Source organism: Mycobacterium alsense, from assembly GCF_002086635.1.
Classification (GTDB): domain Bacteria; phylum Actinomycetota; class Actinomycetes; order Mycobacteriales; family Mycobacteriaceae; genus Mycobacterium; species Mycobacterium alsense.
In genome coordinates this window covers 230,686-285,794 of sequence record NZ_MVHD01000001.1, presented here as the reverse complement: position 1 = coordinate 285,794, position 55,109 = coordinate 230,686, and the positions used below count along the sequence as shown (strand labels likewise).

Genomic DNA, 55,109 nt, shown 5'->3' with positions numbered 1-55,109 from the left:
CGCGGTGCCGACCCGGCGCCAGCCCCGGACCCCCAGCCTGCGCTTGGGGTCGAACAGCCCGAACCGGCTGCCGACGGTGAGCACCGCGGGGCCCAGGGTCAGCGCGACCGCGACGGCGACGAGCATGCCCACCGCGCAGGGGACACCGAGCGTCTGGAAGTAGGGCATCCGGGCGAAGCTGAGGCAAAAAGTCGCCCCGGCGATCGTCAGGCCGGAGCCCAGGATGACGTGGGCCGTCCCGCGGTACATGGTGTAGAAGGCCGTTTCCGGGTCCTCGCCGGCCTGCCGGGCCTCCTGGTAACGGCCGATGATGAAGATCCCGTAATCCGTGCCGGCCGCGATCGCCAGCGAGGTCAACAAGGACACCGCGAACGTGGAAAGCCCTATCAAACCGAGGTGCCCGATCAGCGCCACCGCTCCCCGCGCCGCGGTCAACTCGAAGCCGACCGTGACCAGCAGCAGGATCACGGTGACGATCGAGCGGTAGACGAACAGCAGCATGATCATGATCACCGCGACCGTCGTCAGCGTGATCTTGAGCATGGATCTGTCGCCGCTGTGGTGCAGGTCCGCGGCTAGCGCCGCCGCCCCGGTGACGTAGGTCTTGACCCCTGGCGGCGCGGGCACGCTGTTCACGATCTTGCGCACGGCTTCCACGGATTCGGTGGCCAGCGGCTCGCCCTGATTGCCGGCGAGGTTCACCTGGACGGTCGCGGCCTTGCCGTCGTTGCTTTGCGCGCCGGCCGCCGTCAGCGGGTCACCCCAGAAGTCCTGGACGCTCAGCACGTGCTTGTCCTGGCGCAGCTTGCGGATCATCGCGTCGTAGTACTTGTGGGCGTCGTCGCCGAGGGGTTGATCGCCCTCCAGCACGATCATCGCCGCGCTGTCGGTCTCCCCCTCGTTGAAGGCGTGTCCGATGCGCTTCATCGCCACGACCGACGGCGCGTCGTTCGGGCTCAGCGACACCGACCGCTCCTGCCCGACCACCTCCAGCGACGGGACGAAAAGGCTGAGGACGACGGCAATTCCGATCCAGCACAGGATGATCGGCACCGCGAAGGCGTGCAGCATCCGCGCGATAAACGGCCGTTCGGCGTGCGGGGTGGTCGCGTTGGCGAAGGGTGCGGTCACGCGGATTTCACCAGACAAAAGGTGTAGGCGTGGACCTCGTTGGAGATCCGCTCGGCCTTGACCACGTCGTCGACCGTGATGCGGCAGCCGACGCTGTCACCGCTGGCACGGGCCATCAGGTTTCCCATGACGGCGGCCTTGTCGGTGGTGACGCGCAGCGACCACGGCAGCGGGGCGTCGTCGACGCGCTTGGGGTCGCCGTTGACGTCGAAGTAGCTGATGTCGGCGGTCGTTCCGGGCGGGCCGAACACCTCGTAGACGATCCGCTTGGGGTTGAACGGCTTGGGGTTTTGCAGGTTGCTGTCGGCATAGGATTCGCGCTTCTGCGAACCGAAGTACCCGTGCACCCGGTACACGACGAAGCCGCCGACCACCACCACCGCCACGATGACCAGCGGGATCCACGTTCGGGACAGCACCTTGAGAATCGGATATCCCTTTCAGCGTTTTTGAGCGTTTTGCAGCGTTTTTCAGCGGTTCGCACGTGGAGCGCCGGCGCACGGCCCCGGGGGCAGTAAGGCTTGCCTAAGTAAAGCACGGCTCAAGTCGTGACCCGGACGGGACCGTTGACTTCTTCCCCTTGCGTCCTGGAGTGTAACGCATATCACGTGCGTAACGAGAAATCTTCTCCCCGTCGCGGGTGCCCGCAAACGCCCAGCGCGCGCCGAAACGGCGACGCGCCGGAATCGGCGGACACCGATCGGTTTCGGACGAGCGCGCCGCATCACTGACGGGCGGGCCGCAATTCGGGCGCGTGATTCAGGCGCTGATCGGGCGGTGATTCAAGCGTAGGTGCGCAGTTGCACCATCTTGCGCATGACGTCGCTCAACTTGTGCACCGGCGCCCCGCATGTCAGGCAGTAGCCGCCGGGGCAGCGGTTGATCCGGTCGACCTGCTGCAGCACCTGGGCCTTGAGCCGGCGCACGCAGCCGATGCACAGGATCTCGACGATGTTTCCGGACGGGTCGAGGTTCGGCCGGTTGCACTGGTCCACGGCGTGGCGGTACACGATGTGGGTGGCGCGGTTGGCGCAGCCGGCTTCGGATTGGCAGGCGATCTCCCGCCAGTCGAGCGCGGCCAGCGCATCCGACTGCGGGTCGACGACGCTCATCGCGTCCTCGCTGGGGCGACGCATCCCGGCATGAGCATGATGTAAGTCCTGGTTGCCACTGATCGAGCGGACTGGAATCCAGTAACGCGGAATACCAGTCAAGAACTATTGATTTGTCCCCTTAACGGGGATGAAAAGCGATTCCCGACAGTGGCAGAGTCTAAACTCGCGGGCCAATAAAGACCAGGGTGGACTTGGGACCGGTTCCCCGGCTGGTTCGGCGGTCCGGATCGCCAAGGTCTACGCCCAGTTCCACACCGACATGTCGCCGGGCGGGTACTGGTTGCACACGTCGGTGGCCTTGGCGACGACGCCCTTGTTGTTGAAGAAGATCTTCATGTGGTTCACCCAGGCGAACGTCAGCGGGTCGCCATTGTAGAAATTTTCAGAGTAATTCCGGCGGTCCGCGGGCGACAACGAGTAGAACCAGTGCGCCTTGTCGATCGTGGCCTGCTGAAGGTTGGGGTGGTTGTTGAAGTCGATCATGTACCGCTGGTAGTACACGGGGCTGGTATCCCGGACGGCCGCCAGGTACTGCTCGGCGTCGCAGGTGGTCGCGATCTGCCTGCGGGGGATCGGGAAGTCTTCCGTGGAATCGGCCGCGGCGGTCTTGGGGAAGGTCGCAGCGGCGAGCAATAGTGCAACAGAGGCGGCGCCTGCGCGCAGGCCAAAACTCAGCCGAGACATAGTCGTAACCGTAACACTTCCGGACCCGGCGCGGGGGGCCGCCCGCCTAATTCGTAGCCCGTCTCACTAACCGTCGCGATCAGGGGTGATGACGTGACGGGGGTCGGGCCGCAGCTCCGGCGGCGCCTGGCTGTAGTCGCCGAACGGGCCGTCGCGGCGCTCGACGGCCGCGCGCACCCCCTCGGTCTGTGCGGTCCTGATGAAATCGAGCGCGTCGGGGGTGTTGCGCATCAGGCCGTCGAGGATCCCGCCGAGCAGCTGGGTGGACGCCAGCCCCATGTTCTCGTAGGCCTGGTTGACGATCATCTTCTGCGCGCGCAGCTGCGACAGCGGGATGCGTGCCAGCTCGGCGGCGATCTCGGCGACGCGGGCTTCCAGCCGCTCGAACGGCACCGCCTCGTTGATCAGCTCGACCTCGGCTGCCTGGGCGCCCGTCAGCGGCCGGCCGGTCAGCGCGTGCCACTTGACCTTGGCCAGGCTCAGCCGGTACAGCCACATGCCGGTCAGATAGGCGCCCCACATCCGGCTGTACGGGGTGCCGATCACGGCGTCCTCGCTGGCGACGACGATGTCGGCGCACAGCGCGTAGTCGCTGCCCCCGCCCACGCACCACCCGTGCACCTGCGCGATCACCGGCTTGGTGGCACGCCAGATCGCCATGAACTTCTGGTGCGGGCCGGTTTCGCGGGCCGTGATGACGGCGAAGTCCTTGCCGGGGTCCCACCGCCCGTCGGTCATCATGGCCTCGCCCCAGTGCTCGAAGCCGCCGCCGAAGTCGTAGCCCGCGCAGAAGGCGCGGCCGGCCCCCCGCAGCACGATCACCTTGACGCCGGGGTCGCGCTCGGCCAGCCCGACGGCCGCCTCGATCTCGTCGGGCATCGGGGGCACGATGGTGTTGAGCTGCTCGGGGCGGTTCAGCGTGATCGTCGCGACGGGGCCGGCGGCTTGGTACAGCAGGGTCTCGAAGTCGGGGGGTGTCGGCCCGTGTTTCGGCATAGCCCAAACTTAGGGATCGGGCTCGCGATTTTCCGGCGATGACGCATAGATGCGGTCCCCGATTTTGAGGTAAGGAGTCGTGAGGTAGGCCGAGAAGACGACGACGGCGGAAAAGATGGCCGCCGCGAGGACGGCGTTGGGCCAGATTTTGCCCACCCCGGCTGCGAAGGAGACGATGCCGATGATCGAGGTGGCCCAGTAGAACCGGCGGCCCGGACGGCGGTCGGCGATGAAGCGGAACCGCGCCTGCGCCGCTCCGGCGAGGATGAAGATCAACCCCGTCGCCAGCAGGGTGAGCTCGATGCGTTCGGTCGCCGTCACGTCGACGATCTTATGGGCGGTCGACGGCCGCAAAAAGCTGTAGGCTCCGCCGGTGGGGGTGTGGGAAGGGTCGTCAGCGGTCAGGGCGGAATGGGCAGGATTATTGCGACGGCGGCGGCGGCCGCGATTGCGCTCGCCCCGTTGTCGGGGGTAGCGACCACTCCCGTTGTGGCACAAGCGGCTCCATGCGCGGGCGACGGGGCAAACCCCGTGTCGTGCCAGAACTGCATGGCCTACGTGGAGGCGTATCAGACGTCGAACGTGTGCTACAACCCCGCGCCGCCCCGCACCAGCCAGCCGCGCCCGAGCAGGGTGCCGGTGTGGACTCCGCCGGAGCCGGTTCCCGTGGAGCCCGTGCCGCCGGCGCACACGCCAGTGGTCGTTCCGCCGAGTTCCGAGCCGCCGACCACGGTTGCGGTGCAGACCCCCAAGCTCAATCCAGGGGCGCCGGGAAACGCGCCGGTGGTGGCACCGCCGAAGGGCCTGGAGGCGTCACCGCAGGCGATCGCGGACGCCAAGGCCGCACCGGCGACGCGAATCAATCCCGCCCGCCCGCTGGAGCCGCCGAGCCGGGTGTACGACTTCGGTCACCAGGTGCAGAATGCGGTCGCCGCCCACAGCGGCAACATCGACCTGGTCAACGCCGACAACCAGGAATTGGTGCGCCCCCGGCATTGGGACTACATCGACTACGACGACAACCGCCGGCCGGTCCTGTACAACCCACTGCGCGAGGCGGTGACTTTCCGCTACTTCTACGACGGCGCCTATCGGGAGGCGTTCGTGGCGGCCGGCGGCCGGATCGTGCTCGACGCCGCCGCCGTCGGCCTGTTTCCGTTCACCGCGGTGGGCTACAGCCATGTGGCGTCGGGCAGCTTCTACGGCGGCGCGTCGATACCTGCGCCGGGCTCAAACGGCCCGCCGCCGCCGACATACGCTCCGCCGGCGCGCCCGGAGGTGTACCAGAACATCGCCGTCCTGGTCGCCGCCGCCGACAAGACCGTGGCGGTCGGCCAGGTGCAGGTGGTCGGCCACGATGCCAGCCAACCCGCGGGCGGCCAGGACACCTTCCTGCTCGACGACTCCACGCTGGCCTGGGGGCAGGTAACCGATCCCGGCAGCCCGGCCCAGATCAGGGTCGTCAGGACCCAGTCGCTTCCGGGGGCCGGGCCGACGGACAACGGCGGTTTCCTGGTGGCCCTGGCCGCGATCAAGGAGCCCAAACCGCCGGTCGAGCGGTGGTGGCTCTTTGCGCTGAGCTACGGCGGGCTCGCGACGGCCGTGTGCCTCGCCGCCTGGCTGATCAACCGCCGCAGGACGGATTCGGCCGCCGGCCCCTAGCGGTCGGCCCTAGGGGTGGTTCACGCAGAAGGCCACGCACATCGCGTCCACGGGGATCGACTCCCATTGCAGTTGCCCATCCGCCTGCCGCCCGCAGTAGATCGGGCCCGGGTTCCCCCATACCTTCGCGCCCTCCGGCGAGCAGGGTCGACCGATATCGCTGTCGGCGTGCGCCGGGCCACTTCCGAGGAGGACCGCGATGGGGGCGGCCGCCGTCACCATCGCCACGCCGACGAACCTCAGTGCGCCCATGATCCATGCCTCCCTCGTCGACATCCGCGACATCACGTTCGAGCTTAACGGCTCGAACCACTCGCGAGCGTCCGCCACAGGAACGAGAAGCTGAGCGCGGACTTGAACGCCACCTGCTCGTTGTCGGCCGCGCCGGCATGGCCGCCCTCGATGTTCTCGTAATACCAGACCCGGTGACCGGCGGCCTCGAGGGCCGCCGTCATCTTGCGGGCATGGCCGGGGTGCACGCGGTCGTCGCGGGTGGAGGTGGTCATCAGCACCGGCGGGTAGTCGCGGGCGGCCGAAATGTTTTGGTAGGGGGAGTATTCGGAGATGAACTTCCAGTCGTCGGGGTTGTCGGGGTCGCCGTACTCGGCCATCCACGAGGCCCCGGCCAGCAGCAGGTGGTAGCGCCGCATGTCCAGCAGCGGCACGTCGCAGACGAGCGCGCCGAACCGCTCCGGATACCGGGTGAGCATGATGCCCATCAGCAGCCCGCCGTTGCTGCCGCCGCGCGCACCCAGCCGCTGCGGCGTCGTGATGCCGCGCTCCACCAGATCGGCTGCCACCGCGGCGAAGTCCTCGGCGACCTTGTGCCGGTTCTCGCGCATCGCCTGGGTGTGCCAGGTTGGTCCGTACTCGCCGCCGCCGCGGATGTTGGCCAGCACGTAGGTGCCCCCGCGCGCCAGCCACAGCCGGCCCAGCACACCGCTGTAGGCGGGCGTGTTGGCGGATTCGAATCCGCCGTATCCGCTCAGCAGGGTGGGGGAGGGCCCGTCCGCATCCGTGCGCCCGACGACGAAGTAGGGGATCGGCGTGCCGTCGTCCGACGCGACGAAATGCTGTGCCACAAAGAGGTTATCGGCGTCGAAGAACGCCGGCGCGGACTTGATCGGGTCGAGCGGCGCATCCCCGGTGCCGCGCAGCAGCCGCGACGGCGCGAGGAACCCACTGGAATCCAGGAAGAACTCGTCGCCGGTGTCGTCGGCGGCCACGACGACGGTGTTGGTCGCGGCCGGGATGCCCGCGACCGGCTCGCGCCGCCACTCGCCGGGGGTGGCGACCTCGACCCGGCTGGCCACGTCGGCCAGCGTGACGATGAGCAGCCGGTCCTTCGTCCACGCGTAATGGTTCAGTGCGGTGTGCTCGTCGGGCTCGAACACCACCGCCAATTGCGCTGTGCCGGCGAGGACCTCGTCGTAGCCGGCCGCCAGCAGCGAGCCCGCGACGTAGGTGGTGTCGCCGAGGTACCAATCGCTGCGCAGCTCGATCAGGATCCACTCGCGGTGGATCGACACGGTCGCGTCGGTGGGCGCGTCGATGCGGATCAGCTCCGGGCCCCGCAGTTCGTAGACCTCCTCGTTCCAGAAGTCCAGCGCCCGCCCCAAAAAGGTGCGTTCGAACCCCGGCGTCCGGTCGACCGACGCGGAGACGCTGACGTCGGTGCGGGCCCCCTCGAAGACGGTCTCCGCCGCGGCCAACGGCGTGCCCCGCCGCCACCGCTTGATCACCCGCGGGTAGCCGGACTCGGTGAGGGAGTCGGCGCCGAAGTCGGTGCCCACCAGCACGGTGTCCGGGTCGGCCCAGGCGATCTGCGACTTGGCCTCGGGCAGTTCGAAGCCGTCGGCGACGAATTCGCGTGTGGCCATGTCGAATTCGCGCACGACCGATGCGTCCGAGCCGCCGCGGGAGAGGCCGATCAGCGCACGGGTGTGTTCGGGCCGGATCACCCCGGCGCCCGCCCACACCCATTTCTCGTCGTCGATCCGGCCCAACTCATCCACATCGATGAGCACGTCCCAGTCCGGGGAGTCGGTGCGATACCCGTCCAGCGTGGTGCGCCGCCACAGCCCGCGCGGGTTGGCCGCGTCGCGCCAGAAATTGTACAGGTGGTCGCCGCGGCGCACCACGTACGGGATCCGCGCGTCGGTGTCGAGTACCTCGAGGGCCTCGCCGCGCATCCGCTCGAACTCGGCCCCGCCGAATTCGGCCAGGGTCGGTTCGTTGTGCGCCCGCACCCAGGCCAGCGCGTCGTCGCCGGTGACGTCCTCGAGCCACAGGTGGGGGTCGGTGGCGTCTTGGGAAGCCTCAGATGTCATGGCAGCCATTGTGGCCTGCGGCGGTAGTGTGAGGTGTATTACACGAGGTCACACGAGGAGCGGACAGATGACTGTTTTCGCACGTCCGGGCTCTGCCGGGGCATTGATGTCGTTCGAGTCCCGATACCAGAACTTCATCGGTGGGGAGTGGGTCGCGCCGGTGGGCGGGCGCTACTTCGAAAACCCGACGCCGGTGACCGGCCAGGTTTTCTGCGAGGTGGCCCGCTCCGAGGCGGCCGACATCGACAAGGCGCTCGACGCCGCGCACGCGGCCGCCCCGGCGTGGGGCAGGACCGCGCCCGCCGAACGGGCGGCGATCCTGAACAAGATCGCCGACCGGATCGAGGAGAACACCGCCGCGCTGGCGGTGGCCGAAGTCTGGGACAACGGCAAGCCGGTCCGCGAGGCGCTGGCCGCCGACATCCCGCTGGCGGCCGATCACTTCCGGTACTTCGCCGGCGCGATCCGGGCGCAGGAGGGAACGCTCTCGCAGATCGACAACGACACCGTCGCCTACCATTTCCACGAGCCGCTCGGGGTGGTGGGGCAGATCATCCCGTGGAACTTCCCGATCCTGATGGCCGCCTGGAAGATGGCGCCGGCGCTGGCGGCGGGCAACGCGGTGGTGCTCAAACCCGCCGAGCAGACACCGGTTTCGGTGCTCTTCCTGATGTCGCTGATCGGCGACCTGCTGCCGGCGGGGGTCGTCAACGTCGTCAATGGTTTCGGGGCCGAGGCGGGCAAGCCGCTGGCGTCGAGCAATCGGATCGCCAAGGTCGCGTTCACCGGGGAGACCACCACGGGGCGACTGATCATGCAATACGCCAGCCAGAACCTGATCCCGGTGACGCTGGAACTCGGCGGGAAGAGCCCCAACGTCTTCTTCTCCGACGTGCTGGCCCGGTCTTCTGGAGCCGACGATTTCCAGGACAAGGCGCTGGAGGGCTTCACCATGTTCGCCCTCAACCAGGGCGAGGTGTGCACCTGCCCGTCGCGCAGCCTGATCCAGGCCGACATCTACGACGAGTTCCTCGAGCTGGCCGCGATCCGCACCAAGGCGGTGCGCCAGGGTGACCCGCTGGACAGCGAGACGATGCTCGGTTCGCAGGCGTCCAACGACCAGCTGGAAAAGATCCTGTCCTACATCGAGATCGGCAAGAACGAGGGCGCCAAGATCATCACCGGCGGGGAGCGCGCCGAGCTGGGCGGCGACCTGTCCGGCGGCTACTACATGCAGCCGACCATCTTCGGCGGCAACAACACGATGCGGATCTTCCAGGAGGAGATCTTCGGCCCGGTGGTGGCGGTGACGTCGTTCGCCGACTACGACGACGCCATCGCGATCGCCAACGACACCCTCTACGGGCTGGGCGCGGGGGTGTGGAGCCGCGACGGCAACACCGCCTACCGCGCCGGGCGCGACATCCAGGCCGGCCGGGTGTGGGTCAACTGCTATCACGTGTATCCCGCGCACGCGGCCTTCGGCGGCTACAAGCAGTCCGGCATCGGCCGCGAGAACCACAAGATGATGCTCGACCACTACCAGCAGACCAAGAACCTGATGGTCTCCTACAGCGACAAGGCGCAGGGCTTCTTCTGATGGTCGCGGGCGCTCCGGCGGGGGTGGCGATCACCGCGGCCGCCGCCGAACTGCTGGCGCGACTGCAGGAGCGCCACGGCCCGGTGATGTTTCACCAGTCCGGCGGCTGCTGCGACGGGTCGTCGCCGATGTGCTATCCGCGCGGCGACTTCCTCGTCGGCGACCGCGACGTGCTGCTGGGCGTGCTGGACGTCGGTAACGGGGTGCCGGTGTGGATTTCGGGCCCGCAGTACCAGGCGCACTACGCCGACAAGCACACGCAGCTGGTGATCGACGTGGTGCCGGGCCGGGGTGGCGGGTTCAGCCTGGAGGCCCCCGAGGGCGTGCGTTTCCTCAGCCGCGGCCGCGTCTTCACCGACGACGAGCGGGCCGCGCTGAGCGGCGCGCCGGTCATCACCGGCGCCGGCTACGAGCGGGGCGAACGCCCGCCGGCGCGTGGCCGGGTGGTCGCCGTGGATGCCGCGGCCACGCCGGAAACGTGCAGTCCCCGCACCCGCTGACCGCAGTAAGGTCGTCTGCGTGATCCCGCTCCCGCGTCCGTGGCTGCTGGCCAGCGCCATGCTGGTCGGCTGCGCGGTCGGGCTGTTGGCCGGGGTCGCGTTCACCGTGCTGGTCCACGCGAGGATGCGCCCGGACGTCGTCATCGCGTTGGTCGTCGGGGTTCCCACCGGAACCGGGCTGTTGACCGTCCTGTTCTCCGGGCGCCGCTGGGTCACGATGGTGGGGGCATTCATCCTGTCGCTCGCGCCGGGTTGGTTCGGTGTGCTCGTCGCGTTGCAGGTGGCCTCCGGTGGCTGACAACGACGAGGACAGGGCCGATCGCGAGTCGGGCCCCGGGACCGAAGCGTTCGTCCCGGATTTCTCGGATATTCAAGACGACACCGGCTCGCAGCCGGTTCCGGTCACCGACGAGGGGGCCGGCCCGGAGGGGCCGGCGACACAAGCGCGGGAGCCGGCTGCGCAGGAGTCGGAGGAGCCCGCGGACGAGGCTGCGGCGGCAGAGGCCGACGGCGCCCCGGTGCAGCCGGTCACGGTTCCCGGCCGCTACCTCTACCTCAAGTGGTGGCAGCTCGTTCTGGTGCTCGTCGGGGTGTGGGCGGTGGCGGCCGTGGCCGGGCTCGGGCTGTTCTATTGGTGGTACCACGCGACCGACAAGACGCCCGCGGTGTTCGCGGTCCTGGTCTACGTCGCGGCCTGCGCCGTGTGTGGCGTCATGCTCGCGATGGTGCAGGGCAACCCGCTCGTCCCCGCCCTGTCGCTCGCGGTGATGTCGGGGCCGTTCGCGTCCGTGGCCGCGGCGGCGCCGCTGTACGGCTATTACTACTGCGCGCACACGGGCCACTGCCTGATCGGCGTCATCCCGTACTAGCGGGCTCGCCGTAGTCCGAGGCCACTAGGGTGGTGGCCGTGACTCATTACGACGTCGTCGTCCTCGGGGCGGGGCCCGGCGGGTATGTCGCCGCCATCCGCGCCGCGCAGCTGGGCCTCAACACCGCGGTCGTGGAGCCGAAGTACTGGGGCGGCGTGTGCCTCAACGTCGGCTGCATTCCGTCCAAGGCGCTGCTGCGCAACGCCGAGCTCGCCCACATCTTCACCAAAGAGGCCAAGACCTTTGGCATCAGTGGAGAGGCGACCTTCGACTACGGGATCGCCTTCGACCGCAGCCGCAAGGTCGCCGACGGCCGCGTCGCCGGCGTGCACTTCCTGATGAAAAAGAACAAGATCACCGAGATCCACGGCTACGGCCGGTTCACCGACGCCAGCACCTTGTCGGTTGAGCTCAACGAGGGTGGCACCGAAACCGTCACGTTCGACAACGCCATCATCGCCACCGGCAGCAGCACCCGGCTGGTACCCGGAACGTCGCTGTCGGCCAACGTGGTCACCTACGAGGAACTGATCCTGTCCCGGGAGCTGCCCGAATCGATCGTCATCGCGGGGTGCGGCGCCATCGGCATGGAGTTCGGCTACGTGCTGAAGAACTACGGCGTCGACGTGACCATCGTGGAGTTCCTGCCGCGCGCGCTGCCCAACGAGGACGCCGAGGTGTCCAAGGAGGTCGAGCGGCAGTTCAAGAAGCTGGGCGTCAAGATCCTGACGGGCACCAAGGTCGAGTCGATCTCCGACAACGGCGGCGAGGTCACCGTGACGGTCAGCAAGGATGGCAACAGCCAGGAGCTCAAGGCCGCGAAGGTGTTGCAGGCCATCGGGTTTGCGCCCAACGTGGAGGGCTACGGGCTGGAGAAGGCCGGGGTCGCCCTGACCGACCGCAAGGCGATCGGCATCACCGAATACATGCGCACCAGCGTCGACCACATCTACGCCATCGGCGACGTCACCGGCCTGCTGCAGCTGGCGCACGTCGCCGAGGCCCAGGGCGTGGTGGCTGCCGAAACCATCGCCGGCGCGGAGACTTTGGCCCTCGGCGACTACCGCATGCTGCCGCGCGCGACGTTCTGCCAGCCCCAGGTCGCCAGCTTCGGGCTCACCGAGCAGCAGGCGCGCGACGAGGGGTACGACGTCGTGGTGGCCAAGTTCCCGTTCACCGCCAACGGCAAGGCGCACGGCCTGGGCGACCCCAGCGGCTTCGTCAAGCTGGTCGCCGACGGCCGCTACCGCGAGCTGCTGGGCGGCCACCTGGTCGGCCACGACGTGTCCGAGCTGTTGCCCGAGCTGACGCTGGCGCAGAAGTGGGACCTGACCGCCCACGAGCTGGCCCGCAACGTGCACACCCATCCGACCATGTCGGAGGCGCTGCAGGAGTGCTTCCACGGCCTGGTCGGTCACATGATCAACTTCTGAAATCGATGATTCGCGCCGACACCGTCCTGGGCGTCCTCGCGGGCGCCGCGACGGGTTATGTCCTGTGGCTGGTGGCCTTTTCGATCGCCGACGACAATGCGGCGGTGGGCCGGTGGGCCCCGACGGTGCTGCTGCTGTCGCTGGCGCTGGCGGTCTGCGCCACCCTGTGGGCGTCGCTGCAGCGCCGGCGGGGCAAATACGCGTGGTCGGCCTTCGGCTTCGGCCTGCCCGTATTGCCGGTGGCGCTGACGCTCGCCGTGCTCGCCGACGTCTACCTCTGACCGAGCGGGGACCTAACGCGGGTTGTCCAGCGGGATGGCCAGCGCCGACATCGTCGCGGCCAGCCCGTCGTATTGGCTTGCCAGCAGGCAGAATTCGATGAGCTGCCGCCGATCCAGGTGACCGGCCAGCTGCTGCCAGGTGTGGTCGGACAGCGTGCGATCCTTGACGAACTCGTCGGTCGCCGCCAGCAGCGCCTGCTGACGGGCGCTCAGGATCCGGCGTGGCCCGTCGCCCTGCGGCGCGTCCGGCCAGGCGAAGATCACCGCCTGCGTGTCGGCGTCCAGCCCCGCCCTGCGCGCCATCCGGCGATGGTGTTGCAGCTCGTATTCGCACTCGCGCAGGTGCGCGACCCGCAGGATCACCAGCTCGGTGTCGGCCGCGGGCAGCCGTCCCCGCAACAGCCGGCCGCCGTAAATCGACCAGGTCCAGAACAGCAGCCGGCGCTGTCCCAAGGTGGTGAACAGGTGCATCTCCGGAACCCGCATGCGGCGGGCCGCCAGCTTCGCGAACGCCCAGTTGACCGGCCCCAGCTCGCGGAACCGGCCCGAGGGGATGCGGCCGTTCGCCGGCGCGGTCACGCCTGCTTCACCAGGTACGGGGACACGGTGCTGCGGTGCTCGTCGAGGTCGAGCGCGCGGCCCAGGGCCGGGAACGCCCGCTGCGGGCAGTTGTCCCGTTCGCAGACGCGGCAGCCCGCGCCGATCGGCGTCGCGATCTCACCCGACAAGTCGAGTCCTTCCGAATAGACGAGCCGGTGTGCGTGGCGAAGCTCGCAGCCCAACCCGATCGCGAAGGTTTTACCGGGCTGACCATACCGCGCCGCGCGGCGCTCGACGGTGCGGGCCACCCACATGTAGTTGCGGCCGTCGGGCATCTGGGCGATCTGCACCAGGATCTTGCCCGGGTTGGCGAACGTCTCGTAGACGTTCCACAGCGGGCACGTCCCGCCGCTCGAGGAGAAGTGAAAGCCGGTGGCCGACTGCCGTTTTGACATGTTGCCGGCCCGGTCGACCCGGACGAACGAGAACGGCACCCCCCGCATCGTCGGGCGCTGCAGCGTCGAAAGCCGGTGTGCGATGGTCTCGTAACTCACCGAGTAGAACGACGACAGCCGCTCGACGTCGTAGCGGAAATTCTCGGCGACGTCGTGAAACTGGCGGTAGGGCAGCACCGCCGCGGCGGCGAAGTAGTTGGCCAGCCCCAGCCTCGCCAGGGTGTGCGACTCCTCGCTGGTGAACTTGCCCTCGGCGACGAGGGTGTCGATCAGGTCGCCGAACTCGAGGTAGGCCAGTTCGGCGGCCATCTTGAAGACCTGCTGGCCGGTTGACAGGTGATTGCTGATCTCCAGCGTCTTGGTGGTGGGCTCATAGCGGTGCAGGACGGTGTCGCCGAGGTCGATGCGCCTGACGATGTGCACCCCGTGCACCTCGGTGAGCCGCCGGGTCAGCTCGCGGCCCAGGTCCCCGTGGTGCAACCGCATCTTGATGGTGAGGTCCTCGGCGGCCGTGTCGAGCTCGTGCAGGTAGTTCTGGCGTTGGTAGAAGTAGTCGCGCACCTCCTCGTGGGGCATCGTGATCGACCCGCTGCCGCTGCCGTCGGAGTAGCGCTCCTCGGTGGCGGCGGCCAGCTGCGCGGTGGTGATCCGGTAGCGCCGGTGCAGGTTGACCACCGCGCGGGCCAGGGCCGGATGCGCGCCGACCATCTCGGCCACCTCCGTCGGGTCGACATCGACGTCCAGGTCGCGATCCATGGTCACCTCGCGCAGCTCGGCGACCAGCCGGGTGTCGTCCTGGGAGGCGAAGAAGGTCGCGTCCACCCCGAACACCTCGGTGATCCGCAGCAGCACGGCCACGGTAAGGGGGCGGACGTCGTGCTCGATCTGGTTGAGGTAGCTCGGCGAGATCTCCAGCATCTGGGCCAGCGCGGCCTGGGAAAAACCGCGCTCGTTGCGCAGCTGGCGAACCCGGGAGCCGACGAATGTTTTGGCCACCCGACGAGCTTACCGCCGCTGCGAAGGTGCGGTTCGCAGAGTTGGCAGCCCGGGGCGATCGGGTCACGATTGGTGTTTTCGGAAGGCGATTTGGCATCATTCGCGTCGGGGTCCGGGGTTAACCTTGGGTACCGACGAGGAGGAAACGGGGAGCGCAGCCGTGAGCCTGGACAAAAAAATGATGCCGGTGCCCGACGGCCACCCCGATGTGTTCGATCGCGAGTGGCCGCTGCGCGTCGGTGACATCGACCGCACCGGGCGGCTGCGGCTGGACGCCGGCGCCCGGCACATCCAGGACATAGGGCAGGACCAGCTGCGCGAGATGGGCTTCGAGGAGACCCACCCGCTGTGGATCGTCCGGCGCACCATGGTCGACCTGATCCGCCCGATCGAGTTCCAGGACATGCTCCGCCTGCGCAGGTGGTGCTCGGGCACGTCGAACCGGTGGTGCGAGATGCGTGTCCGCATCGACGGCCGCAAGGGCGGCCTCATCGAGTCCGAGGCCTTCTGGATCAACATCAACCGGGAGACCCAGATGCCCGCGCGCATCGCCGACGACTTCCTGGCGGGTCTGCACAAGACCACCGACGTGCACCGCCTGCGCTGGAAGGGATACCTCAAGCCGGGCAGCCGCGACGACGCCACCGAGATCCACGAGTTCCCGGTGCGGGTGACCGACATCGACCTGTTCGACCACATGAACAACTCGGTGTACTGGAGCGTGATCGAGGACTACCTGGCGTCACACCCCGAGCTGATGCAGGGGCCGCTGCGCACCACGATCGAGCACGAGGCGCCCGTCGCGCTGGGGGACAAGCTGGAGATCATCTCGCACGTCCACCCGGCCGGATCGACCGAGCAATTCGGCCCCGACCTGGTCGACCGGCCTGTTACAACGCTCACATACGCCGTCGGCGACGAGGCGAAAGCCGTCGCCGCGCTCTTCGCTCTCTAGCGAAAACCGCACGTCGACAAATTTGCCCCTGACCAGCGAGAATGCGGTTACTGGCGGGTAGCTTCTGAAACGGTTCAGCCGGCGCCAAAATTTGCAAGATTCGCAAAATCGCGTGAAGTCGTGGCGGAAATTGGCAAATGAAACGGGTGGACCTGCGATAACGGCCTGTGCCATGGTCGAGTTAGCACGCCAGTGAAGTTGAGCCTCTAGCTACAGCCGTGCGGCGTAACCATTCACATGACCGTTAAGGAGCAAGCCGATGTCTGTCGTTGGCACCCCAAAGAGCGCCGAGCAGATCCAGCACGACTGGGACACGAACCCGCGGTGGAAGGACGTCACCCGCACCTACACCGCCGAGGACGTCGTCGCGCTGCAGGGCACCGTGGTCGAGGAGCACACCCTGGCCCGCCGCGGCGCGGAGGTGTTGTGGGAGCAGCTGCACGACCTGGAGTGGGTCAACGCGCTCGGCGCGCTGACCGGCAACCAGGCCGTCCAGCAGGTGCGCGCCGGCCTGAAGGCGATCTACCTGTCGGGCTGGCAGGTCGCCGGTGACGCCAACCTGTCCGGCCACACCTACCCCGACCAGAGCCTTTACCCGGCCAACTCCGTGCCGCAGGTGGTCCGCCGGATCAACAACGCGCTGCAGCGCGCCGACCAGATCGCCAAGGTGGAGGGCGACACGTCGGTGGAGAACTGGCTGGCGCCGATCGTCGCCGACGGCGAGGCCGGCTTCGGGGGCGCGCTCAACGTCTACGAGCTGCAGAAGGCCCTGATCGCCGCCGGCGTCGCGGGTTCGCACTGGGAGGACCAGCTGGCGTCGGAGAAGAAGTGCGGTCACCTCGGCGGCAAGGTGCTGATCCCCACCCAGCAGCACATTCGCACCCTGACCTCGGCCCGCCTGGCCGCGGACGTGTGCGGTGTGCCGACCGTCGTGATCGCCCGCACCGACGCCGAGGCGGCCACGCTGATCACCTCCGACGTCGACGAGCGCGACCAGCCGTTCATCACCGGCGAGCGCACCCGCGAGGGATTCTTCCGGACGAAGAACGGCATCGAGCCCTGCATCGCGCGGGCCAAGGCGTACGCCCCGTTCGCCGACCTGATCTGGATGGAGACCGGCACGCCCGACCTCGAGGTCGCGCGCAAGTTCTCCGAGGCGGTCAAGGACGCCTACCCCGACCAGATGCTGGCCTACAACTGCTCGCCGTCGTTCAACTGGCGCAAGCACCTCGACGACGGCACCATCGCGAAGTTCCAAAAGGAGCTCGCCGCAATGGGATTCAAGTTCCAGTTCATCACGCTGGCCGGCTTCCACGCGCTCAACTACTCGATGTTCGACCTGGCCTACGGCTACGCCCGCAACCAGATGAGCGCCTACGTCGAGCTGCAGGAGCGCGAGTTCGCCGCCGAGGAGCGGGGCTACACCGCGACCAAGCACCAGCGCGAGGTCGGTGCCGGCTACTTCGACCGCATCGCGACCACGGTCGACCCCAACTCGTCGACCACGGCGCTGACCGGCTCGACCGAAGAGGGTCAGTTCCACTGATCGGTGCGGCCCGCCGCGCCGAACGTGCACCTGTTGCGAATGTTCGACCGAATTATCGCGCTGAACACACGCTCGGCGTAACGGTGCAGAAGCTGAAGTAGCATAGGCCCCGCCCAGCCAACCTGGGCGGGGCCTATTGCGGTGCACGACAATGCGACTCGGGAGACGAAAAGAGTGAGTGACGTGTCGATCCAGCGAGTGGGGGTCGTCGGGTCCGGGCAGATGGGCTCCGGCATCGCCGAGGTGGCCGTCCGCGCCGGCGTCGACGTGACCGTGTTCGAGACCACCGAGGCGCTGATCACCGCGGGACGCAACCGCATCATGAAGTCGCTGGAGCGCGGCGTCAGCGCGGGCAAGGTGACCGAGCGGGAACGCGACCGGGCGCTGGAGCAACTCACCTTCACCACCGACCTCAAGGACCTGGCCGACCGGCAACTGGTGATCGAGGCCATCGTCGAGGACGAGGCCGTCAAGACGCGGGTGTTCGCCGATCTGGACCAAGTCGTCACCGACCCCGACGCCGTCCTGGCCTCCAACACGTCCAGCATCCCGATCATGAAGATCGCCGCGGCCACCAAGAACCCGCAACGCGTGCTGGGGCTGCACTTCTTCAACCCGGTCCCGGTCCTGCCGCTGGTCGAGTTGGTGAGCACGCTGGTCACCGACGAAGCCGCCGCCGCGCGCACCGAGGAGTTCGCCGGCGCCGTCCTGGGCAAGCAGGTGGTGCGCTGCTCCGACCGGTCCGGCTTTGTGGTGAATGCGCTGCTGGTGCCCTACCTGCTGTCGGCGATCCGGATGGTGGAGGCCGGCTTCGCCAGCGTCGAGGACGTCGACAAGGCCGTCGTTGCCGGGCTATCGCACCCCATGGGGCCGCTGCGGCTGTCCGACCTCGTCGGCCTGGACACCCTCAAACTCATCGCGGACAAAATGTTCGAGGAATTCAAGGAGCCCCAATACGGCCCGCCGCCGCTGTTATTGCGCATGGTCGAAGCGGGCCGGCTGGGCAAAAAGTCGGGTCAGGGTTTCTACTCGTACTGACCGGCCGGACGGGCGCGAGGATGATCGGGTACCATTCTCGCCAATTACCAGACGAGAGGGTATCGGAAACCCGATGACTGCGCTGCGGCCATATTACGAAGAGTCTCAATCCATCTACGACGTTTCGAATGAATTCTTCGCGCTGTTCCTGGACCCGACGATGGGTTACACGTGCGCCTACTTCGAGCGGGACGACATGACCCTCGAGGAGGCCCAGAACGCGAAGTTCGACCTGGCGCTGGGAAAGCTGGGCCTGCAACCCGGGATGACGCTGCTCGACATCGGCTGCGGCTGGGGCGGGGCGCTGCAACGGGCGGTCGAGAAGTTCGACGTCAACGTGATCGGAATTACCCTCAGCCGCAACCAGTTCGAGTACAGCAAAGCCAAGCTGGCCGGGCTGCCGACCCAACGCAGCGTCGAGGTGCGGTTACAGGGCTGGGAGGAGTTCGACGACAAGGTCGACCGGATCGTCAGCATCGGCGCCTTCGAGGCGTTCAAGGCCGAACGCTGGCCGGCGTTCTTCCGGCGCGCCCACGACATCCTGCCCGACGACGGCCGGATGCTGCTGCACACGATCCTGGCGCATCCCCAGAAACAATTGCACGAGCGCGGTATCACCCTCACGATGAGCGATATACGATTCACGCGATTCATCTACACGGAGATCTTCCCGGGCGGTCAGTTGCCGGCGCAGGAAGACATTTTCCACTGCGCGCAGGAGGCCGCCTTCACCGTCGAAAAGGTGCAGCTGCTGCGCGAGCACTACGCGCGGACGCTGAACATGTGGGCGGCCAATTTAGCGGCCAACAGAGACAAGGCGATCGCCATCCAGTCCGAAGAGGTCTACGACCGTTATATGCACTATCTGACCGGTTGCGAAAAGTTCTTCTTGAAGGGCATCAGCAACGTCGGCCAGTTCACCCTGACGAAGTAACGGGACGCGGCCGGCAGAATCGTTCCCCTACTTTTCGCAGGTGAACTGGTTGACGTCGGTGTAGCCCTGGCGGAACAGCTTGGCGCAGCCCGTCAGGTACTTCATGTAGCGGTCGTAGACCTCTTCGGACTGGATGGCGATCGCCTTCTCCCGGTTGGCCTCGAGCGCAGCGGACCACGTCTCCAGCGTCCGCGCGTAGTGCAGCTGCAGCGACTGGATCCGCGTCACCTTGAAGCCGGCGCCGGTCGCGTGCTCCTCGACCGACGGGATCGTGGGCAGCCAGCCACCCGGGAAGATCTCGGCCAGGATGAACTGGGTGAAGTGGACGATCTCGTGGGTCAGGTGCAGTCCCTTCGCACGGGCGTCTTTGAAGGTGGGGCGCGAGATGGTGTGCAGCAGCATCACGCCGTCGGCCGGCAGCACCCGGTAGGCCATCTTGAAAAAGCGCGTGTAGCGGATGCGGCCGAAGTGCTCGAAAGCGCCGATCGACACGATGCGGTCGACGGGCTCGTCGAATTTCTCCCAGCCCTCCAGCAAAACCCGGCGGGTTCGGGTGGTGTCCATCGCGTCGAACGTCTTCTGCACGTGCTCGGCCTGGTTCTCCGACAATGTCAGTCCCACGACGTTGACGTCGTATTTCTCGACGGCGCGGCGCAGGGTGGCGCCCCAGCCGCAGCCGATGTCCAGCAGCGTCATCCCCGGCTCCAGGCGCAGCTTGGACAGCGACAGGTCGATCTTGGCGATCTGCGCCTCGGCGAGGGTCATGTCGTCGCGCTCGAAATACGCGCAGCTGTACGTCTGGCTGGGGTCGAGAAACAGCCGGAAGAAGTCGTCGGAGAGATCGTAGTGCGCTTGCACATTCCCGAAATGCGGCGTGAGCTGCACAGCCATTAGGAGTGGGGCCTTTCTGTATCTCGGGGTTCCCGGCGTCCTGAAGATCAGACTCCGCGGGTTCACCCCCGATGCATCCCCTGCATGCTAACCGTTGAGGCTGTGCAAGTCGCCTTGCCGACACCGGCTTTGCGTCACACGCCGATCACAGCACCCGCAGCGCGGCCCCGACGGCAAGCCCGACGACCAGCAGCGCGCCCGCCTGACGCACGTGCACCCACGCCAGCGCGGCGTACCACAGCGGCCACACCGGAAACTGCGGCGGCGGCTGGTCGGGCCGCGGGCGCCGGAAGTGGGGCCAGACCTTCACCAGCCGCGGCAGCGCCAACACGGCGGCGAGCGCCGGCCAGGGCATGGCACCCGCCGCGACGGCGGCGGCGACCAGCACGTAGAAGCCGGCCATCATGGCCAGCGTCACCGCCCGGGCGCGCGCCTCGCCGAGCAGCACGGGCAGCGTGCGGATGCCGAGTGGTTCGTCGTAGGGGATCTTGTCGATGTGCTTGCCCATCAGCACCGTCGTGCACAACAGGCCGTAGGGCAGCGAAGCCAGCACGACGTCCCAGCCGACCGATCCCACCGCGGAGTAGTAGGTCCCGCACACCATCAGCGGGCCCCACACGACGAAGACGTCCGGTTCGCCGAGGCCGCGTTTCTTCAGCCGCAGCGGCGGCGCCGTGTAGGCGACGCTCAGGGCGAACCCGCCGAGCGCGAAGGCCACCACGGGCCACCCGCGCGCCCACGCCAGCGCGACCAGGATCGCCAGGTCGGCGACGTTGACCGCCAGGATCGCCAGCACCAGCGTGCGTCGGCTGATCAGGCCGGACAGCACCGGGTGCGGCGCGTAGAGCGCGCGAGGGTAGGTGGCGCTGTCGGTGCCGACCTGGGTGTCGTACAGGTCGTTCATCAGGTTGTTGGCGGTGTGAGCCAGCGTGATCCCGAGTATCGCCAGGACCAGCCAGCGCCAGTCCAGCCCGGGCTTGCCGACCGCGAGCAGCGCCGCGACCAGGCCCGAGATCAGGGTCATCGGCAGCACCGCCGCGCGGGTGACGACGAGCCAGCGCGTGACGCCGTCGACTGGCCCGTCCGGGGGCGGGTTGGTGGTCCGGAGTGCGTACGCCCACGACCTGAGCCGCGAGCCCACGCTCACGTCGGGCATGAAAACCGCGGCCTCATGGCTCTCGCGGCGGCACGATCGGCGAGGGGTGTGGCTGCCCGCGGAACTTCTCCAGCGAGCCACCCGCCTCGACGATCCCGCAGATCGCGCTCCAGCTCAGCATGGTCAGGTAGTCGATCAGCTCGTCGCGGCTCATCCGCGGGTCCGACATCCAGGAGTGGGTGGCCAGCTGCACGCCGCCGACGATGAGGTAGGACCACGGCTCCGCCCCGCCGGTGTCCATCCCGGCCTGTTGCATGCGGCGGCGCATCATCACCGCGATCATGCGGGCGATGATGCGCTCGGAGTCGGCGATCACCTTGCTCTTGCTGGCGGAGCTGTTGGCCATCACGAAGCGATACGGCTCGGGTTCGTTCGCCACGGTTTCCACGTACACCCGGATGACCTCGCGGGCCAGGTCGAAGCCGTCCAGATTCGAGGAGAGCGCCGCGGCCATGTTGGGGATCAGCGTGGTCTGGGTGAAGCGCATCATCACCGCGGTGGTCAGGTCGTTCTTGTCGACGAAGTACCGGTACAGCACGGTCTTGGACACGCCGATCTCCGCGGCGATCTCGTCCATGCTCAAAAAGCGTCCGTGCCGGCGAATTGCATCGATCGTGCCGTCGACCAGCTCGTTACGGCGGTCCACCTTGTGTTGGTGCCACCGTCGTTTACGACCATCCGCCTTGACGGTCACAGCCGGGGTCCGCTCTGCCACTGTCGCCGCTTCCCACTCATCAGATGTCCCCGATACTACGGCGTGCGGGGAGTCTTTTGGCGGATGGGCCGCCGGTGTGCGGCCTCTCAAGCAGGGCGGTAACACTAACCGGCCGCGGGCGGGACATGATGGTGTGGTGGCACACCGCGCCTCAGACCCGGGCGACGTGCCGGGTTGGCCGCCGACCCGGCGGGCTCGCGCGTCGCTGGCGGAATCCTTCGCCGGCGCCGATCCGGTGGCCGACGCTGAGCGCCGGGTGGCGCTGCGGCGGATGAAGGTCGTGGCACTGGGCTTCCTGCTCGGCGCCACCGCCGTCTTCCTCGCCTGCCGCGCCGCCCAGGCCCACGCCCAGGGCGGCTGGGCGGGCGGCTGGGTGGGCCCCTGGGTCGGCTACGTCGGCGCCGCCGCGGAGGCCGGGATGGTGGGCGCGCTCGCCGACTGGTTCGCCGTCACCGCGCTGTTCAAGCACCCGCTGGGGATCCCCATCCCGCACACCGCGATCATCAAGCGCAAGAAGGATCAGCTCGGCGAGGGCCTGGGCACCTTCGTGCGGGAGAACTTCCTGTCGCCGCCGGTCGTCGAGACCAAGCTGCGCGACGCCCAGGTGTCCAGCCGGCTCGGCAAGTGGCTGGCGGAGGCCGCGCACGCCGAGCGGGTGGCGGGCGAGACCGCGACGGTGCTTCGGGTCCTGGTGGAGCTGTTGCGCGACGAGGACGTCCAGCACGTGATCGACCGCATGATCGTGCGCCGCATCGCCGAACCCCAGTGGGGCCCGCCGGTGGGCCGGGTGCTGGGCACCCTCCTGGCCGAGAATCGCCAGGAGGCCCTGATCCAGTTGCTGGCCGACCGCGCGTTCCAGTGGTCGCTGAACGCCGGGGAGGTCATCCAGCGCGTGGTCGAGCGCGACTCGCCGACCTGGTCGCCGCGGTTCATCGACCACCTCGTCGGCGACCGCATCCACCGCGAGTTGATGGACTTCACCGACAAGGTGCGCCGCAACCCCGACCACGAGCTGCGCCGCTCGGCGACGCGCTTTTTGTTCGAATTCGCCGGCGACCTGCAGAACGACCCGGAGACCATCGCGCGCGCCGAGGCGGTCAAAGAACAGCTGATGGCGCGCGACGAGGTCGCCAACGCGGCGGCGACCGCCTGGAAGACGCTGAAACGACTGGTGCTCGAGGGGGTCGACGACCCGTCCAGCGCCCTGCGCACCCGCATCGCCGAGACCGTGGTCCGGATCGGGGAGTCGCTGCGCGACGACGCCGACCTGCGCGACAAGGTCGACAACTGGATCGTGCGGGCCGCCCAGCACCTGGTGTCTCAGTACGGGGTGGAAATCACCGCCATCATCACCGATACGATCGAGCGCTGGGACGCCGAGGAAGCCAGCCGGCGCATCGAGCTGCACGTGGGCCGTGACCTGCAATTCATCCGGATCAACGGCACCGTGGTGGGCGCCCTGGCCGGCCTGGTCATCTACGCCGTCGCGCACCTGCTTTTCTAGGGGTGCTAACAAGTGCTTGCAATAGCAAGCACTTCCCCGTACCCTTGGCGGCGTAAAGATTGACGACGCCCGAGCCCAGGAGTACGCGATGCCATCGGAGGAAACGCTCTCCGCCAAGGTGTCCACCGCGGCCTCCGACATGGCCTCCGACATCGGCAGCTTCATCCGCGACCTGCGCGAGAACGCGCAAGTCTCGGTGCGACAGCTCGCCGAGCGGTCGGGTGTCAGCAATCCTTACCTGAGCCAGGTCGAACGGGGATTGCGCAAGCCGTCCGCCGACGTCCTGAGCCAGATCGCCAAGGCGCTGCGGGTTTCCGCCGAGGTGCTCTACGTGCGGGCCGGGATGCTCGAGCCCAGCGACAAGAGTCAGGTGCGCGACGCCATCATCGCCGACACGGCGATTACCGAGCGCCAAAAGCAGGTCCTGCTGGAGATCTACGCATCGTTTGCCCAGCAGAACGAAGCGAATGTTGAGGAGTGTCCGAGCGAATCAGACAGCGACGAATGATTCGCGATCGCGCAGTGCTAGGTGACGCATAGATGCCCGGCCGACTGGCTACCCAGAAGAACGGGTCTCACGTCAGGGCTTAGTGCCTAGCTGCGATGCGAACTCGACAGCCGACCCGATCACCACGCGGGTCCTGACTACTCCCCGGAGGAGCCGCCGCTTGCCCATTACCCGAGATCGAAGGCACTAACCCCGATAACAGAAACCATGAAAGGAAACACCATGGCCGAAAACCCGAACATCGACGACTTGCGGGCCCCGCTGCTGGCGGCGCTCGGCGCGGCCGACCTGGCCCTGGCCACCGTCAACGACCTGATCGCCAACCTGCGTGACCGGGCCGGAGAGACCCGCACCGAAACCCGCAGCCGTGTCGAGGAGCGGCGCGCACGCTTGTCCAAGCTTCAGGACGACCTGCCCGAGCAGCTCACCGAGCTGCGCGAGCGGTTCACCTCGGACGAGCTGCGCAAGGCCGCCGAGGGGTACCTCGAAGCGGCGACCAGCCGGTACAACGAGCTGGTAGAGCGGGGCGAGGCCGCCCTCGAGCGGCTGCGTAGCCAGCGGCCGTTCGAGGACGCGTCGGCGCGCGCCGAGGGCTACGTCGACCAGGCGGTCGAGCTGACCCAGGAGGCGCTCGGCACGGTGGCGTCGCAGACCCGCGCGGTCGGTGAGCGGGCGGCCAAGCTGGTCGGCATCGAGCTGCCCAAGAAGGCCCCCGCCAAGAAGGCGCCCGCCAAGAAGGCCCCGGCCAAGAAGGCCCCGGCCAAGAAGGCGCCGGCCAAGAAGGCCGCCGCCAAGAAGGTCACCCAAAAGTAGTCGGCACGGCTATGTCACTCGGCTCCGAGTCGCCCCACGGCGGCTCGGAGTCGACGTTTGGGACGCTCGCCGCATACGCTTGACGCGTGACCGCCGTGAATACCGTCCTGTTTGTCCTCAGCGTCGCCGTCTTTGCGACAGTCGTCTACGCATTCGTGCACGCGGCGCTGCAACGGTCCGACGCCTACACCGCGGCCGACAAGCTGACCAAGCCGGTGTGGCTGGTGATCCTGGGCGTGTGCGGCGTCGTGAGCTGGTGGCTCGGCGTGCTGGGCATGGCGATCGCGGCGGGTGCCGCCGGCATCTATCTCGTCGACGTGCGGCCCAAATTGCTGGAAATTCAAGGCAAGTCGCGCTAGCGGGATGAAAGCCCCGCTCGTCGCGCCGGCGGCGGTGGTCGCGGTTTCCGGGGTGCTGCTGAGTTGGTCGCCGCAGGCCCCCGCCGCGTCGGCCGATCCGGGCGCGGCGCAACCGGCCCTGGCACCCGGCCCCCAGCCGCCCTTCGTCGACCACACCCAGTGGGCGCGCTGGCAGGGCCTGCCGAGCCTGCGGGTCTTTCCCACCCCCTCCGGGCGGACGGCCGCCCGGCAGACCGGCACGGCGGCCGACGAGGCGTGGGCCGAGGTGCTGGCGCTCGCGCCGGACGCGGACACCCCCGGCATGCGCGCGCAGTTCGTCTGCCACTGGCAGTTCGCGGAGCTGGCGCAGCCGGGCAAGGCCAGCTGGAACCTGGAGCCCTGGCGCCCGGTGGTCGACGACGCCGAGATGTTCGCCACCGGCTGCAATCCCGGCGGTCCCGAAGAAGCGTTCTAATGGCGGGCCGACCCACCCGGGCCCAGCTGGCGGCTCGGATCGACCACACGCTGCTCAAACCCGAGGCCACCCCCGACGACGTGGTCGCGCTGGTCGCCGAGGCGGCCGAACTGGGGGTATACGCGGTCTGCGTCTCGCCGTCGATGGTGCCGGTCGCGGCGGCGGCGGCCGGGGGAGTGCGGGTCGCGGCGGTGGCGGGGTTCCCGTCGGGCAAGCACGTGCCGGCGGTCAAGGCGCACGAGGCCGAGCAGGCCGTGGCGGCCGGCGCCGCCGAGATCGACATGGTGATCGACGTCGGCGCCGCGCTGGCCGGGGACTTCGTCGCCGTGCGATCCGACATCGAGGCGGTGCGCGCCGCCGTGCCCGGAGCCATTCTCAAGGTGATCGTGGAGTCCGCCGTGCTGCTGATGAGGCCGGACGGGCGCACGCTGGCCGACGCCTGCCGGGCCGCGGAGGACGCCGGCGCCGACTTCGTGAAGACCTCGACCGGGTTTCACCCCGCGGGCGGGGCGTCGGTGCGCGCGGTCGAATTGATGGCCGCGGCCGTCGGGGGGCGGCTGGGCGTCAAGGCCAGCGGCGGCATCCGCTCGGCCACCGACGCGCTGGGGATGCTGGACGCCGGTGCGACCCGGTTGGGCCTGTCCGGCACGCGCGCCGTGCTCGACGGGCTCGGCCCGGAACACGCGAGCCGCCGGCCTTCAGCCCACTAGAGGTTCGCGAAGCAGGGGTTGTTGGTCTTGTCGTTGGGGATGGTGGCGTTCTGCGTCGAAAAGTGGCTTGTGACACCGGTATCGGTGACCTGCACGCTGTCGGCGTGGATGCCCAGCGGGTAGTTCTTGGTCAGGTTCGACGTGTAGTCGTTCAGCGTCGACTGCACGGACTCCTTGGGCATGGTGAAGCCGAGCGCGTTGAAGCTGACGATCTGCAGCTCGAGCCCCTTGCCGGAGACCACCGGCTTGGCGGTGATGTTGTCCAGCATGCCCTTCAACTCGATGGTGCCGTCGGCCGGATGCGCGGTCACGCTGTTGGTGACGAACGGACCGAGAACCGGGATCGCGTTTTGCACCGACTCCTTGATGCCGTCGCTGCTCCAGGTGATGGTGGCGTCCAGTGAGCCGATGGTGCCCTTCGAATTGGCCGTCGACTGCAGCCGAACGTCGCGGATGTTGAGGCTGAGCTTCATGCCCTTGGCGTCGCGGATCTGGTTGCCGGCCGTCTGCACCGAGATGTTGGTGTAGTGCTTGGTCATCTGCTGCCACAGCATCAGCGGCGTCACGCCGAACGACGCGGTCGCTTGATCCTTCACCTCGCACGCCACCGCTTCGGCGACCTTGCTGTCCGCCACGTGGCGGACGTACAGCTCGGCCCCGATCAGGCCCGCGATGATGAGGGCGAAGACGATGATGCAGACGAGCAGGATGGACAGCGGGTCGCGCAGGAAGCGTCGTTTTCTTTTCACCGGTGCCGGTTCTTCTTTCGGAGCCCCCAGCCGTTCCGTCGCGCCCGTGGGCGGGGTCGACGACGGCGGGTAGCCGGGCCGGACACCCGCGTTGGGCGCGCCCAGCTGCTCGGTCCGCTCGGCTTGTTGGCCGGGCGGCGGACCGGGCTGCTGGCCGGGCTGCTGGACGGGCGCGGTCGGCGGCGGCGCCTGGCCCGGGCCGGGCGGCGGCGGGACGTGGCCCGGGCCGCCGGTGCTGATCCGCTCGGTGGGCCGCTGGGTGGGGGGCTGGCCGAAGGGGCCCTGGTTGCCGGGACGAGCCCACGTCGATGGGCCCTCGTTCGGTGGTCCCTGCGGGCCTGGTGGGTTCGTCACTTCACCGATTGTGCCCTATCCGGCTGAGCAAAGTCTGAGCGGTTTCGCAGCACCGCGATGCTCTCGCGGGCCGCGCTCACCCGGTCGACGTCGATGTCGGCGACCACCAGCTGAGGGTCGGCGCCGGCCGAGGCGAGCACGTCGCCGAACGGCGAGACCACCAGGCTGCCGCCCACGCCCAGCGGCGCTCCCGAGCCCGACGCGGCCGCGGCGTCGCCGGGATCGGCCTGACCGACCGCGGCCACGTAGCTCGTCGAATCCAGCGCCCGGGCCCGGGCCAGCAGCGTCCACTGCTCGAGCTTGCCGGGACCGGAGCCCCAGGACGCGCAGACGACGATCAGCTGGGCGCCACGGAGGGCCAACTCGGTGTAGAGCGCGGGGAAGCGCACGTCGTAGCAGACGCTCAGGCCGACCCCCACCCCGTCGACCTCGACGACCACCGGCTCGTGGCCGGGCGCGACCGTGCGCGACTCGGTGAAGCCGAACGCGTCGTACAGGTGGATTTTGTCGTAGTGCGCGTCCGGCCGGTTGGGTGCGCCCGGACCGGCGGCGATCAGCGTGTTGGTCACCCGCCCGTCGCCGGCCGGGCTGAACATGCCGGCGATCACGGTGATCCCGGTGTCGGTCGCGACAGCGCGCACGCCGTTGGCCCAGGGCCCGTCGATCGGCTCGGCCACGGGCGCCAGCGGGACGCCGAACCGGCACATGGTCGCCTCCGGGAAGACCACCAGCTTGGCGCCCGCCTCGGCGGCCCGGCCGGCGTACTCGCGCACTTGGTGCAGGTTGGCGGCCGGATCGCTGCCGCTGAGGATCTGCGCCAACGCGATTCGCATGGACGCCAGCCTAGGCGCGGGCCGCGATCCAGTCCGCGGTCAGGCGCTGCTCCCGGCTCACCAGCTCGGCCAACTGGGCGCCGATGAGTCTTTCCACCTTGCCGCCGATGAGCGGGACCCGGACCTGAACCGTGACCCGGAACTGGACCCGGGCGCCGCCGGACTCGGCGATCGGCAGCAGGTCGGCGGTGCCCGACACCGCCACCGGAGTGCCCTCGATCGAGCCCGCGATGGACGCCGTCGCGGCGCCGTCGGTGATCGGCCCCCAGGTCTCCTTGCGCCGGACGCACAGGTCGCCCCGGTGCAGCTGCTTGACGACGGCGTGCAGGTTGTGGCTGCGCACCACCTGCAGCGTGACGACCTCGACCGTGCCGTCGTTGCCGGGCCCGCCCCCGACCCGCATCGACTCCAGCCTCGCCTCGTCGACGGGAATGTCGGCCAGCCGGGCCTTCCAGTACCCCTCCTCCCGGAACGCCCGATGGATCTCCTCGACGCTGTTCTCGTAGTCGGCCGACAAGTCGAATGAGCGCGGCATAGGGTGCCAGGCTACCGTTACGCCCCATGAAAAGGGGCTCATGAGACAGGGCGCCGATTCGCTCTTCGCCGGTGCGCACGTCGCCGAGGACGTGCCGCTGGCGCCGCTGACGACCCTGCGGATCGGGCCGGTCGCGCGGCGCCTGATCACGTGCAGCACCACCGAGCAGGCGGTCGCAGTGTTGGGGCAGCTGGACGCCGACGCGACGGCCGGCCCGGCGCTGGTGTTTGCCGGCGGCTCGAACCTGGTGATCGGTGACGCCCTGACCGACCTGACCGCGGTGCGGCTGGCCAACGACCGCGTCAGCATCGAGGGCGACGTCGTCCGCGCCGAGGCGGGCGCGGTGTGGGACGACGTGGTGGTCAAAACCATCGAGCACGGCCTGGGCGGGCTGGAATGCCTGTCCGGTATCCCCGGGTCGGCCGGGGCCACCCCGGTGCAGAACGTCGGGGCCTACGGGGCGGAAGTGTCCGACACCATCACGCGGGTGCGGGTGCTGGATCGCGCCAGCGGCGCGGTGCGCTGGGTGCCCGGGGACGAGCTGGGCTTCGGCTACCGCACCAGCGTGTTCAAGCGGTCCGGCCAGTCGGGGCCCGAAATCCCCTCCGTGGTACTGGAAGTCGAGTTCGCGCTCGACGCCTCGGGCCGCAGCGCGCCGCTGCGCTACGGCGAGCTGACCGCCACGCTCGGCGCGAACACCGGGGAGCGCGCCGACCCGGTGGCCGTTCGCGAGGCGGTCCTGACGCTGCGGGCGCGCAAGGGCATGGTCCTCGACGCCGCCGACCACGACACCTGGAGCGTGGGCTCGTTTTTCACCAACCCCGTGGTCGCGCCGGAGGTCTACCAGGGGCTGGCCGCGACGGTCGACGGCCCGGTTCCGCACTACCCGGCGCCCGGCGGCGTCAAGCTGGCCGCGGGCTGGCTGGTGGAGCGGGCGGGTTTCGGCAAGGGCTACCCGGAACCGGGGCCCGACGGCCGCGAGGCGCCGTGCCGGCTGTCGACCAAGCACTCGCTGGCCCTGACCAACCGCGGCGGCGCCACCGCCGAAGACGTCATCGCGCTGGCCCGAACCGTCCGGGACGGGGTCCGTGATGTGTTTGGCATCACACTGCAGCCGGAGCCCGTCCTGCTCGGTTGCAGGCTGTAGCGGTTAATCCCGAGTTTGCGTCCCGACCTCGAATTGTCGTGGCGCCGTAGGGGTCTTTTCTCCCGGTATCTTTATGTGTCGTGAGCACTCCCGATTCCCCGCCGCCGATCAATCGGCGCCTGGCCTTGACGGCCCTGGGGCTCGGCGTGCTCGCGCCCAGCGTGCTGGCGGCGTGCGCCGGGCCGACGGCCAAGCAGGCCGAGAAGAAGGAGACGCCCGCCCCGCGGCTGAAGTTCGAGCCCGCCCTGGATACCGCCGCCGCCACCGACGTGGTCCCCATCGCGCCGATCAGCGTCCAGGTGACCGACGGCTGGTTTCAAAAGGTGGCGCTGACGAACTCGTCGGGCAAGGCGGTTGCCGGATCCTTCAACCCCGACCGCACCGTCTACACGACCACCGAACCGCTCGGCTACGACGCGACGTACACCTGGAGCGGTTCGGCCGTCGGCCATGACGGCAAGGCGATCCCGGTGGCCGGCAAGTTCACCACCGTGTCGCCGACCAAGAAGATCGGCGGGGGCTTCCAGTTGGCCGACGGCCAGACCGTCGGGGTCGCCGCGCCGATCATCATCCAGTTCGACGCGCCGATCAGCGACAAGGCCGCCGTCGAGAAGGCGCTCACGGTCACCACCGACCCGCCCGTGGAGGGCAGCTGGGCGTGGCTGCCCGACGAGGCCCAGGGCGCGCGCGTGCACTGGCGCCCCCGCGAGTACTACCCGGCCGGCACCACCGTCAACGTCGACGCCAAGCTGTACGGGCGGCCCTTCGGTGACGGCGCGTACGGCGCCGAGGACATCTCCCTGCACTTCCAGATCGGGCGGCGCCAGGTGGTCAAGGCCGAGGTGTCCTCGCACCGCATCCAGGTCGTCACCGACGCCGGCGTCATCATGGACTTCCCGTGCAGCTACGGCGAGGCAGACAAGGCCCGCAACGTGACCCGCAACGGCATCCACGTGGTCACCGAGAAGTACTCCGACTTCTACATGTCCAACCCGGCCGCCGGATACAGCAACATCCACGAGCGCTGGGCGGTGCGGATCTCCAACAACGGCGAGTTCATCCACGCCAACCCCGCCAGCTCGGGCGCGCAGGGCAACACCAACGTCACCAACGGCTGCATCAACCTGTCCACCTCCGACGCCGAGGAGTACTACCGGACCGCGATCTACGGCGACCCGGTCGAGGTGACCGGCAGCTCGATCCAGCTGTCCTATTCCGACGGCGACATCTGGGACTGGGCCGTGGACTGGGACACCTGGGTGGCCATGTCGGCGCTGCCGCCGCCGACGGCGCACCCGCCCGCGTCGCAGATCCCCGTGACCGCCCCGGTCACCCCGACCGACGCCCCGACGCTGTCGGGCACCCCCACCACGACGACACCCAGCGCCCGGCCTACGCCCGGCGGTTGAAGCGCGACGCGGTCGCTTGGTCGCGCGGCCGCATGACGATCATGTCGAGGTTGACGTGGGACGGGCGCGAGGCCACGAACCCGATCACCTCGGCGACGTCGGCCGCCGTCAGGGGGGTTATCCCGGTGTAGACGGCGTCCGCGCGCCGTTGGTCGCCGTCGAAGCGCACCAGCGAGAACTCCGTTTCGACCGCGCCGGGCGCAATCTCGGTGAGCCGCACCGGTTTTCCCAGTAGCTCGCCGCGCAGCGTGCGGTGCAGCGCGCCCTGGGCGTGTTTGGCCGCGGTGTAGCCGGCGCCGCCGTCGTAGGTCTCCATCGCCGCCACCGAGGTGACCGTGACGATCAGGCCGTCGCCGGAGTCGATCAGCCCGGGCAGCAGCGCGCGGGTGACCCGCAGCGTGCCCAGCACGTTGGTCTCCCACATCCAGCGCCAGTGCTCGAGGTCGGCGTCGGCCACGGATTCCAGCCCGCGGGCGCCGCCGGCGTTGTTCACGAGCACGTCGACCCGGCCCAATCCGTCCGCCAGCGCCCGCACCGCGCGGTCGTCTGTGACGTCGGCCACAATGGCGCGGCCGCCGATCTCGTCGGCCAGAGAGTTGATGCGGTCGGCCCGGCGTGCCACGGCAACCACTTGAAACCCCTGTGCCGCTAGAGTTTTGGCGGTCGCCTCGCCGATGCCCGAACTGGCGCCGGTCACCACCGCTACCCGCTGAGGCCCCCCAAGCGCGTTCATCGGACCAACTCTAGTGAACGTGTTAAATTCTCGGGGTGCACCACAGCGCCCTGTTCAACAACACCGCCGCGTGTCTTTGCGCGGCGAGTGCGTGTTGTTGCCGCGCACTTTGCCGCTCCTGACTTTCAGGTGTGGCCAAGACCGGCCATCAGGAAATCGGACAAAGGACGCCCGTGCGCTCGACTACTCTCACCCATACCCACCATTCCCCCGGCCGTAAAGGCGGTGTGCGGATGCATCGTCAGATCCAGCCGCCCGCGCTGCACATCGCCGACTCGGCGGCGGCATCCGTGTTCCGGGCCGTTCGATTACGCGGCCCGGTCGGCCGCGACGTCATCGCCGCCGTCACGTCGCTGAGCATCGCCACGGTCAACCGCCAGGTCATCGCGCTGCTCGACGCCGGCCTGCTGCGGGAGCGCGCCGACCTGGCCGTTTCCGGCGCCATCGGCCGCCCGCGGGTGCCGGTGGAGATCAACCACGAACCGTTCGTGACGCTGGGCATCCACGTCGGCGCGCGCACGACCAGCATCGTGGCCACCGACCTGTTCGGCAGGACGCTGGACACCGTCGAGACACCGACGCCGCTGTCCCCCGCCGGGCCCGCGCTGGCGTCGCTGGCCGACAGTGCCGTCCGGTACCTGAGGCGCTGGCATCGGCGGCGGCCGCTGTGGGTCGGGGTGGCCATCGGTGGCACCGTCGACAGCGCCACCGGCCTCGTCGACCACCCGCGGCTGGGCTGGCGGCAGGCGCCGGTCGGGCCCGTGCTGGCCGACGCGCTGGGCCTGCCGCTGTCGGTGGCCTCCCACGTCGACGCGATGGCCGGCGCCGAGCTGCTGCTCGGCCTGCGGCGGTTCGCACCGAGTTCGCCGACGAGCCTGTACGTCTACGCCCGCGAGACCGTGGGCTACGCGTTGGTGATCGGCGGCCGGGTGCACTGCCCGGCCAGCGGCCCGGGCACCATCGCCGCGCTGCCCGTCCACTCCGAGCTGCTCGGCGGCACCGGGCAGCTGGAGTCCACCGTCAGCGACGAGGCGGTGCTGGCCGCCGCGCGCCGGCTGAAGATCCTTCCCGGCCTGCCGCCCGGGGCCCGCGGCCTGGGGTCCGCCACCGCGATGAGCGACCTGCTGCGGGTGGCCCGGACCGGCAATCAGCAGGCCAGGGACCTGCTGGCGGAGCGGGCCCGCGTGCTCGGCGAGGCCATCGCGCTGCTGCGCGACATGCTCAACCCGGATGAGCTCGTGGTCGGTGGCCAGGCGTTCACGGAATACCCCGAGGCGATGGAGCACGTGGAGGCGGCGTTCGCCGCGCGCTCGCTGCTCGCGCCGCGCGACATCCGCGTCGCCGCGTTCGGCAACCGGGTGCAGGAGGCCGGGGCGGGGGCGGTGTCGCTGGGCGGCTTGTACGCCGACCCGCTGGGCGCCATGCGGCGCGCGGGGGCGCTGGAGTCGCGACTCAGGGACGTCGCGGTCGACGAGCCCACCGCGTAGCGCGACCGGCGCGCTTGAGCCCGGCCGCGGCGCGTCCTGTAAAGATGGGAGCGTGCGCGACGACGACGTCTCCGGGGCCTCGCGGCTGAACGAGCCGCGCCGGGTTGCGGTGCTGGCGGTGCACACCTCGCCGCTGGCCCAGCCGGGCACCGGCGACGCCGGCGGGATGAACGTCTACGTGCTGCAGACCGCGCTGCACCTGGCCCGGCGCGGCATCGAGGTGGAGATCTTCACCCGGGCCACCGCGTCGGCCGATCCGCCGGTCGCCCGCGTGGCGCCGGGCGTGCTGGTCCGCAACGTAGTGGCGGGGCCGTTCGAGGGCCTGGACAAATACGACCTGCCGACCCAGCTGTGCGCGTTCGCGGCCGGGGTGCTGCGCGCGGAGGCGTCCCACGAACCGGGCCACTACGACATCGTGCATTCCCACTACTGGCTGTCGGGACAGGTCGGCTGGCTGGCCCGTGACCGCTGGGCGGTGCCGCTGGTGCACACGGCCCACACGCTGGCCGCGGTGAAAAACGCGGCGCTGGCCGACGGGGACTCACCCGAGCCGCCGCTGCGCACGGTGGGCGAGCAGCAGGTCGTCGACGAGGCGGACCGGCTGATCGTCAACACCGACGACGAGGCGAACCAATTGATCTCGATCCACCGCGCCGACCCGGCACGCATCGACGTCGTGCACCCCGGGGTGGACCTGGACGCGTTCCGCCCCGGTGACCGGCGCGCGGCCCGCGCCGCGCTCGGGCTCGCGATCGACGACCACGAAGACATGGTGGCGTTCGTCGGGCGGATCCAGCCGCTGAAGGCCCCCGACATCGTGCTGCGCGCCGCGGCGAAACTGCCCGGGCTGCGCATCGTGGTGGCCGGCGGTCCGTCGGGCAGCGGCCTGGCCTCCCCGGACGGGTTGGTCCGGCTGGCCGACGAACTCGGCATCACCGACCGGGTGACGTTCCTGCCGCCGCAGTCCCGCGAGGATCTCGCCACCCTGTTCCGGGCGGCCAATCTCGTTGCGGTGCCGAGCTATTCGGAGTCGTTCGGACTGGTCGCCCTCGAGGCGCAGGCGTGTGGCACCCCGGTGGTGGCCGCCGCGGTCGGCGGGCTGCCGGTGGCGGTGGCCGACGGGATTTCCGGCACGCTGGTGGCCGGGCACGACGTCGGCGACTGGGCCGACGCCCTGGACGGGTTGCTGCGCCTGCCCGCGCCGCGAGCCGCCGCGATGAGCCGCGCGGCCGCGGCGCACGCCGCCACCTTCTCCTGGGACAACACCACCGATGCCCTGCTGGCCAGCTACCGCCGCGCGATCGGCGACTTCACCGCCCGGCGCCAGCGCCGGGGCGCGGTGAAGCTGGACCGGGCTTCGATGCGCAAGCCCCGCCTGTGGACCACGCGGCGCGGGGTGGGCGCGTGACCGTCACGGGGGCGGACGTGCGCTCGGTGATCGAGCGCACGCTGCAGTCCAGCGGGCTGACCTACTCCGAATTCCCCGGGGCGCACGGCGGGCTGCCCGGGCTGGTGGTGGAGCTGCCCGGCGAGCGCAAGCTCAAGACCAACACCATCCTGAGCATCGGCGAGCATTCGGTGCGCGTCGAGGCGTTCGTGTGCCGCAAGCCCGACGAAAACCACGAGGGCGTCTACCGGTTTCTGCTGCGGCGCAACCGCCGCCTCTACGGGGTCGCGTACACGCTGGACAACGTCGGCGACATCTACCTGGTGGGCCGCATGTCGCTGGCGTCGGTGGACGCCGACGAGGTCGACCGGGTGCTCGGCCAGGTGCTCGAGGCCGTCGATTCGGACTTTAATACGTTGCTGGAGTTGGGTTTTCGGTCGTCGATCCAAAAAGAGTGGGAGTGGCGGGTGTCGCGCGGTGAGTCGCTGAAGAACCTGCAGGCCTTCGCGCACCTGATCGACGAAGACGACGACGATTAGCGCGAAGCGCTACGAGGAGAAGTCGAGCAGACGCCCAACGAAGACGACGACGATTAGCGCGAAGCGCTACGAGGAGAAGTCGAGCAGACGCCCAACGAAGACGACGACGATTAGCGTGAAGCGCTACGAGGAGAAGTCGAGCAGACGCCCGACGAAGACGACGACGATTAGCGCGAAGCGCTACGAGGAGAAGTCGAGCAGACGCCCAACGAAGACGACGACGATTAGCGCGAAGCGCTACGAGGAGAAGTCGAGCAGACGCCCAACGAAGACGACGACGATTAGCGTCGTGAGAGACTGACCGGCATGGGTGACACTGCGACGCTGGTACTGCTGCGTCACGGCGAGAGCGACTGGAATGCGCGCAACCTGTTCACGGGCTGGGTCGACGTCGGGCTGACGGAAAAGGGCCGCGCCGAGGCGATCCGCAGCGGCGAGTTGCTGGCCGAACATCACCTGCTGCCCGACGTGCTCTACACCTCGCTGCTGCGCCGGGCGATCACCACCGCACACCTGGCGCTCGACGCCGCCGATCGGCTGTGGATACCGGTGCGGCGCAGCTGGCGGCTCAACGAACGCCACTACGGTGCGCTGCAGGGGCTGAACAAGGCCGAGACCAAGGAGCGCTACGGCGAGGACCAATTCATGGCGTGGCGGCGCAGCTACGACACGCCGCCCCCGCCGATCGAGCGCGGCAGCGAATTCAGCCAGGACGCCGACCCCCGCTACGCCAACATCGGCGGCGGCCCGCTGACCGAGTGCCTCGCCGACGTGGTCGTGCGCTTCCTGCCGTATTTCACCGACGTCGTCGTCCCCGATCTGCGCACCGGCAAGACGGTGCTCATCGTCGCCCACGGCAATTCGCTGCGCGCCCTGGTCAAGCACCTGGACAACATGTCCGACGAGGACATCGTGGGGCTGAACATCCCGACCGGCATTCCGCTGCGCTACGACCTGGACGCCAGCATGCGGCCGGTGCAGCCCGGCGGCACCTACCTGGACCCGGAGGCGGCCGCGGCCGGCGCGGCCGCGGTTGCCGGCCAGGGGCGGGGCTGAGGGCCGGGTTGCTAAACACCGCGTGAACGGAAGCCGAACACCTGTGGGGCAAGGTGTGACTTGTCCGATTTCGGCCTCGCTGCGCTAGGGCGGCGTTCACCGGATTTGTAGAATTTGGGGCGTGACCGTGTTCTCGGCCCTGTTGCTGGCCGGGGTTTTGTCCGTGCTGGCGCTGGCTGTCGGCGTTGCGGCCGGGGTCCGGTGGGCGCCGCGGGCGGTCCAGCGCCGCCGGCAGCGTGCCACCGGATGGGCGGGCATCACCGTGGCGCAGATGCTGCAGCGCATCGTGGAGCAGATGCCGTTGGGCGCCGCGGTGGTGGACGCGCACCGCGACGTCGTCTACCTCAACCACCGGGCCACGGAATTGGGCCTGGTGCGCGAACGCCAACTCGACAACCAGGCCTGGCAGGCCGCACAGCAGGCGCTCACCGGTACCGACGTCGAGTTCGACCTGCGACCGCCGAAACGCGCGGGGGTCCGCGCCGGGCTTTCGGTGCGCGGGCACGCCCGGTTGCTGAGCGAGGAGGACCGCCGGTTCGCCGTGGTGTTCGTCTACGACCAGTCCGACTATGCCCGCATGGAAGCGACCCGGCGCGACTTCGTGGCCAACGTCAGCCACGAGCTCAAGACGCCGGTGGGCGCGATGGCGCTGCTGGCCGAGGCGCTGCTGGCTTCCGCCGACGACCCCGAAACCGTTCGCCGCTTCGCGGAGCGGGTGCTGGTCGAAGCGAACCGGCTGGGGGACATGATCGGCGAGCTCATCGAGCTGTCCCGGCTGGAGGGCGCCGAGCGGTTGCGCAACGTGACCGACGTCGATGTGGACACCGTTGTCTCCGAGGCGATTTCACGCCACAAGGTGGCCGCCGATACCGCCGACATCGAGATTCGCACCGATGCCCCCAGCGGCCTGCGGGTGCTGGGCGACGAGAGACTGCTGGTGACCGCGCTGGCCAACCTGGTGTCCAACGCGATCGCGTATTCGCCCCCGGGTTCACCGGTGTCGGTCAGCCGCCGCCGCCGCGGTGACAACGTCGAGATCGCCGTGACCGACCGCGGCATCGGGATCGCCCTGGAAGACCAGGCGCGCGTCTTCGAGCGGTTCTTCCGCGGGGACAAGGCGCGTTCGCGGGACACCGGCGGCAGCGGCCTGGGGCTTGCCATCGTCAAACACGTTGCGGCCAACCACAACGGCAGCATCGGCGTGTGGAGCAAGCCGGGAACCGGCTCGACCTTCACCCTGTCCATTCCGGCATATCAAGACGGCGAGAAAGCCGCCGAGCCCCGGGGCCGCGAGGTGCGGCCGAGGGGCTCACAACGAGAGGAAGAACTGAGCGCATGACCCGCGCGAACGACCATGCAGTGCGCAGCGATGAAGAGGAGTGGCGCGCATGACCAGTGTGCTGATCGTGGAGGACGAGGAGTCGCTGGCCGATCCGCTGGCGTTCCTGTTGCGCAAGGAGGGCTTTGAGGCCACCGTGATGACCGACGGGCCCGCGGCGCTGGCCGAGTTCGATCGCGTCGGTGCCGACATCGTGCTGCTGGACCTGATGCTGCCCGGGATGTCGGGCACCGACGTGTGCAAGCAGCTGCGCGCCCGTTCCAGCGTCCCGGTGATCATGGTGACCGCGCGCGACAGCGAGATCGACAAGGTTGTCGGCCTCGAGCTGGGCGCGGATGACTATGTGACGAAGCCGTATTCGGCGCGCGAGTTGATCGCGCGGATCCGCGCGGTGCTGCGCCGGGGCGGCGACGACGACGCCGAGGTCGGCGATGGTGTGCTGGAGTCCGGCCCGGTGCGGATGGATGTCGAGCGCCACATCGTCTCGGTCAATGGGGAAACGATCACCTTGCCGCTCAAGGAGTTCGACCTCCTCGAATACCTGATGCGCAACAGCGGGCGGGTGCTGACCCGCGGGCAGCTGATCGATCGGGTATGGGGGGCGGACTACGTCGGCGACACCAAGACGCTCGACGTCCACGTCAAGCGCCTGCGGTCCAAGATCGAGGCCGACCCGGCCAACCCGGTGCATCTGGTCACGGTGCGGGGCCTGGGGTACAAGCTCGAGGGCTAACCCTCGGCGTCGAAAAGCGTCCGGGCATCGTCGCTGGCGCTCAACGCGATACGCCGGCGCATGTTCTCCGTCATCGGCGGAAGGTCATCGAGGTCGAACCACGCCGCCTCGGTGCACTCGTCGTCGGCTGCGAACGGTTCGCCGGATAGCCACCGCATCCGGAAGACGTGATCGAGGTACTGGGCGCGATCCCCGTTGGCGTGTACGGCCGGCTGGGTGACATGCACCCACGCGAGCCTGGTGGCCCGGGCTTCGACCCCCGTTTCCTCGCGCACTTCGCGCGCGGCGCAATCGGCCGGGTTTTCGCCGGGTTCGACGATGCCCGTCACCGCCGTCCAGGCGCCGTTATCCGAGCGCTTGACGAGCAACGTTTTGCGGCCACGGATCGTGACGGCCGTGATTCCGGCCAACCACAGCGGCGCGCGGCCCACCGCGCGGCGAAGCTCGACGATGAAGTCGGGGATCGGCACGCACCGTTCTTAACACACTCGATCACCGCGCGCCGACGACCTCGTCGGCCACGCCCAACGCCAGCGCCATGATCGACAGCTGCGGGTTGACCTCCGGGCAGCTGGGCAGGATCGACGCGTCGGCGACCCACACGCCGTCCACCCCGCGCAGCCGCCCCGTCCCGTCGACCGGGCATCGCTGCTCGTCGGCGCCGGCGGCCGCGGTGCCGGTGGGGTGGAAGGCCGCCAGGTGCAGGCCCCGCGGGTCGCTGCGGCCCAGCGCATCGCGCAGCGCGGGCAGCGACGTCACGGTCATCGCGCCGGGCAGGCCGGTGAGCACCTCGACCGCGCCGGCGGCGAACAGCAACCGGCCCATCGCCTCGAGCGCCACCATCAGCTTGGCGACGTCGTCGCGGGCGATGCTGTAGCGCACCAGCGTCTCGCCGCGCACCGATGACACCGAGCCGACGCCGCGGTCGGCCACCATGGCCCCGAAAGTGGCGACCCGCGGCGCGCGGTCCAGCCAGCCCAGCAGCTCGGCGCCGTAGCCGGGAAAGACCATCGATCCCATCCCCGGCGGCGTGGAGGTCGCCTCGATCAGCACGCCGTTCGACTCGTGGAACTCGTGCACGGCAGCGCTCTGCAGCACGCCGTGCCACGCGACGACCTCGTCGTCGAAACGCCCGGCGAGGACCGTCGCCGGATGCAGCGCGAGGTTGCGGCCGAGGCGTGGATGGCCAAACCCGCTGCGCCGCAGCAGCCCCGGCGTCTCGGTGGCGCCGGCGGCGACGACGACGGTGTCGGCGAGGATGTCGATGGCCGTGCCGTCGGGCCGGCGGGCCCGTACGCCGCGGGCGCGCCCGCGCGAGTGCAGCACCCGCTCGACGCGGGCCTCGGAGACGATCCGCGCGCCCGCCTCACACGCCTGCGGCAGCGCGTTGAGGTGCACGCCGAACTTGGCGTTGCGCGGGCACCCGATCGCGCACTGGCAGCAACCCGCACAGCCCGGCGCGTTGCGGGGAATCGGCGCCGCGCGCCAGCCCAGCGTCGCGGCGGCCTCCAGCAGCAGGCGCCCGTTGCGCCCCATGATCTCCAGCGGTACCGGCGCCACCCGCAGCGTGCGCTCGACGTCGTCGAGGCGCTCGGACATCCGGTCCGCATCGGCCAGCCCGAGGCCGAACTCGTCGCGCCAGCGCGCCGTCACCGCGGCCGGCGGCCGGTAACAGGTGCCGGAATTCACCACGGTGGTGCCCCCCACCGCCCGCCCGACCGGCAGCACCACCGACGGGCGCCCCAGCGCGATGGTCGTCCCCGCGCCGCGGTACAGCCCGGCGTAGCGCTCGATCGGGTGGGTGGAGCGGAACTCCTCGACCGTCCAGCGCCGGCCCTCCTCGAGCACGACGGTGTCGAGGCCGGCGCGCGCCAGGGTGCGGGCCGCCATGGCGCCGCCGGCGCCGGACCCCACGACGACGGCGTCCGCGGTGACGACGGAGCGGCTCTCCGCGGCGGGGGTGATGGCCAGGGGCGCATCCGGGCGCGCCGGGTCGTGCTTCTGCGCGCGCGAAAGTAGTTCCGGCGCATAGGTTTCGGCGCCGTTGGCCAGCAAGACGATCGCCTTCGCGGCCTCGATGGCCAGCCCGGCGTCCGGGCCGAGCGCGGCCACGCGCCGCAACACCCGGTCGCGCTGGCCGGGGTCCAGCCGAGCCAGCGGCCGCCCGGTGGTCAGGTAGCTCGCCGCGGCCACCGCGAGCATCCCGGCCCGCATGGCCGCCCGCGTCGTCGGTGGCAGCCGCCGGAGGTAGCGCTCGACGCGCGCGACCAGCTCGTCCGGCGGCGGGCCGCCGTGCTCCGCGGGGAGCAGCGCACAACCGAATGACGCCGCCGAGGCCCGCACCCGATCGGCGAGGCGGCTCATATCCGGCGCCCGAGCCGGCGCCCCATCTTGATGAAGAACGGGTAGGTCGCGAAGATGCCGCCGGCGGCCGCGTGCAACGGCCAGTCGGCTTTGACCGTGTCGACACCGAAAACGCCGCTGTTCCACATGAAGTCGCGCCCATTCTGCGCGCGGAAGGGCCGCCACAGCACCCCGAGGCCGGGCACGTTGTTGTAGAGCCCGAACGAGCCGCCGAAGAAGACGCCGAGAGTTGCGGCCTCGGCGAGGTCGCGGCGGTCCGACGGCACCCGCCGCTCGATCAGCACCCCGGCGGCAAACAGCAGCGGCGGGTCGAAAAGAAAGCTCACGCTGGTGTCCCTTCGTCGATGTCGGGTGCCTCGGCGCCGCGCAGCCCGACCTCGGCGTGCCCGGTGCCCAGCACCGACCAGTGCCGGTCGTCGATGTCGATGTGGATGTCGGCCTGCTCGGTGTTCGTGCACACCGCCTTGCCGCCGTCGGGGTCGGTGTAGCCCAGGCTGACGCATCTCTCGGGCGGCTGGTCGACGCGGATCAGCACCTGGCGGCCGCCGATGCGGCCCTCCAGCTGCCAGTGCCGCACGCCCAGGGTGGTGCGCATCCGTAACGACGGCAAAGGATTTGTGGGCCAATCCCTTCCGTCGATGCGGAAGCGGACGAACGCCATCGGCGCCAGCCTGCGCAACCCCGGTTTGTGGGAGACGGCCGTGACCGCTTCCACGACGTCACCGTCGCTTCCCCCGCACGAAAGGTCGGCATGCAGCCAGCCCCAGCGCTTGGCGTTGCCGTGCCCATAGATGTGCGCGACGCCGCCGCGCCACCCCTCGAGGCGCAAAGCGGTGTCGGCTTGAGAACGGGTCAGCGACCCGGTGAACTCGGCGGTGGGGGCGACGACCACCTGGGCGCCCGGCAGCAACTCCCGCTCCCACGCGGCGCGCGGAAACGTCCACAGCGGCGCGTCGTCGTCCTTCCAGGACAGGTCCCACGAAAGCGACCCGGCGCGCCCCGCCAGCTCCTCCCGGGCCACCCGCACCCCGGCGGCGTCGAACCAGGCCGCGCCGGCCGCGGGCCGGGCGGGTTCGGGGCCGAACCGCTCGGTGCGCGGCCGGCCGTCGGGCGGGAACCAGGTCGCCCAGCCGTGCGCGTACGCCGCACCGCTCAGCGGCGCCACCGTCTCGCAGTGGATCCACAGCGCCGCGCGGGTCCGCGGATCCGACAGGGTGGCGTACCAGACTTCCAGGCGGCCGGGCCTGCCCCGCCAGCGTGGGGCCGCGGCCGAGCGAAACTCGTCGTCCAATGCTCACCTCCCGTCGGTGGGTCCACTATATTGGTTGAGCCAATGAACCAGTCAAGTGTGCTGCAGCCGCCGGATCGCCAGCGGGTCGACGAACAGATCGCCGGGTCGATCGCCGACGCGATCCTCGACGGCGCCTTCCCGCCGGGTTCGACCCTGCCGCCCGAGCGCGAGCTGGCCGAACAACTGGGTGTCAACCGCACGTCGCTGCGCCAGGGGCTGGCCCGGCTGCAGCAGATGGGCCTCATCGAGGCCCGCCACGGCAGCGGCAACGTCGTGTGCGACCCCGAGGCCCTCACCCACCCCGCGGTCGTCGAGGCGCTGGTACGCAGGCTCGGGCCCGAGTTCCTGGCCGAGCTGCTGGAGATCCGCGCGGCGCTGGGCCCGCTGATCGGCCGCCTGGCGGCGCAGCGGGGCGCGCCCGAGGACGCCGAGGCGTTGCGGGCCGCGTTGGCCGCGGTGGCCGGGGCGGAGGGCCCCGCCGAGCGCCAGGCCGCCGACCTCGCCTACTTCCGCGTGCTCATCCACGGCACGCGCAACCGCGCGCTGGGGTTGTTGTACCGCTGGGTCGAGCACGCGTTCGGCGGCCGCGAGCACGAGCTCACCGCGGCCTACGACGACGCCGACCCGGTGGTGGCCGACCTGCGCGCCATCACCGACGCCGTGCTGACGGGCGACGCGACGGCCGCCGCCGCGGCGGTCGAGGGTTACCTGCAGGCCAGCGCGTTGCGAATGGTGTTGTCCTACATGAAAACCCAGGCCAGCTGAGCGGCTATTCGGCGATCCGCGTCGCCGGGTGCACCGCGATGAGCCCTAACTTGCTGCGGCGCTTGCACATCGCCGCCAGCTCCGCATAGGCCTTGGGGCCCAGCAGCTCGGTGAGCTCGTCGGCCAGGCTTTCCCACACCTGCTTGGCGCCGGTGTGGGCGGCAGGATCGCCGGTGCAGTACCAGTGCAGGTCCGCGCCGCCGGAACCCCAGCCGCGGCGATCGTATTCGGTGACCCAGGTTTTGAGGATTTCCGTGCCGTCGGGCAGCGTCACCCATTCCTGGCTGCGCCGGATCGGCAGCTGCCAGCAGACATCGGGCTTCATGGTCAGCGGCGGCACGCCCAGTTTGAGGGCCTTGGTGTGCAGCGCGCATCCGGCGCCGGCGGCGAAGCCGGGCCGGTTGAGGAAGATGCAGGCGTCCTTGTATTTGCGGGTGCGGTACTGGGGCTCGCCTTCGTGCTCGTCGAGTTCCAGATAGCCCTTGCGGCCCAAGCCCTTTTCGCGGAACTGCCAATCGTCGTCGGTCAGCGTCTTCACCGCGTCGTCCAGCCGGGCGCGGTCGTCGTCGTCGGACAGGAACGCGCCGTGCGAGCAGCAGCCGTCGTTCGGGCGGCCGGCCACCGTGCCGCGGCAGGCCGGCGTGCCGAACACACACGTCCACCGCGACAGCAGCCAGGTGAGGTCGGCCGCGATCAGGTGCTCGGGGTTGTCCGGGTCGTAGAACTCGACCCATTCACGGGCGAAGTCCAGCTCGACCTCTTGACCCGCCGCCGGGTGCGAATTCCCCACACCGTCAACGTTAGACCACAACACCGGCGACCTCCGCCCACGACGCGGGCCGACCACCGATAGGTTGTTGCTGTGCGGTTAGGCGTGCTCGACGTGGGCAGCAACACGGTTCATCTGCTGGTGGTCGATGCCCACCGCGGTGGGCACCCGACGCCCATGAGTTCGACCAAGGCGACGCTGCGCCTCTCGGAGTCCATCGACGGCTCGGGCAAGATCACCAAGCGCGGCGCCGACAAGTTGGTGTCCACGATCGACGAGTTCGCCAAGATCGCCGACAGCTCCGGCTGCGAGGAGCTCATGGCCTTCGCCACGTCGGCGGTCCGCGACGCCGAGAACTCCGACGACGTCCTGTCCCGGGTGCGCAAGGAGACCGGCGTCGAACTGCAGGCGCTGCGCGGCGTCGACGAGTCCCGGCTGACGTTTTTGGCGGTGCGCCGCTGGTACGGGTGGAGCGCGGGACGCATCATCAACCTGGACATCGGCGGGGGGTCGCTGGAGCTGTCCAGCGGCGTCGACGAGGAACCCGAGGTGGCGCTGTCGTTGCCGCTGGGCGCGGGGCGGCTGACCCGCGAATGGCTGCCCGACGATCCACCCGGCCGGCGCCGGGTGGCGATGCTGCGGGACTGGCTGGACGCCGAGCTGGCGAAAACCTGCCAGACGGTGCTCGACGCCGGCGCCCCCGACCTCGCGGTCGCGACGTCGAAGACGTTCCGTTCGCTGGCCCGGCTCACCGGAGCGGCGCCGTCGGCCGCCGGACCGCGGGTGAAGCGGACGCTCACGGCAAACGGCCTCAGACAACTCATAGCTTTCATCTCTAGGATGACGACCGCCGACCGGGCTGAATTGGAAGGAGTGAGCGCCGAGCGAGCGCCGCAGATCGTGGCGGGTGCGCTGGTGGCGGAGGCAAGTATGCGAGGGCTGTCGATCGAAGAGGTGGATATCTGCCCGTGGGCGCTGCGGGAGGGTCTCATCTTGCGCAAACTCGACAGCGAAGCGGACGGAAGTGCGCTCGTCGAGCGTTCGTTGCGCGATGCTGGAGGTCAGAAATCTGACCGGAACGCGAACCGAGGCGGCAAGTCATGACCGGACCACACTCCGACACCACGGAGCAAGAGGCTTCCGGCCGCCCCATCTCGGTGGCCGAATTGCTGGCCCGGAACGGAACGATCGGGGCCCCGGCGGTCACCCGGCGGCGCCGCCGCCGCCGCGGCGACAGCGACGCGGTGACGGTCGCCGAGCTCACCGGTGAGATTCCGGTCGTCCGCGACCCGTCCGACCAAGCCACCGACCAAACGGCTGAGCACGATGCCGACGCGGGTGTGCAGGTCGCCGAACCGGTCCCCGAGCCCGAAACCGTGCCCGGCGAAGTCGCCGAGGAACCCGGCAAGACCCCGTACTGGTCCGAACCCGAGCCGCGCTGGCCGAAGTCGCCGCCGCCGCCCCGGGGTCTGACCGGGCCGGAGCGCAGCGCCTACCCGCGACCGCTGCCGCACACCGAGGTTCCCGCCGAGCGCGGCGGCCAGTCCGGCGCCGAGGACATGAGCCCCGACCCGCTGGATCACTACGCCGACATCCCGGTGGACGTGATGGACTCCGAGGTGCGCGACGCCGAGCCGGCCGCCGAGGATTCCGCCTACGTGCGCTCCTACCTGGGGCCGGATTCCACGCTGTTCGGGGGGCAGACGCTGGCCGACGAGGTGGCCCGGCGGCGCGGCGGGTCGTCCGCGGACTCGCTGACCGCCGAAGACGTGGAGGTCGGCGACGACCTCGACACCGAGGCCGAGGAGCGCCGCGCGGCGCCGGGCCGGTTCGAGTCGCTGTGGCGCGGCAGCCTGATCGTGTTCCAGTCGATCCTGGCCGTGGCGTTCGGGGCCGGCCTGTTTGTCGCGTTCGACGAGCTGTGGCGATGGAACAGCATCGTGGCGTTGGTGCTCTCGGTGCTGGTCATCCTCGGCCTGGTCGTCGGGGTGCGGGTGGTCCGCAAAACCGAGGACATCGCCAGCACGCTGATCGCCGTCGCGGTGGGGGCGTTGATCACCCTGGGCCCCTTGGTGCTGTCGTTGCAGTCGGGCTAGGCACACCCTTCACAGACCCCCAAAGACCTTGCGCCCCGCAATCAAAGTCGGCCTGTCGACGGCCTCGGTGTACCCGCTGCGGGCCGAGGCCGCCTTCGAATACGCCGCCAGGCTCGGCTACGACGGCGTCGAGCTGATGGTGTGGGGCGAGGCGGTCAGCCAGGACATCGACGCCGTCAGGAAGCTGTCTCGGCGCTATCGCGTCCCGGTGCTGTCCGTGCACGCGCCCTGCCTGTTGATCTCGCAGCGCGTGTGGGGCGCCAACCCGATTCCCAAGCTGGAGCGCAGCGTGCGCGCCGCCGAAAAGCTGGACGCGCAGACGGTCGTCGTCCATCCACCGTTCCGCTGGCAGCGGCGCTACGCCGAGGGCTTCAGCGAGCAGGTCTCGGCCCTGGAGGCGGGCAGCGGCGTGCTGGTCGCCGTGGAGAACATGTTCCCGTTCCGGGCGGACCGGTTTTTCGGCACCGGCCAGTCGCTGGAACGGATGCGCCGCCGCGGCGGCGGCCCGGGCCCGGCGATCTCGGCGTTCTCGCCGTCCTACGACCCGCTGGACGGCAACCACGCCCACTACACGCTGGACCTCTCCCACACCGCGACCGCGGGCACCGATTCGCTGGAAATGGCCCGGCGGATGGGCGCGGGCCTGGTCCACCTGCACCTGTGCGACGGCAATGGGCTGCCCGTGGACGAGCATCTGGTGCCCGGGCGCGGCACGCAACCCACCGCCGAGGTGTGCCAGATGCTCGCCGGCGGCCGCTTCGCCGGGCACGTGATCCTCGAGGTTTCCACGTCCAGCGCGCGCTCGGCCCACGAGCGCGAAGCCATGCTCGTCGAATCGTTGCAGTTCGCCCGCACCCACCTCATGCGGTGATCCTCCAGGAGTCTCATGAACGCGTTATTCACCTCCGCGATGGCGTTGCGGGAGGTCGGCCCCGACCTGTACGAGGGCGAGCTCGACAAGCGCTGGACCATCGGGCCCAAGGTGCACGGCGGCGCGATGGTGGCGCTGTGCGCCAACGCCGCCCGCACCGCGTGCCGTGCGGGCGGGCTCGAGGCGGCCGTGGAACCGGTGGCCGTGTCGGCGAGCTTCTTGTCGGCTCCCGACCCGGGCGCCATGCAGCTGGTGACGTCGGTGCGCAAGCGCGGGCGCCGGATCAGCGTCGTCGACGTCGAGCTCACCCAGGGCGGGCGCACCGCGGTGCACGCCGTGGTCAACCTCGGCGAGCCGGAACACTTTCCGCCGGGCGGTAACGTCGCGCCGCTGCTTTCGGCGAACCCCGTCCTGGATCTCATGGCACCCGAACCGCCCGACGACGTGGAGCCGATCGGGCCCGGCCACCCGCTGGCCGGCCTGGTGCACCTGGGCGAGGGGTGCGACGTGCGGCCGCTGCTGTCGACGATGCGCCCCGGCGCCGGCGGGGGACCGCCGGTGATCCAGATGTGGGCCCGCCCCCGTGGCGTCGCCCCCGACGCGCTGTTCGCGCTCATGTGCGGTGACCTGTCGGCGCCGGTCACCTTCGCGGTGGACCGCACCGGCTGGGCACCCACCGTCCAGCTCACCGCCTTCCTGCGGGCCGTGCCGGCCGATGGCTGGCTGCGCATCGTCGCGACCTGCATGGAAATCGGTCACGACTGGTTCGACGAGGACCACATCGTGGTGGACAGCCTGGGCCGCCTCGTCGTGCAGGCGCGGCAGCTGGCGTTGGTCCCTGCCGCTCGCCAGTAGGCGATGTCTGGAATGCTTTCCTCCCATGGCAAGAATCGCGATCATCGGCGGCGGCAGCATCGGCGAGGCGCTGCTGTCGGGCCTGCTGCGCGCGGGCCGGCAGGTCAAGGACCTGGTGGTGGCCGAACGGGTGCCCCAGCGCGCCAAGTACCTGGCGTCCACCTATTCGGTGCGCGTGGCGCCGGTGCTCGACGCGGTGGAGAACGCCACGTTCGTCGTCGTCGCGGTGAAGCCGAGCGATGTCGAGACGGTGATGGAGGAGCTGGCCCGCGCGGCCGCCGCGGCCGAAATCGACAGCGCTGAACAGGTTTTCGTCACCGTCGCCGCCGGGGTGACGATCGGCTACCTCGAAGCCAAGCTACCGGCCGGGACGCCGGTGGTCCGCGCGATGCCCAACGCGGCCGCGTTGGTCGGTGCGGGGGTCACCGCGCTTTCCAAGGGCCGCTTCGTCACCGAACCGCAGCTCACGGAGGTTTCGGCGCTGTTCGATTCCGTCGGCGGCGTGCTCGTCGTCCCGGAATCCCAGATGGACGCCGTGACCGCGGTGTCGGGCTCGGGGCCGGCGTATTTCTTTCTGATGGTCGAGGCCCTGGTGGACGCCGGGGTCGCGGCGGGCCTGAGCCGCGAGGTCGCCAGCGACCTGACCGCGCAGACCATGGCCGGCTCGGCGGCGATGCTGCTCGAGCGGATGGAGGCCGACCGCGTCGAGGGGGCCGACGTGCGGGCGGCGGCCGACGTCACGGCGGTGCAGCTGCGCGCGACGGTGACTTCCCCCGGCGGCACCACGGCCGCTGCGCTGCGCGAACTGGAGCGGGGTGGGCTGCGGGGGGCCGTCGACGCGGCCGTTCAGGCCGCGAAAAGGCGCTCTGAGCAGCTAAGAATTACATCGGAATAATTCAAGATTTCCCGATTGATTGTCCCTCACCAGTACCATTAACCCCACTAGTCCCGCTATTCTCCTCTTTGTATGCACGTGTGGGTGCCAGCGGAGGGGAAGCCGCTGGCATTGCGCGAGCCTGACACGATTGGGTAGCGATGACGTCTACGAACGGGCCATCGGCACGAGATTCCGCTGGTAAGGGGCGGGACCCCGGTTCCGGCGATGGCCAGCAGGCCAGGACACAATTTCTCACCGTCGCGGAGGTGGCGGCGCTGATGCGCGTCTCCAAGATGACGGTGTACCGCCTGGTGCACAACGGCGAGCTGCCGGCGGTTCGGGTCGGGCGGTCCTTCCGGGTGCACGCCAAGGCCGTCCACGACATGCTGGAGACTTCGTACTTCGACGCGGGCTGACCCGCGCACCCGAACTTCGGCGCGCGTGGCCGCTGCCGGCGGTCGCGCGACCGCCGGTTTGGCGTTCGGTGCTGCGCCCCGGGTAAAGTGTCCGGGTCATTTGTAGAAGCGGTCACCGGTCGAGATAGCGGAGTTCATGGGTTCAGTAATCAAGAAGCGGCGCAAGCGCATGTCGAAGAAGAAGCACCGCAAGCTGCTGCGCCGGACCCGGGTGCAGCGCAGAAAACTCGGCAAGTAACCGCAGCCAGGCCCGGCCGACCGTCACGTCGCCGTAACGCCGCCGACCCGCGTGCCCGTTAGGCTGTTTGGGTGGATCAGTCGAGCGGGGAGGGCTCCGGCGCCGGCGGCGCCGGGGGCGACACCGTGCATTACCCCAAAGTCGTGCTGGTTACCGGCGCGTGCCGGTTTCTGGGCGGCTACCTGACCGCCCGGCTCGCGCAGAACCCGTTGATCAAGAGCGTCATCGCGGTCGACGCGATCGCCCCCAGCAAGGACATGCTGCGCCGCATGGGGCGCGCCGAGTTCGTCCGCGCCGACATTCGTAATCCGTTCATCGCCAAGGTGATTCGCAATGGCGACGTCGACACGGTGGTGCATGCGGCCGCGGCGTCGTACGCGCCGCGGCCGGGCGGCACCGCGGCGTTGAAGGAAATCAACGTGATGGGCGCCATGCAGCTGTTCGCGGCCTGCCAGAAGGCGCCCTCGGTGCGCCGCGTGGTGCTCAAGTCGACCTCGGAAGTGTACGGGTCCAGCGCGCACGATCCCGTCGTGTTCACCGAGGACAGCAGCAGCCGCCGGCCGTTCCGCGGCGGCTTCGCCAAGGACAGCCTCGACATCGAGGGCTACGTGCGCGCGCTGGGCCGCCGCCGCCCCGACATCGCGGTGACGATCCTGCGGCTGGCCAACATGATCGGCCCGGCGCAGGACACCACGCTGTCGCGGTATCTGGCCGGCCCGTTGGTCCCGACGATGTTGGGCCGGGACGCGCGGTTGCAGCTGCTGCACGAGCAGGACGCGCTGGGCGCGCTGGAGCGCGCGGCGATGGCCGGCAAGGCCGGCACGTTCAACATCGGCGCCGACGGCATCATCATGCTGTCGCAGGCGATTCGGCGGGCCGGACGAATTCCGGTGCCGGTGCCCGGATTTGGAGTTTGGGCGCTGGATTCGCTGAGACGGGCTAACCGTTATACGGAAATCAGTCGCGATCAATTTGATTATTTGAGCTACGGCCGCGTCATGGACACCACCAGAATGCGGACGGAGCTGGGCTACCAGCCCAAATGGACGACGGCCGAGGCGTTCGACGACTACGTGCGCGGCCGCGGCCTCACTCCCATAATCGACCCCGATCGGGTACGCTCCCTGGAGGGTCGTGCCATAGCGTTGGCGCAGCGCTGGGGAAGCCGAAATGCAATTCCATGGGGTGGGGGCAGGTAGGTATCGTGGCTGGCGAAACCAGAGCGAATGTCATTCCACTGCATACGAATAGGGCTCGGGTAGCGGCGCGCCGGAGAGCCGACCAACGGGCGGAGTCGGCCCGCCAGCACCCCTCGCTGTTGTCCGATCCGCGGGGCCGCGCCTCCGCCGAACAGATCGCCGCGGTCGTCCGCGAAATCGACGAGCACCGCCGCGCCGCGGGTGCGTCTGCCACGGGCGAGGCGCCGCTGAATGAACTGGCGCAGCGGGTCGCCGCGGTCGCCGGCTTTTTGCGCCAGCGCCTCACCGGCGATTACGCCGTCGACGAATTCGGGTTCGATCCGCATTTCAACAGCGCGATCGTCCGGCCTTTGCTGCGGTTCTTCTTCAGGTCCTGGTTCCGGGTCGAGGTCAGCGGCATCGAAAACCTGCCGAGCGACGGCGCCGCGTTGGTGGTGGCCAACCACGCCGGGGTGTTGCCGTTCGACGGGCTGATGCTGTCGGTAGCCGTGCACGACGAGCACCCCGCGCAGCGCGACCTGCGGCTGCTGGCCGCCGACATGGTGTTCGACCTGCCGGTGGTCGGCGAGGCCGCCCGCAGGGCGGGCCACACCATGGCCTGCACGACCGACGCGCACCGGCTGCTCGCGGCCGGGGAGCTGACCGCCGTGTTCCCGGAGGGCTACAAGGGGCTGGGGAAGCGCTTCGGCGACCGCTACCGGTTGCAACGGTTCGGGCGCGGCGGCTTCGTGACGGCGGCGCTGCGCACCAAGGCGCCGATCGTCCCGTGCTCGATCGTCGGTTCCGAAGAGATCTATCCGATGATCGCCGACGTCAAGCTGCTGGCGCGGCTGTTCGGGTTGCCCTACTTCCCGATCACCCCGCTGTTCCCGCTGGCGGGGCCCGCGGGCCTGGTGCCGCTGCCGTCCAAGTGGCGCATCGCGTTCGGCGAGCCGATCCACACCAGCGACTACGCGGCCTCCGACGCCGAGGACCCGATGGTCACCTTCGAGCTGACCGACCAGGTGCGCGAGACCATCCAGCACACGCTGTACCGGCTGCTGGCCGGACGCCGCAACATCTTCTTCGGCTGACGGTCGCAAGCGCGCCCCGAACGCCCAACGCAACGCCCCGGTGCCTCTGGCCAGAGACACCGGGGCGCTTTGCGTGCAAGCCGCGTGTGACTACTTCACCAACGTGAACTGGCAGACGTCGGTGTAGCTGTCCCGGAACAGGTCCGAGCAGCCCCTGAGGTAATGCATGTAGATGTCGTAGGTTTCCTGTCCCTTCAGGGCGATCGCCTCGTCCTTGTGCGCCTCGAGCGCGTCCGCCCACGCGTTCAGCGTCGGCACGTAGTTCTTGCCGATGCGGTGGTAGCGGTCGACCTTCCACCCGGCGTTGGACGAGTAGTGGTCCACCTGCGAGATCCGCGGCAGGCGACCCCCCGGGAAGATCTCGGTCAGGATGAACTTGATGAACCGCAGCAGGCTCATCGGCGAGGTGAGGCCGAGCCGCTGGGCTTCTTCCTTGTCCGGGATGATGATCGTGTGCAGCAGCATGCGGCCGTCGTCGGGCGTCAAGCTGTAGAACTTCTTGAAGAAGGTGTCGTAGCGCTCGAACCCGGCGTCGCCGGCGCCGTCGGCGAAGTGCTCGAACGCTCCGAGGGACACGATCCGGTCGACCGGCTCGTCGAACTGCTCCCAGCCCTGGATCCGCACCTCTTTGCGGCGGGGGCTGTCGATTTCCTTGAACTTCTCCACGTCGTGCGCGTACTGGTTCTCGCTCAGCGTCAGGCCGATGACGTTGACGTCGTATTCGGTCACCGCGTGGCGCATGGTCGAGCCCCAGCCGCAGCCGACGTCGAGCAGCGTCATTCCCGGCTCGAGGCCGAGCTTGTCCAGCGCGAGCTTGCGCTTGGCGTACTGGGCTTCCTCGAGCGTCTTGGTCAGGTTGTTCGGGTCTGGATGCTCGTCAAAATAGGCGCAGCTGTAGGTCATTGAGGGGTCGAGCCACAGCTTGAAGAACTCGTTGGATTTGTCGTAATGCGATCGGACTGCGTCGACCGGCGGCTTCAGCTGGGTGCCACCCGATTCACCCTGTGACATTGAATTGACCCTACTTTCCAGCAGATATGGATGCAATCGCGGCGACGGTTTCTTCAGCGCCTGCGTCCTGGTGTGCGGCCTCTCCCAGCATCGTGACGACGCTGGTGACGACCGGCTTGCCCTCGGCGTCTGTGACTTCGCTGCGGATCTCGGCGAGGACAGTGCCGTGGGACTCAATAACGGAGTCTAGATAGGTGTCGAAGTACAGCCTATCGTGGGCCAGGATCGGCCGGTGGAACCGAAACTTCTGGTCGCGGTGGAAGACCCGCGCGATGTTGATGGGGATGTCGAACTTGGTGAAAATCTCCAATTGCACGCGCCGCCCGGCGACCGCCAGGAACGTCAGCGGGGCCACCAGTTCGGGATAGCCGGCCTCGGCGGCGTCGGCCTCGTCGAAGTGCGCGGGGTGATCATCCTTGACCGCCCCCGCGAACTCGCGGATCTTCTCGCGTCCGACCTGGAAGTAGTCCGGCGCCCGGTAATGGCTGCCGATAATTCCTTGGGCCGATTCTGGGATCGTCATGACGCGTTGCTCTTCCCCTCGACTACTCGCTAGCGGCGCAGCTTATCAGCGCGATTGGCGCCGCGACGCCAGTGCGGCCAGCGCGCCTCCGGCCGCGCCCAGCGCCAGGGCCGACGGCACGCCGATCCGGGCCGCCTTGCGCGCGGTTCTGAAGTCGCGGATCTCCCACCCCCGCTCGCGGGCAAGGGCGCGCAGCCGGGCGTCGGGATTGATGGCGACCGCCGTGCCCACCAGCGACAGCATGGGCACGTCGTTGTAGCTGTCGGAATAAGCCGTGCAGCGCTTGAGGTTGAGCCCCTCCCGAATCGCGAGCGAGCGCACCGCGTGGGCCTTGCCGGTGCCGTGCAGGATCTCGCCGACCAGCCGGCCGGTGAACACCCCGTCGACCGACTCGGCGACGGTGCCCAGCGCGCCGGTCAGGCCGAGCCGGCGGGCGATGGTCGCCGCCAGCTCGTAGGGCGTCGCGGTGATCAGCCACACCTGCTGGCCGGCGTCGAGGTGCATCTGGGTCAGCTCGCGGGTGCCGGGCCAGATCTTGTCGGCGATGATCTCGTCGTAGACCTCCTCGCCCAGCGCGACCAGCTCCTCGACGGAACGGCCCTCGATGAAGGCCAGGGCCTTGCGCCGGCCGGCGGCGACGTCGTTGCTGTTCTCCTTGCCCAGCCACTGAAACTTGGCCTGGGCGTAGATAAATCCGAGCACGTCGCGATAGGTGAAGTAGTGCCGCGCGGCCAGCCCGCGGCCGAAATGCACGGCCGACGAACCCTGCACCAGGGTGTTGTCGACGTCGAAGAACGCGGCCGCGGTCAGGTCGATCGGCGGCTGCGGGCGGCCTTCCGGCAGGGCGCCGGAAGCCTGCAGGTCGTCGAGCGCGCGTTTGGCGCTCGCGTTGTCGTCCAGCGACTCCAGGTCAGCCATGGGCCACACCTCCTAGAACGCTGCCCACCCGGTGGTCGGGGAATCGCCGATGTCAACCCTATCCGGCCGATCCGGGGCCGGCTTGGCGTGCCAGCGGCGGCGCGGCGCCGGTCAGGACCACATGGCCAGGTTCGCCGACATGGCGCCGGTGTAGTTGCGGTGGGCGGTCGCGCCCGCGGCCCGCAATTGGGCCAGCGCCTCGCGCATCATCGCCTCGCCGCGCGCCCAGTGCCGGTGCGCCTCGGCGTGGGCCGCCGCGCCCTGGCCCGTCCACTCCGAGTGCAAATCGCTTACCAGGGAATCGATTTCGGTGAGCATGTGCTCGGCGTAGCGCTGAAACTCCGCCATGCGATGCACCGCGTCGGCCAACGCCTGGGGATCCACCCGAAACGGCTCAGCCACGGCGCACTCCGCGCAGCGCCCGGGCGGACGCCGCCTCGTGCTCCCGGTACAGCCCGCCGGCCTCCGCGACCAGCCGCGCCAGCAACGACAGGCCCACCTCGACCTCGCCGGCGCCCCGGTGCCACAGCTCCCACGCCGAGGCGTACGCGCCGCCCGACGGCCCGCGCCAGCCGCCCAGCAGCCGGCCGACCTGATCGTCGAGCGCGGCGAACCGGTGTCGCAGCTCCTCGGCGCGACCCGACAGCGCCTCGGCGAACGCCCGCATCGCCGGCGGGTCGACGCGCAACGTGTCCTCGGCAGCCACAGCGGCAACGTAACCGCCGCGGCGCGGCCCCACAATTCACTCCGGGTCACTCCGGGTCACTCCGGGGTCACCAGGCAGACTGGTGCCATGACGCGGCACAGCGTGGAGCTGCTGACCCGCGACGGCTGCACGATCTGCGCGCGGGTGCGGGCCCGCCTGGCGGAACTCGCCGACGAGTTGGGCTTCGAGCTGGCGACGACCGACGTCGACGCCAAGGCGCTGGCGGGCGAGCCGGGGCTGCGGGCCGAATTCGGCGACCGGCTGCCGGTGGTGCTGCTCGACGGCCGCGAGCACAGTTACTGGGAGATCGACGAGCCCCGGCTGCGGGCCGATCTGGGCCGGTAGTCCGCCGGCAATTATTTGGTAGCCCAGCTGATCAACGTTTACCGTGGACAGCAGTTCAGTTACTGGAGGAAGCAAGGGAGCTGGCCAGGTGATGCTGCCGTGAGCATCCTGCTCTTCGGGGTCTCGCACCGCAGTGCCCCGGTCTCCGTCCTGGAACAACTCAGCATCGACGAATCCGATCAGGTCAAAATCGTCGACCGGGTGTTGCAGTCCCCCCTGGTGACCGAGGCGATGGTGCTGTCCACCTGCAACAGGGTCGAGGTCTACGCCGTCGTCGACGCGTTCCACGGCGGGCTGGCGGTGGTCGGGCAGGTGC

64 protein-coding genes (2 of these 64 only partly in view) are annotated in these 55,109 nt (G+C 69.4%); 37 read left to right on the top strand and 27 right to left on the bottom strand.

Annotated features, from left to right (window positions below):
* The 6 genes from BST11_RS01395 to BST11_RS01370 all read right to left on the bottom strand — a co-directional run.
* Positions 1-1,071: part of an MMPL/RND family transporter coding region (locus BST11_RS01395; protein ID WP_083136243.1), annotated on the bottom strand (this coding region is incomplete at its 3' end). Its footprint begins 1,689 nt before the window's first position; the window shows 1,071 of its 2,760 annotated nt.
* Between the two features lie 56 nt (positions 1,072-1,127).
* Positions 1,128-1,550: an MmpS family transport accessory protein gene (locus tag BST11_RS01390; protein WP_083136214.1), complete on the bottom strand. Its 423-nt coding sequence runs from the start codon at positions 1,548-1,550 to the stop codon at positions 1,128-1,130.
* Positions 1,551-1,913: 363 nt separating this feature from the next.
* Positions 1,914-2,267, bottom strand: a complete 354-nt coding sequence (locus tag BST11_RS01385) for a hypothetical protein (protein WP_240491994.1) — start codon at positions 2,265-2,267, stop codon at positions 1,914-1,916.
* Between the two features lie 216 nt (positions 2,268-2,483).
* Entirely contained in the window at positions 2,484-2,930 is a 447-nt protein-coding gene (locus BST11_RS01380; protein WP_067318167.1) for a DUF5078 domain-containing protein, read from the bottom strand.
* Between the two features lie 66 nt (positions 2,931-2,996).
* Positions 2,997-3,926 carry a crotonase/enoyl-CoA hydratase family protein gene (locus BST11_RS01375; RefSeq protein WP_083136213.1) on the bottom strand — a complete coding sequence of 310 codons (930 nt, stop codon included), beginning with the start codon at positions 3,924-3,926 and terminating at the stop codon, positions 2,997-2,999.
* Positions 3,927-3,935: 9 nt separating this feature from the next.
* Positions 3,936-4,247 (bottom strand): hypothetical protein, encoded by a 312-nt coding sequence (locus BST11_RS01370; RefSeq protein ID WP_067318178.1) that lies wholly within the window; start codon positions 4,245-4,247, stop codon positions 3,936-3,938.
* A 90-nt stretch (positions 4,248-4,337) separates the two neighbouring features.
* Between BST11_RS01370 and BST11_RS01365 the strand changes: the two genes are divergently transcribed.
* A complete protein-coding gene (locus BST11_RS01365; RefSeq protein WP_083136212.1) occupies positions 4,338-5,588 on the top strand; it encodes a hypothetical protein in 1,251 nt (416 codons plus the stop codon).
* Positions 5,589-5,597: 9 nt separating this feature from the next.
* On the opposite strand, the gene BST11_RS01360 is transcribed toward BST11_RS01365, so the two are convergent.
* Both BST11_RS01360 and BST11_RS01355 read right to left on the bottom strand, forming a co-directional pair.
* The gene (locus tag BST11_RS01360) at positions 5,598-5,840 is read right to left on the bottom strand and encodes a hypothetical protein (protein WP_083136242.1); all 243 of its coding nucleotides are present in this window, start codon (positions 5,838-5,840) and stop codon (positions 5,598-5,600) included.
* Positions 5,841-5,884: 44 nt separating this feature from the next.
* The gene (locus tag BST11_RS01355; RefSeq protein ID WP_083136211.1) at positions 5,885-7,918 is read right to left on the bottom strand and encodes a prolyl oligopeptidase family serine peptidase; all 2,034 of its coding nucleotides are present in this window, start codon (positions 7,916-7,918) and stop codon (positions 5,885-5,887) included.
* 67 nt (positions 7,919-7,985) lie between these two features.
* Between BST11_RS01355 and exaC the strand changes: the two genes are divergently transcribed.
* Genes exaC through BST11_RS01325 form a run of 6 tightly spaced genes read left to right on the top strand, consistent with a single transcriptional unit; the run spans position 7,986 to position 12,601 of the window.
* Complete coding sequence (gene exaC, locus BST11_RS01350; protein ID WP_083136210.1) at positions 7,986-9,518, top strand: acetaldehyde dehydrogenase ExaC; 1,533 nt, start codon at positions 7,986-7,988, stop codon at positions 9,516-9,518.
* Entirely contained in the window at positions 9,518-10,018 is a 501-nt protein-coding gene (locus tag BST11_RS01345; protein ID WP_083136209.1) for a DUF779 domain-containing protein, read from the top strand. Before exaC ends, BST11_RS01345 begins: the two co-directional genes overlap by 1 nt.
* Before the next feature lie 19 nt (positions 10,019-10,037).
* Complete coding sequence (locus BST11_RS01340; protein ID WP_067323935.1) at positions 10,038-10,316, top strand: putative holin; 279 nt, start codon at positions 10,038-10,040, stop codon at positions 10,314-10,316.
* Positions 10,309-10,887: a hypothetical protein gene (locus BST11_RS01335; protein WP_083136208.1), complete on the top strand. Its 579-nt coding sequence runs from the start codon at positions 10,309-10,311 to the stop codon at positions 10,885-10,887. Before BST11_RS01340 ends, BST11_RS01335 begins: the two co-directional genes overlap by 8 nt.
* Positions 10,888-10,925: 38 nt before the next feature.
* The gene (lpdA, locus tag BST11_RS01330) at positions 10,926-12,320 is read left to right on the top strand and encodes a dihydrolipoyl dehydrogenase (RefSeq protein ID WP_083136241.1); all 1,395 of its coding nucleotides are present in this window, start codon (positions 10,926-10,928) and stop codon (positions 12,318-12,320) included.
* 5 nt (positions 12,321-12,325) lie between these two features.
* Positions 12,326-12,601, top strand: a complete 276-nt coding sequence (locus BST11_RS01325; protein WP_083136207.1) for a hypothetical protein — start codon at positions 12,326-12,328, stop codon at positions 12,599-12,601.
* A gap of 12 nt (positions 12,602-12,613) precedes the next feature.
* Here BST11_RS01325 and BST11_RS01320 read toward each other — a convergent pair whose 3' ends face one another.
* Both BST11_RS01320 and ramB read right to left on the bottom strand, forming a co-directional pair.
* Positions 12,614-13,180, bottom strand: a complete 567-nt coding sequence (locus BST11_RS01320) for a carboxymuconolactone decarboxylase family protein (protein ID WP_083136206.1) — start codon at positions 13,178-13,180, stop codon at positions 12,614-12,616.
* Entirely contained in the window at positions 13,177-14,592 is a 1,416-nt protein-coding gene (gene ramB / locus BST11_RS01315; RefSeq protein ID WP_083136205.1) for an acetate metabolism transcriptional regulator RamB, read from the bottom strand. The genes BST11_RS01320 and ramB overlap by 4 nt, the downstream gene beginning before the upstream one ends.
* A gap of 160 nt (positions 14,593-14,752) precedes the next feature.
* Between ramB and BST11_RS01310 the strand changes: the two genes are divergently transcribed.
* From BST11_RS01310 to BST11_RS01295, 4 genes are all read left to right on the top strand, one after another.
* Positions 14,753-15,547 (top strand): acyl-[acyl-carrier-protein] thioesterase, encoded by a 795-nt coding sequence (locus tag BST11_RS01310; protein WP_083136204.1) that lies wholly within the window; start codon positions 14,753-14,755, stop codon positions 15,545-15,547.
* A 259-nt stretch (positions 15,548-15,806) separates the two neighbouring features.
* Positions 15,807-17,093, top strand: coding sequence for an isocitrate lyase (aceA, locus tag BST11_RS01305; protein WP_083136203.1), 1,287 nt, complete (start codon positions 15,807-15,809; stop codon positions 17,091-17,093).
* Positions 17,094-17,267: 174 nt separating this feature from the next.
* Positions 17,268-18,131, top strand: coding sequence for a 3-hydroxybutyryl-CoA dehydrogenase (locus BST11_RS01300; protein ID WP_083136202.1), 864 nt, complete (start codon positions 17,268-17,270; stop codon positions 18,129-18,131).
* A gap of 73 nt (positions 18,132-18,204) precedes the next feature.
* Positions 18,205-19,065 (top strand): cyclopropane mycolic acid synthase family methyltransferase, encoded by an 861-nt coding sequence (locus tag BST11_RS01295; RefSeq protein ID WP_083136201.1) that lies wholly within the window; start codon positions 18,205-18,207, stop codon positions 19,063-19,065.
* A 27-nt stretch (positions 19,066-19,092) separates the two neighbouring features.
* Here the strand turns inward: BST11_RS01295 and pcaA are convergent, their stop codons facing one another.
* The 3 genes from pcaA to BST11_RS01280 all read right to left on the bottom strand — a co-directional run bounded on the left by pcaA (position 19,093) and on the right by BST11_RS01280 (position 21,827).
* Positions 19,093-19,956, bottom strand: a complete 864-nt coding sequence (gene pcaA / locus BST11_RS01290; protein ID WP_083136200.1) for a cyclopropane mycolic acid synthase PcaA — start codon at positions 19,954-19,956, stop codon at positions 19,093-19,095.
* Positions 19,957-20,101: 145 nt separating this feature from the next.
* A complete protein-coding gene (locus BST11_RS01285) occupies positions 20,102-21,112 on the bottom strand; it encodes a prenyltransferase (RefSeq protein ID WP_083136199.1) in 1,011 nt (336 codons plus the stop codon).
* Between the two features lie 13 nt (positions 21,113-21,125).
* Positions 21,126-21,827: a TetR/AcrR family transcriptional regulator gene (locus tag BST11_RS01280; protein ID WP_083136198.1), complete on the bottom strand. Its 702-nt coding sequence runs from the start codon at positions 21,825-21,827 to the stop codon at positions 21,126-21,128.
* Positions 21,828-21,960: 133 nt separating this feature from the next.
* On the opposite strand from BST11_RS01280, the gene BST11_RS01275 reads away from it, so the two are divergent.
* From BST11_RS01275 to deoC, 6 genes are all read left to right on the top strand, one after another.
* Positions 21,961-23,331, top strand: a complete 1,371-nt coding sequence (locus BST11_RS01275) for a DUF445 domain-containing protein (protein ID WP_372509614.1) — start codon at positions 21,961-21,963, stop codon at positions 23,329-23,331.
* A gap of 88 nt (positions 23,332-23,419) precedes the next feature.
* Positions 23,420-23,839, top strand: coding sequence for a helix-turn-helix domain-containing protein (locus BST11_RS01270; RefSeq protein ID WP_067324555.1), 420 nt, complete (start codon positions 23,420-23,422; stop codon positions 23,837-23,839).
* A gap of 222 nt (positions 23,840-24,061) precedes the next feature.
* The gene (gene hbhA, locus BST11_RS01265) at positions 24,062-24,652 is read left to right on the top strand and encodes a heparin-binding hemagglutinin HbhA (protein ID WP_083136239.1); all 591 of its coding nucleotides are present in this window, start codon (positions 24,062-24,064) and stop codon (positions 24,650-24,652) included.
* A gap of 95 nt (positions 24,653-24,747) precedes the next feature.
* Positions 24,748-25,011, top strand: coding sequence for a DUF2516 family protein (locus tag BST11_RS01260; RefSeq protein ID WP_067324613.1), 264 nt, complete (start codon positions 24,748-24,750; stop codon positions 25,009-25,011).
* A 4-nt stretch (positions 25,012-25,015) separates the two neighbouring features.
* Positions 25,016-25,465: a DUF2599 domain-containing protein gene (locus tag BST11_RS01255; protein ID WP_083136197.1), complete on the top strand. Its 450-nt coding sequence runs from the start codon at positions 25,016-25,018 to the stop codon at positions 25,463-25,465.
* Positions 25,465-26,175: a deoxyribose-phosphate aldolase gene (deoC, locus tag BST11_RS01250; protein WP_083136196.1), complete on the top strand. Its 711-nt coding sequence runs from the start codon at positions 25,465-25,467 to the stop codon at positions 26,173-26,175. The genes BST11_RS01255 and deoC overlap by 1 nt, the downstream gene beginning before the upstream one ends.
* On the opposite strand, the gene BST11_RS01245 is transcribed toward deoC, so the two are convergent.
* The 3 genes from BST11_RS01245 to BST11_RS01235 are packed head-to-tail and all read right to left on the bottom strand — an operon-like array spanning position 26,172 to position 28,646.
* Positions 26,172-27,278, bottom strand: coding sequence for an LmeA family phospholipid-binding protein (locus BST11_RS01245; protein ID WP_211284591.1), 1,107 nt, complete (start codon positions 27,276-27,278; stop codon positions 26,172-26,174). The two genes, deoC and BST11_RS01245, sit on opposite strands and share 4 nt — an antisense overlap.
* Positions 27,275-28,111 (bottom strand): carbon-nitrogen hydrolase family protein, encoded by an 837-nt coding sequence (locus tag BST11_RS01240; RefSeq protein ID WP_083136195.1) that lies wholly within the window; start codon positions 28,109-28,111, stop codon positions 27,275-27,277. The genes BST11_RS01245 and BST11_RS01240 overlap by 4 nt, the downstream gene beginning before the upstream one ends.
* A gap of 10 nt (positions 28,112-28,121) precedes the next feature.
* A complete protein-coding gene (locus tag BST11_RS01235; RefSeq protein ID WP_083136194.1) occupies positions 28,122-28,646 on the bottom strand; it encodes a DUF2505 domain-containing protein in 525 nt (174 codons plus the stop codon).
* Between the two features lie 40 nt (positions 28,647-28,686).
* Here BST11_RS01235 and BST11_RS01230 point away from each other — a divergent pair, with 40 nt between their 5' ends.
* Complete coding sequence (locus BST11_RS01230) at positions 28,687-29,793, top strand: UDP-N-acetylmuramate dehydrogenase (protein ID WP_083136193.1); 1,107 nt, start codon at positions 28,687-28,689, stop codon at positions 29,791-29,793.
* 80 nt (positions 29,794-29,873) lie between these two features.
* Entirely contained in the window at positions 29,874-31,202 is a 1,329-nt protein-coding gene (locus BST11_RS01225; protein WP_083136192.1) for a L,D-transpeptidase, read from the top strand.
* On the opposite strand, the gene BST11_RS01220 is transcribed toward BST11_RS01225, so the two are convergent.
* A complete protein-coding gene (locus BST11_RS01220) occupies positions 31,186-31,935 on the bottom strand; it encodes an SDR family oxidoreductase (RefSeq protein WP_083136191.1) in 750 nt (249 codons plus the stop codon). The genes BST11_RS01225 and BST11_RS01220 overlap by 17 nt on opposite strands.
* Positions 31,936-32,168: 233 nt before the next feature.
* Between BST11_RS01220 and BST11_RS01210 the strand changes: the two genes are divergently transcribed.
* The 6 genes from BST11_RS01210 (at position 32,169) to regX (ending at position 38,476) form a co-directional block, all read left to right on the top strand.
* Positions 32,169-33,422, top strand: a complete 1,254-nt coding sequence (locus BST11_RS01210) for an ROK family transcriptional regulator (protein ID WP_083136190.1) — start codon at positions 32,169-32,171, stop codon at positions 33,420-33,422.
* Positions 33,423-33,474: 52 nt separating this feature from the next.
* Positions 33,475-34,830 carry a D-inositol-3-phosphate glycosyltransferase gene (gene mshA / locus BST11_RS01205; protein ID WP_083136189.1) on the top strand — a complete coding sequence of 452 codons (1,356 nt, stop codon included), beginning with the start codon at positions 33,475-33,477 and terminating at the stop codon, positions 34,828-34,830.
* Positions 34,827-35,348: a type III secretion system chaperone family protein gene (locus BST11_RS01200; RefSeq protein WP_211284589.1), complete on the top strand. Its 522-nt coding sequence runs from the start codon at positions 34,827-34,829 to the stop codon at positions 35,346-35,348. Before mshA ends, BST11_RS01200 begins: the two co-directional genes overlap by 4 nt.
* Positions 35,349-35,654: 306 nt before the next feature.
* The gene (locus BST11_RS01190) at positions 35,655-36,404 is read left to right on the top strand and encodes a phosphoglyceromutase (protein WP_083136187.1); all 750 of its coding nucleotides are present in this window, start codon (positions 35,655-35,657) and stop codon (positions 36,402-36,404) included.
* A 121-nt stretch (positions 36,405-36,525) separates the two neighbouring features.
* Positions 36,526-37,743, top strand: coding sequence for a sensor histidine kinase (locus tag BST11_RS01185; RefSeq protein ID WP_142276146.1), 1,218 nt, complete (start codon positions 36,526-36,528; stop codon positions 37,741-37,743).
* A 49-nt stretch (positions 37,744-37,792) separates the two neighbouring features.
* Positions 37,793-38,476, top strand: coding sequence for a two-component sensory transduction protein RegX (regX, locus tag BST11_RS01180; protein ID WP_067324607.1), 684 nt, complete (start codon positions 37,793-37,795; stop codon positions 38,474-38,476).
* Here regX and BST11_RS01175 read toward each other — a convergent pair.
* The 4 genes from BST11_RS01175 to BST11_RS01160 are packed head-to-tail and all read right to left on the bottom strand — an operon-like array spanning position 38,473 to position 42,131.
* Positions 38,473-38,946: an NUDIX hydrolase gene (locus BST11_RS01175; RefSeq protein WP_083136186.1), complete on the bottom strand. Its 474-nt coding sequence runs from the start codon at positions 38,944-38,946 to the stop codon at positions 38,473-38,475. The genes regX and BST11_RS01175 overlap by 4 nt on opposite strands.
* 22 nt (positions 38,947-38,968) lie before the next feature.
* Positions 38,969-40,840 (bottom strand): GMC family oxidoreductase N-terminal domain-containing protein, encoded by a 1,872-nt coding sequence (locus BST11_RS01170; RefSeq protein ID WP_083136185.1) that lies wholly within the window; start codon positions 40,838-40,840, stop codon positions 38,969-38,971.
* Entirely contained in the window at positions 40,837-41,166 is a 330-nt protein-coding gene (locus BST11_RS01165; RefSeq protein ID WP_083136184.1) for a hypothetical protein, read from the bottom strand. The genes BST11_RS01170 and BST11_RS01165 overlap by 4 nt, the downstream gene beginning before the upstream one ends.
* Complete coding sequence (locus BST11_RS01160; protein WP_083136183.1) at positions 41,163-42,131, bottom strand: hypothetical protein; 969 nt, start codon at positions 42,129-42,131, stop codon at positions 41,163-41,165. Before BST11_RS01160 ends, BST11_RS01165 begins: the two co-directional genes overlap by 4 nt.
* Before the next feature lie 42 nt (positions 42,132-42,173).
* On the opposite strand from BST11_RS01160, the gene BST11_RS01155 reads away from it, so the two are divergent.
* A complete protein-coding gene (locus tag BST11_RS01155; protein ID WP_083136182.1) occupies positions 42,174-42,896 on the top strand; it encodes a FadR/GntR family transcriptional regulator in 723 nt (240 codons plus the stop codon).
* 4 nt (positions 42,897-42,900) lie between these two features.
* Here the strand turns inward: BST11_RS01155 and BST11_RS01150 are convergent, their stop codons facing one another.
* Positions 42,901-43,686, bottom strand: coding sequence for a DUF3109 family protein (locus BST11_RS01150; RefSeq protein WP_211284587.1), 786 nt, complete (start codon positions 43,684-43,686; stop codon positions 42,901-42,903).
* 72 nt (positions 43,687-43,758) lie between these two features.
* Between BST11_RS01150 and BST11_RS01145 the strand changes: the two genes are divergently transcribed.
* The 9 genes from BST11_RS01145 (at position 43,759) to BST11_RS01105 (ending at position 51,290) form a co-directional block, all read left to right on the top strand.
* The gene (locus BST11_RS01145) at positions 43,759-44,769 is read left to right on the top strand and encodes a Ppx/GppA family phosphatase (RefSeq protein WP_083136181.1); all 1,011 of its coding nucleotides are present in this window, start codon (positions 43,759-43,761) and stop codon (positions 44,767-44,769) included.
* Positions 44,766-45,761, top strand: a complete 996-nt coding sequence (locus BST11_RS01140) for a hypothetical protein (protein WP_083136180.1) — start codon at positions 44,766-44,768, stop codon at positions 45,759-45,761. Before BST11_RS01145 ends, BST11_RS01140 begins: the two co-directional genes overlap by 4 nt.
* 28 nt (positions 45,762-45,789) lie before the next feature.
* Positions 45,790-46,632: a sugar phosphate isomerase/epimerase family protein gene (locus BST11_RS01135; RefSeq protein ID WP_083136179.1), complete on the top strand. Its 843-nt coding sequence runs from the start codon at positions 45,790-45,792 to the stop codon at positions 46,630-46,632.
* 15 nt (positions 46,633-46,647) lie between these two features.
* The gene (locus tag BST11_RS01130; protein ID WP_083136178.1) at positions 46,648-47,487 is read left to right on the top strand and encodes a thioesterase family protein; all 840 of its coding nucleotides are present in this window, start codon (positions 46,648-46,650) and stop codon (positions 47,485-47,487) included.
* Positions 47,488-47,512: 25 nt separating this feature from the next.
* Positions 47,513-48,382, top strand: a complete 870-nt coding sequence (gene proC, locus BST11_RS01125) for a pyrroline-5-carboxylate reductase (RefSeq protein ID WP_083136177.1) — start codon at positions 47,513-47,515, stop codon at positions 48,380-48,382.
* Between the two features lie 140 nt (positions 48,383-48,522).
* Positions 48,523-48,780: a cell division/environmental response transcriptional regulator gene (locus BST11_RS01120; RefSeq protein ID WP_067324510.1), complete on the top strand. Its 258-nt coding sequence runs from the start codon at positions 48,523-48,525 to the stop codon at positions 48,778-48,780.
* 136 nt (positions 48,781-48,916) lie between these two features.
* Positions 48,917-49,018: a 30S ribosomal protein bS22 gene (locus tag BST11_RS01115; RefSeq protein ID WP_003402602.1), complete on the top strand. Its 102-nt coding sequence runs from the start codon at positions 48,917-48,919 to the stop codon at positions 49,016-49,018.
* Between the two features lie 71 nt (positions 49,019-49,089).
* Positions 49,090-50,217, top strand: a complete 1,128-nt coding sequence (locus tag BST11_RS01110) for an SDR family oxidoreductase (protein ID WP_083136176.1) — start codon at positions 49,090-49,092, stop codon at positions 50,215-50,217.
* Entirely contained in the window at positions 50,199-51,290 is a 1,092-nt protein-coding gene (locus BST11_RS01105; protein ID WP_142276144.1) for a lysophospholipid acyltransferase family protein, read from the top strand. The genes BST11_RS01110 and BST11_RS01105 overlap by 19 nt, the downstream gene beginning before the upstream one ends.
* Positions 51,291-51,380: 90 nt before the next feature.
* Here the strand turns inward: BST11_RS01105 and cmaA2 are convergent, their stop codons facing one another.
* The 5 genes from cmaA2 to BST11_RS01080 all read right to left on the bottom strand — a co-directional run bounded on the left by cmaA2 (position 51,381) and on the right by BST11_RS01080 (position 54,448).
* Positions 51,381-52,301 (bottom strand): cyclopropane mycolic acid synthase CmaA2, encoded by a 921-nt coding sequence (gene cmaA2, locus BST11_RS01100; protein WP_083136175.1) that lies wholly within the window; start codon positions 52,299-52,301, stop codon positions 51,381-51,383.
* A 10-nt stretch (positions 52,302-52,311) separates the two neighbouring features.
* Positions 52,312-52,824, bottom strand: a complete 513-nt coding sequence (locus tag BST11_RS01095; protein WP_083136174.1) for an FAS1-like dehydratase domain-containing protein — start codon at positions 52,822-52,824, stop codon at positions 52,312-52,314.
* Positions 52,825-52,869: 45 nt separating this feature from the next.
* The gene (locus tag BST11_RS01090) at positions 52,870-53,742 is read right to left on the bottom strand and encodes an HAD family hydrolase (RefSeq protein ID WP_083136173.1); all 873 of its coding nucleotides are present in this window, start codon (positions 53,740-53,742) and stop codon (positions 52,870-52,872) included.
* A 111-nt stretch (positions 53,743-53,853) separates the two neighbouring features.
* Positions 53,854-54,144 (bottom strand): WXG100 family type VII secretion target, encoded by a 291-nt coding sequence (locus BST11_RS01085; RefSeq protein ID WP_083136172.1) that lies wholly within the window; start codon positions 54,142-54,144, stop codon positions 53,854-53,856.
* Positions 54,137-54,448, bottom strand: a complete 312-nt coding sequence (locus tag BST11_RS01080; protein WP_083136171.1) for a WXG100 family type VII secretion target — start codon at positions 54,446-54,448, stop codon at positions 54,137-54,139. Before BST11_RS01080 ends, BST11_RS01085 begins: the two co-directional genes overlap by 8 nt.
* A gap of 87 nt (positions 54,449-54,535) precedes the next feature.
* On the opposite strand from BST11_RS01080, the gene BST11_RS01075 reads away from it, so the two are divergent.
* Complete coding sequence (locus BST11_RS01075; protein WP_083136170.1) at positions 54,536-54,793, top strand: glutaredoxin family protein; 258 nt, start codon at positions 54,536-54,538, stop codon at positions 54,791-54,793.
* A gap of 99 nt (positions 54,794-54,892) precedes the next feature.
* Positions 54,893-55,109: the 5' end (the start) of a glutamyl-tRNA reductase gene (locus BST11_RS01070; protein ID WP_083136169.1), read on the top strand. The gene runs 1,163 nt beyond the window's last position; the window shows 217 of its 1,380 coding nt (coding positions 1-217); the start codon lies at positions 54,893-54,895; the stop codon falls past the right edge of the window.

Excerpts from the sequence above, each read along its gene's own strand:
- BST11_RS01385 (WP_240491994.1), bottom strand. The coding sequence starts at position 2,267 with ATGCGTCGCCCCAGCGAGGACGCGATGAGCGTCGTCGACCCGCAGTCG.
- BST11_RS01380 (WP_067318167.1), bottom strand. The coding sequence starts at position 2,930 with ATGTCTCGGCTGAGTTTTGGCCTGCGCGCAGGCGCCGCCTCTGTTGCA.
- BST11_RS01375 (WP_083136213.1), bottom strand. The coding sequence starts at position 3,926 with ATGCCGAAACACGGGCCGACACCCCCCGACTTCGAGACCCTGCTGTAC.
- BST11_RS01365 (WP_083136212.1), top strand. The coding sequence starts at position 4,338 with ATGGGCAGGATTATTGCGACGGCGGCGGCGGCCGCGATTGCGCTCGCC.
- BST11_RS01360 (WP_083136242.1), bottom strand. The coding sequence starts at position 5,840 with ATGGGCGCACTGAGGTTCGTCGGCGTGGCGATGGTGACGGCGGCCGCC.
- BST11_RS01355 (WP_083136211.1), bottom strand. The coding sequence starts at position 7,918 with ATGACATCTGAGGCTTCCCAAGACGCCACCGACCCCCACCTGTGGCTC.
- exaC (WP_083136210.1), top strand. The coding sequence starts at position 7,986 with ATGACTGTTTTCGCACGTCCGGGCTCTGCCGGGGCATTGATGTCGTTC.
- BST11_RS01345 (WP_083136209.1), top strand. The coding sequence starts at position 9,518 with ATGGTCGCGGGCGCTCCGGCGGGGGTGGCGATCACCGCGGCCGCCGCC.
- BST11_RS01325 (WP_083136207.1), top strand. The coding sequence starts at position 12,326 with ATGATTCGCGCCGACACCGTCCTGGGCGTCCTCGCGGGCGCCGCGACG.
- aceA (WP_083136203.1), top strand. The coding sequence starts at position 15,807 with ATGTCTGTCGTTGGCACCCCAAAGAGCGCCGAGCAGATCCAGCACGAC.
- BST11_RS01295 (WP_083136201.1), top strand. The coding sequence starts at position 18,205 with ATGACTGCGCTGCGGCCATATTACGAAGAGTCTCAATCCATCTACGAC.
- pcaA (WP_083136200.1), bottom strand. The coding sequence starts at position 19,956 with ATGGCTGTGCAGCTCACGCCGCATTTCGGGAATGTGCAAGCGCACTAC.
- BST11_RS01285 (WP_083136199.1), bottom strand. The coding sequence starts at position 21,112 with ATGCCCGACGTGAGCGTGGGCTCGCGGCTCAGGTCGTGGGCGTACGCA.
- BST11_RS01270 (WP_067324555.1), top strand. The coding sequence starts at position 23,420 with ATGCCATCGGAGGAAACGCTCTCCGCCAAGGTGTCCACCGCGGCCTCC.
- hbhA (WP_083136239.1), top strand. The coding sequence starts at position 24,062 with ATGGCCGAAAACCCGAACATCGACGACTTGCGGGCCCCGCTGCTGGCG.
- BST11_RS01255 (WP_083136197.1), top strand. The coding sequence starts at position 25,016 with ATGAAAGCCCCGCTCGTCGCGCCGGCGGCGGTGGTCGCGGTTTCCGGG.
- deoC (WP_083136196.1), top strand. The coding sequence starts at position 25,465 with ATGGCGGGCCGACCCACCCGGGCCCAGCTGGCGGCTCGGATCGACCAC.
- BST11_RS01240 (WP_083136195.1), bottom strand. The coding sequence starts at position 28,111 with ATGCGAATCGCGTTGGCGCAGATCCTCAGCGGCAGCGATCCGGCCGCC.
- BST11_RS01235 (WP_083136194.1), bottom strand. The coding sequence starts at position 28,646 with ATGCCGCGCTCATTCGACTTGTCGGCCGACTACGAGAACAGCGTCGAG.
- BST11_RS01230 (WP_083136193.1), top strand. The coding sequence starts at position 28,687 with ATGAGACAGGGCGCCGATTCGCTCTTCGCCGGTGCGCACGTCGCCGAG.
- BST11_RS01220 (WP_083136191.1), bottom strand. The coding sequence starts at position 31,935 with ATGAACGCGCTTGGGGGGCCTCAGCGGGTAGCGGTGGTGACCGGCGCC.
- BST11_RS01210 (WP_083136190.1), top strand. The coding sequence starts at position 32,169 with ATGCATCGTCAGATCCAGCCGCCCGCGCTGCACATCGCCGACTCGGCG.
- BST11_RS01190 (WP_083136187.1), top strand. The coding sequence starts at position 35,655 with ATGGGTGACACTGCGACGCTGGTACTGCTGCGTCACGGCGAGAGCGAC.
- regX (WP_067324607.1), top strand. The coding sequence starts at position 37,793 with ATGACCAGTGTGCTGATCGTGGAGGACGAGGAGTCGCTGGCCGATCCG.
- BST11_RS01170 (WP_083136185.1), bottom strand. The coding sequence starts at position 40,840 with ATGAGCCGCCTCGCCGATCGGGTGCGGGCCTCGGCGGCGTCATTCGGT.
- BST11_RS01155 (WP_083136182.1), top strand. The coding sequence starts at position 42,174 with ATGAACCAGTCAAGTGTGCTGCAGCCGCCGGATCGCCAGCGGGTCGAC.
- BST11_RS01140 (WP_083136180.1), top strand. The coding sequence starts at position 44,766 with ATGACCGGACCACACTCCGACACCACGGAGCAAGAGGCTTCCGGCCGC.
- BST11_RS01130 (WP_083136178.1), top strand. The coding sequence starts at position 46,648 with ATGAACGCGTTATTCACCTCCGCGATGGCGTTGCGGGAGGTCGGCCCC.
- proC (WP_083136177.1), top strand. The coding sequence starts at position 47,513 with ATGGCAAGAATCGCGATCATCGGCGGCGGCAGCATCGGCGAGGCGCTG.
- BST11_RS01120 (WP_067324510.1), top strand. The coding sequence starts at position 48,523 with ATGACGTCTACGAACGGGCCATCGGCACGAGATTCCGCTGGTAAGGGG.
- BST11_RS01115 (WP_003402602.1), top strand. The coding sequence starts at position 48,917 with ATGGGTTCAGTAATCAAGAAGCGGCGCAAGCGCATGTCGAAGAAGAAG.
- BST11_RS01105 (WP_142276144.1), top strand. The coding sequence starts at position 50,199 with ATGGGGTGGGGGCAGGTAGGTATCGTGGCTGGCGAAACCAGAGCGAAT.
- cmaA2 (WP_083136175.1), bottom strand. The coding sequence starts at position 52,301 with ATGTCACAGGGTGAATCGGGTGGCACCCAGCTGAAGCCGCCGGTCGAC.
- BST11_RS01095 (WP_083136174.1), bottom strand. The coding sequence starts at position 52,824 with ATGACGATCCCAGAATCGGCCCAAGGAATTATCGGCAGCCATTACCGG.
- BST11_RS01090 (WP_083136173.1), bottom strand. The coding sequence starts at position 53,742 with ATGGCTGACCTGGAGTCGCTGGACGACAACGCGAGCGCCAAACGCGCG.
- BST11_RS01075 (WP_083136170.1), top strand. The coding sequence starts at position 54,536 with ATGACGCGGCACAGCGTGGAGCTGCTGACCCGCGACGGCTGCACGATC.